Annotated in this window: 54 protein-coding genes, 1 tRNA gene, 2 pseudogenes and 1 riboswitch (1 of these 58 running past the window's edge); of the genes and pseudogenes, 39 read left to right on the forward strand and 18 right to left on the reverse strand. The window is 46.9% G+C overall.

Annotation, left to right across the window (positions count from 1 at the left end):
- Positions 1-92: 92 nt before the first annotated feature.
- The 4 genes and pseudogenes from IPL17_RS22175 to IPL17_RS22190 form a co-directional block, all read right to left on the reverse strand.
- The gene (locus IPL17_RS22175; RefSeq protein ID WP_345309270.1) at positions 93-575 is read right to left on the reverse strand and encodes a hypothetical protein; all 483 of its coding nucleotides are present in this window, start codon (positions 573-575) and stop codon (positions 93-95) included.
- Between the two features lie 56 nt (positions 576-631).
- A pseudogene (locus tag IPL17_RS22180) lies at positions 632-1,441 on the reverse strand (FAD-dependent oxidoreductase); the annotation flags it as partial.
- A 30-nt stretch (positions 1,442-1,471) separates the two neighbouring features.
- Positions 1,472-1,843 (reverse strand): annotated as a pseudogene (locus IPL17_RS22185) (DeoR/GlpR transcriptional regulator); the annotation flags it as partial.
- A 40-nt stretch (positions 1,844-1,883) separates the two neighbouring features.
- Complete coding sequence (locus tag IPL17_RS22190) at positions 1,884-2,267, reverse strand: DeoR/GlpR family DNA-binding transcription regulator (protein WP_345309271.1); 384 nt, start codon at positions 2,265-2,267, stop codon at positions 1,884-1,886.
- Between the two features lie 159 nt (positions 2,268-2,426).
- Here IPL17_RS22190 and IPL17_RS22195 point away from each other — a divergent pair, with 159 nt between their 5' ends.
- The 11 genes from IPL17_RS22195 (at position 2,427) to IPL17_RS22245 (ending at position 13,816) form a co-directional block, all read left to right on the forward strand.
- Positions 2,427-3,239, forward strand: coding sequence for a CBS domain-containing protein (locus IPL17_RS22195; RefSeq protein WP_345309272.1), 813 nt, complete (start codon positions 2,427-2,429; stop codon positions 3,237-3,239).
- A gap of 128 nt (positions 3,240-3,367) precedes the next feature.
- Positions 3,368-5,800 (forward strand): FAD-dependent oxidoreductase, encoded by a 2,433-nt coding sequence (locus IPL17_RS22200; protein WP_345309273.1) that lies wholly within the window; start codon positions 3,368-3,370, stop codon positions 5,798-5,800.
- 125 nt (positions 5,801-5,925) lie between these two features.
- On the forward strand, positions 5,926-6,858 hold the full coding sequence (locus tag IPL17_RS22205) for a choline/ethanolamine kinase family protein (RefSeq protein WP_345309274.1): 933 nt from the start codon (positions 5,926-5,928) through the stop codon (positions 6,856-6,858).
- A gap of 33 nt (positions 6,859-6,891) precedes the next feature.
- On the forward strand, positions 6,892-7,155 hold the full coding sequence (locus IPL17_RS22210) for a class II fructose-bisphosphate aldolase (protein WP_345309275.1): 264 nt from the start codon (positions 6,892-6,894) through the stop codon (positions 7,153-7,155).
- Positions 7,076-7,768: a class II fructose-bisphosphate aldolase gene (locus IPL17_RS22215; protein ID WP_345309276.1), complete on the forward strand. Its 693-nt coding sequence runs from the start codon at positions 7,076-7,078 to the stop codon at positions 7,766-7,768. The genes IPL17_RS22210 and IPL17_RS22215 overlap by 80 nt, the downstream gene beginning before the upstream one ends.
- Positions 7,769-7,852: 84 nt before the next feature.
- Positions 7,853-8,959 carry a histidinol-phosphate transaminase gene (locus IPL17_RS22220; RefSeq protein WP_345309277.1) on the forward strand — a complete coding sequence of 369 codons (1,107 nt, stop codon included), beginning with the start codon at positions 7,853-7,855 and terminating at the stop codon, positions 8,957-8,959.
- A gap of 62 nt (positions 8,960-9,021) precedes the next feature.
- Positions 9,022-9,780, forward strand: coding sequence for an HAD-IA family hydrolase (locus IPL17_RS22225; RefSeq protein ID WP_345309278.1), 759 nt, complete (start codon positions 9,022-9,024; stop codon positions 9,778-9,780).
- Between the two features lie 184 nt (positions 9,781-9,964).
- Entirely contained in the window at positions 9,965-10,393 is a 429-nt protein-coding gene (locus tag IPL17_RS22230; protein ID WP_345309279.1) for a hypothetical protein, read from the forward strand.
- 131 nt (positions 10,394-10,524) lie between these two features.
- Positions 10,525-11,769 (forward strand): hypothetical protein, encoded by a 1,245-nt coding sequence (locus tag IPL17_RS22235; protein ID WP_345309280.1) that lies wholly within the window; start codon positions 10,525-10,527, stop codon positions 11,767-11,769.
- Between the two features lie 13 nt (positions 11,770-11,782).
- Entirely contained in the window at positions 11,783-12,346 is a 564-nt protein-coding gene (locus IPL17_RS22240) for an NUDIX domain-containing protein (protein ID WP_345309281.1), read from the forward strand.
- Between the two features lie 126 nt (positions 12,347-12,472).
- The gene (locus tag IPL17_RS22245) at positions 12,473-13,816 is read left to right on the forward strand and encodes a polymer-forming cytoskeletal protein (RefSeq protein WP_345309282.1); all 1,344 of its coding nucleotides are present in this window, start codon (positions 12,473-12,475) and stop codon (positions 13,814-13,816) included.
- Between the two features lie 55 nt (positions 13,817-13,871).
- On the opposite strand, the gene IPL17_RS22250 is transcribed toward IPL17_RS22245, so the two are convergent.
- Complete coding sequence (locus IPL17_RS22250; RefSeq protein ID WP_345309283.1) at positions 13,872-14,522, reverse strand: hypothetical protein; 651 nt, start codon at positions 14,520-14,522, stop codon at positions 13,872-13,874.
- Between the two features lie 164 nt (positions 14,523-14,686).
- Between IPL17_RS22250 and IPL17_RS22255 the strand changes: the two genes are divergently transcribed.
- The 10 genes from IPL17_RS22255 to IPL17_RS22300 all read left to right on the forward strand — a co-directional run bounded on the left by IPL17_RS22255 (position 14,687) and on the right by IPL17_RS22300 (position 23,796).
- Entirely contained in the window at positions 14,687-16,615 is a 1,929-nt protein-coding gene (locus IPL17_RS22255; protein ID WP_345309284.1) for a TIGR03960 family B12-binding radical SAM protein, read from the forward strand.
- Positions 16,616-16,620: 5 nt separating this feature from the next.
- A complete protein-coding gene (locus tag IPL17_RS22260; RefSeq protein WP_345309285.1) occupies positions 16,621-17,145 on the forward strand; it encodes a hypothetical protein in 525 nt (174 codons plus the stop codon).
- Positions 17,146-17,147: 2 nt separating this feature from the next.
- Positions 17,148-17,777, forward strand: coding sequence for a TIGR03936 family radical SAM-associated protein (locus IPL17_RS22265; RefSeq protein WP_345309286.1), 630 nt, complete (start codon positions 17,148-17,150; stop codon positions 17,775-17,777).
- A gap of 52 nt (positions 17,778-17,829) precedes the next feature.
- Entirely contained in the window at positions 17,830-18,798 is a 969-nt protein-coding gene (locus IPL17_RS22270) for a PrsW family intramembrane metalloprotease (RefSeq protein ID WP_345309287.1), read from the forward strand.
- Between the two features lie 83 nt (positions 18,799-18,881).
- Positions 18,882-18,953: transfer RNA gene (locus IPL17_RS22275), tRNA-Arg, on the forward strand.
- A gap of 48 nt (positions 18,954-19,001) precedes the next feature.
- Positions 19,002-19,520 carry a hypothetical protein gene (locus IPL17_RS22280; protein WP_345309288.1) on the forward strand — a complete coding sequence of 173 codons (519 nt, stop codon included), beginning with the start codon at positions 19,002-19,004 and terminating at the stop codon, positions 19,518-19,520.
- Between the two features lie 182 nt (positions 19,521-19,702).
- Positions 19,703-20,725 carry an SH3 domain-containing protein gene (locus IPL17_RS22285; RefSeq protein ID WP_345309289.1) on the forward strand — a complete coding sequence of 341 codons (1,023 nt, stop codon included), beginning with the start codon at positions 19,703-19,705 and terminating at the stop codon, positions 20,723-20,725.
- 308 nt (positions 20,726-21,033) lie between these two features.
- Complete coding sequence (locus IPL17_RS22290; RefSeq protein WP_345309290.1) at positions 21,034-21,651, forward strand: redox-sensing transcriptional repressor Rex; 618 nt, start codon at positions 21,034-21,036, stop codon at positions 21,649-21,651.
- 177 nt (positions 21,652-21,828) lie between these two features.
- The gene (locus IPL17_RS22295) at positions 21,829-22,497 is read left to right on the forward strand and encodes a methyltransferase domain-containing protein (RefSeq protein WP_345309291.1); all 669 of its coding nucleotides are present in this window, start codon (positions 21,829-21,831) and stop codon (positions 22,495-22,497) included.
- A gap of 33 nt (positions 22,498-22,530) precedes the next feature.
- Entirely contained in the window at positions 22,531-23,796 is a 1,266-nt protein-coding gene (locus tag IPL17_RS22300; protein WP_345309292.1) for an MFS transporter, read from the forward strand.
- Positions 23,797-23,856: 60 nt separating this feature from the next.
- Here the strand turns inward: IPL17_RS22300 and IPL17_RS22305 are convergent, their stop codons facing one another.
- From IPL17_RS22305 to atpA, 5 genes are all read right to left on the reverse strand, one after another.
- Positions 23,857-24,858, reverse strand: a complete 1,002-nt coding sequence (locus tag IPL17_RS22305; protein WP_345309293.1) for a rod shape-determining protein — start codon at positions 24,856-24,858, stop codon at positions 23,857-23,859.
- Between the two features lie 12 nt (positions 24,859-24,870).
- On the reverse strand, positions 24,871-25,308 hold the full coding sequence (locus IPL17_RS22310) for a F0F1 ATP synthase subunit epsilon (protein ID WP_345309294.1): 438 nt from the start codon (positions 25,306-25,308) through the stop codon (positions 24,871-24,873).
- Between the two features lie 76 nt (positions 25,309-25,384).
- Entirely contained in the window at positions 25,385-26,788 is a 1,404-nt protein-coding gene (gene atpD, locus IPL17_RS22315; protein ID WP_345309295.1) for a F0F1 ATP synthase subunit beta, read from the reverse strand.
- Positions 26,789-26,800: 12 nt separating this feature from the next.
- Positions 26,801-27,691 (reverse strand): ATP synthase F1 subunit gamma, encoded by an 891-nt coding sequence (atpG, locus tag IPL17_RS22320; protein ID WP_345309296.1) that lies wholly within the window; start codon positions 27,689-27,691, stop codon positions 26,801-26,803.
- Positions 27,692-27,732: 41 nt separating this feature from the next.
- Positions 27,733-29,397, reverse strand: a complete 1,665-nt coding sequence (gene atpA, locus IPL17_RS22325; RefSeq protein ID WP_345309297.1) for a F0F1 ATP synthase subunit alpha — start codon at positions 29,395-29,397, stop codon at positions 27,733-27,735.
- 262 nt (positions 29,398-29,659) lie between these two features.
- On the opposite strand from atpA, the gene IPL17_RS22330 reads away from it, so the two are divergent.
- Positions 29,660-30,802, forward strand: a complete 1,143-nt coding sequence (locus IPL17_RS22330) for a hypothetical protein (RefSeq protein WP_345309298.1) — start codon at positions 29,660-29,662, stop codon at positions 30,800-30,802.
- Positions 30,803-30,876: 74 nt separating this feature from the next.
- On the opposite strand, the gene IPL17_RS22335 is transcribed toward IPL17_RS22330, so the two are convergent.
- The 7 genes from IPL17_RS22335 to IPL17_RS22365 all read right to left on the reverse strand — a co-directional run bounded on the left by IPL17_RS22335 (position 30,877) and on the right by IPL17_RS22365 (position 37,090).
- The gene (locus IPL17_RS22335) at positions 30,877-32,445 is read right to left on the reverse strand and encodes a cytochrome c3 family protein (protein ID WP_345309299.1); all 1,569 of its coding nucleotides are present in this window, start codon (positions 32,443-32,445) and stop codon (positions 30,877-30,879) included.
- A gap of 99 nt (positions 32,446-32,544) precedes the next feature.
- On the reverse strand, positions 32,545-33,756 hold the full coding sequence (locus IPL17_RS22340; RefSeq protein ID WP_345309300.1) for a hypothetical protein: 1,212 nt from the start codon (positions 33,754-33,756) through the stop codon (positions 32,545-32,547).
- Between the two features lie 8 nt (positions 33,757-33,764).
- Positions 33,765-34,319: a hypothetical protein gene (locus IPL17_RS22345; RefSeq protein WP_345309301.1), complete on the reverse strand. Its 555-nt coding sequence runs from the start codon at positions 34,317-34,319 to the stop codon at positions 33,765-33,767.
- A gap of 37 nt (positions 34,320-34,356) precedes the next feature.
- The gene (locus IPL17_RS22350; protein WP_345309302.1) at positions 34,357-35,670 is read right to left on the reverse strand and encodes an FAD-dependent oxidoreductase; all 1,314 of its coding nucleotides are present in this window, start codon (positions 35,668-35,670) and stop codon (positions 34,357-34,359) included.
- A complete protein-coding gene (locus IPL17_RS22355) occupies positions 35,667-35,933 on the reverse strand; it encodes a 4Fe-4S dicluster domain-containing protein (RefSeq protein WP_345309303.1) in 267 nt (88 codons plus the stop codon). The genes IPL17_RS22350 and IPL17_RS22355 overlap by 4 nt, the downstream gene beginning before the upstream one ends.
- Before the next feature lie 187 nt (positions 35,934-36,120).
- Positions 36,121-36,333, reverse strand: a complete 213-nt coding sequence (locus tag IPL17_RS22360; protein ID WP_345309304.1) for a cold-shock protein — start codon at positions 36,331-36,333, stop codon at positions 36,121-36,123.
- 112 nt (positions 36,334-36,445) lie between these two features.
- Entirely contained in the window at positions 36,446-37,090 is a 645-nt protein-coding gene (locus IPL17_RS22365) for a PHP domain-containing protein (protein WP_345309305.1), read from the reverse strand.
- A gap of 70 nt (positions 37,091-37,160) precedes the next feature.
- Between IPL17_RS22365 and IPL17_RS22370 the strand changes: the two genes are divergently transcribed.
- From IPL17_RS22370 to IPL17_RS22380, 3 genes are all read left to right on the forward strand, one after another.
- The gene (locus IPL17_RS22370; protein WP_345309306.1) at positions 37,161-38,822 is read left to right on the forward strand and encodes a hypothetical protein; all 1,662 of its coding nucleotides are present in this window, start codon (positions 37,161-37,163) and stop codon (positions 38,820-38,822) included.
- Between the two features lie 332 nt (positions 38,823-39,154).
- Positions 39,155-40,147 carry a hypothetical protein gene (locus IPL17_RS22375; RefSeq protein WP_345309307.1) on the forward strand — a complete coding sequence of 331 codons (993 nt, stop codon included), beginning with the start codon at positions 39,155-39,157 and terminating at the stop codon, positions 40,145-40,147.
- Entirely contained in the window at positions 40,144-41,454 is a 1,311-nt protein-coding gene (locus IPL17_RS22380) for a S24 family peptidase (RefSeq protein WP_345309308.1), read from the forward strand. The genes IPL17_RS22375 and IPL17_RS22380 overlap by 4 nt, the downstream gene beginning before the upstream one ends.
- 57 nt (positions 41,455-41,511) lie before the next feature.
- Here IPL17_RS22380 and IPL17_RS22385 read toward each other — a convergent pair whose 3' ends face one another.
- A complete protein-coding gene (locus IPL17_RS22385; RefSeq protein ID WP_345309309.1) occupies positions 41,512-41,832 on the reverse strand; it encodes a hypothetical protein in 321 nt (106 codons plus the stop codon).
- Between the two features lie 230 nt (positions 41,833-42,062).
- Positions 42,063-42,153, forward strand: a riboswitch (cyclic di-GMP riboswitch).
- Between the two features lie 80 nt (positions 42,154-42,233).
- Between IPL17_RS22385 and IPL17_RS22390 the strand changes: the two genes are divergently transcribed.
- The 14 genes from IPL17_RS22390 to IPL17_RS22455 all read left to right on the forward strand — a co-directional run.
- On the forward strand, positions 42,234-42,782 hold the full coding sequence (locus tag IPL17_RS22390; RefSeq protein WP_345309310.1) for a transposase: 549 nt from the start codon (positions 42,234-42,236) through the stop codon (positions 42,780-42,782).
- A gap of 52 nt (positions 42,783-42,834) precedes the next feature.
- On the forward strand, positions 42,835-43,686 hold the full coding sequence (locus IPL17_RS22395; RefSeq protein WP_345309311.1) for a restriction endonuclease: 852 nt from the start codon (positions 42,835-42,837) through the stop codon (positions 43,684-43,686).
- Positions 43,599-44,201, forward strand: a complete 603-nt coding sequence (locus IPL17_RS22400) for a hypothetical protein (protein ID WP_345309312.1) — start codon at positions 43,599-43,601, stop codon at positions 44,199-44,201. Before IPL17_RS22395 ends, IPL17_RS22400 begins: the two co-directional genes overlap by 88 nt.
- 55 nt (positions 44,202-44,256) lie before the next feature.
- Positions 44,257-46,392: a histidine kinase N-terminal 7TM domain-containing protein gene (locus IPL17_RS22405; protein WP_345309313.1), complete on the forward strand. Its 2,136-nt coding sequence runs from the start codon at positions 44,257-44,259 to the stop codon at positions 46,390-46,392.
- A gap of 4 nt (positions 46,393-46,396) precedes the next feature.
- Entirely contained in the window at positions 46,397-47,047 is a 651-nt protein-coding gene (locus IPL17_RS22410) for a response regulator transcription factor (RefSeq protein ID WP_345309314.1), read from the forward strand.
- Between the two features lie 255 nt (positions 47,048-47,302).
- Positions 47,303-47,740, forward strand: a complete 438-nt coding sequence (locus tag IPL17_RS22415; protein ID WP_345309315.1) for a hypothetical protein — start codon at positions 47,303-47,305, stop codon at positions 47,738-47,740.
- 36 nt (positions 47,741-47,776) lie between these two features.
- On the forward strand, positions 47,777-48,430 hold the full coding sequence (locus IPL17_RS22420; protein WP_345309316.1) for a response regulator transcription factor: 654 nt from the start codon (positions 47,777-47,779) through the stop codon (positions 48,428-48,430).
- A 154-nt stretch (positions 48,431-48,584) separates the two neighbouring features.
- Positions 48,585-49,841, forward strand: coding sequence for a hypothetical protein (locus tag IPL17_RS22425; RefSeq protein WP_345309317.1), 1,257 nt, complete (start codon positions 48,585-48,587; stop codon positions 49,839-49,841).
- Positions 49,838-52,537: a tetratricopeptide repeat protein gene (locus IPL17_RS22430; RefSeq protein WP_345309318.1), complete on the forward strand. Its 2,700-nt coding sequence runs from the start codon at positions 49,838-49,840 to the stop codon at positions 52,535-52,537. Before IPL17_RS22425 ends, IPL17_RS22430 begins: the two co-directional genes overlap by 4 nt.
- A gap of 31 nt (positions 52,538-52,568) precedes the next feature.
- On the forward strand, positions 52,569-54,170 hold the full coding sequence (locus IPL17_RS22435; protein ID WP_345309319.1) for a tetratricopeptide repeat protein: 1,602 nt from the start codon (positions 52,569-52,571) through the stop codon (positions 54,168-54,170).
- A 108-nt stretch (positions 54,171-54,278) separates the two neighbouring features.
- Positions 54,279-55,550 carry a tetratricopeptide repeat protein gene (locus IPL17_RS22440; RefSeq protein WP_345309320.1) on the forward strand — a complete coding sequence of 424 codons (1,272 nt, stop codon included), beginning with the start codon at positions 54,279-54,281 and terminating at the stop codon, positions 55,548-55,550.
- Positions 55,551-56,150: 600 nt separating this feature from the next.
- A complete protein-coding gene (locus IPL17_RS22445) occupies positions 56,151-56,432 on the forward strand; it encodes a hypothetical protein (RefSeq protein ID WP_345309321.1) in 282 nt (93 codons plus the stop codon).
- 30 nt (positions 56,433-56,462) lie between these two features.
- On the forward strand, positions 56,463-57,236 hold the full coding sequence (locus IPL17_RS22450; RefSeq protein WP_345309322.1) for a hypothetical protein: 774 nt from the start codon (positions 56,463-56,465) through the stop codon (positions 57,234-57,236).
- A 78-nt stretch (positions 57,237-57,314) separates the two neighbouring features.
- A protein-coding gene (locus IPL17_RS22455; protein ID WP_345309323.1) for a hypothetical protein crosses the window boundary here: on the forward strand, positions 57,315-57,671 show its 5' portion. Its footprint extends 1,086 nt past the window's final position; 357 of the gene's 1,443 nt are visible here — the first part of the coding sequence; it begins with the start codon at positions 57,315-57,317; the stop codon falls past the right edge of the window.

A 57,671-nucleotide genomic window follows, 5' to 3' on the forward strand; every position in this document is an offset into this window, starting at 1 on the left:
CAAAAAGAGTAACTTTTTCACGAGTGGCTTTGTGTTCTTCGCCCATGCGGTCAAAGAACGGCGGCTTGCTCCAGCCCCATTGGCGTTGATCTTCACCCATGCGGCGTGACGGTTTGCCAGGCTGGAAATAATTCACGCGCTCCCAGCCAAATTTTTCGCCGAATACCGCGCCATGTCCAGCAAACGATAGTGAACGGGCCGACTCGATGAGGTAGCGCGTTTTCATGCTCATCATGCGGGAGCGCAAACGATAATAGTATTTCACACTTTCTTCGTTCGGTCCATGCGCGTACAGGGTCGGAATAATAATTTCCAAAACGTGTGGCACGATAGGAATAGACATCCATCGGCGCTTCACCATCAATGATCCACTCGGCAATGAGCTTGCCCATACCACCTGCGCCGCCATAGCCATTCAATGACATGCCTGCCGCCATCCAGAATCCGCGCACACCAGCCATCGGTCCGAGCATGGGCTGACAGTCGGGTGTGTACGCGCCAGGGTGGCAAACGAGCGTGATGATTCCCGCTTGCTCCAAAAATGGCAATCGTTTGATCGCGCCTTCAAGCAGCATTTCAAATTGATCAAAATTTGATGGCAGTGTCGAATGCCATGTTCCCACGGCACGCCATCGATCCAGCGTGCGATTGGGGTCGGCTCATAACCGCCGATCACAAGTCCGCCCTGCTCCTGACGCATATATACCAAATTATCAGGGTCGCGCAGACAGGGTGTATCATGTGTGAACTCGTGTCCGGGTACAGCCTTCAACGCAATGTGCTGATGATCTACAGGAGTCGTTGGGATGTTAATGCCCACCATCGCGGCGATGCGCGGCGCCCACAGTCCAGCCGCGTTAATGACGATCTCGCATCGGATCTCGCCTTTATCTGTTACTACTCGCTCAATATTTCCCTGCGCTGAAAGCTTAATTCCCGTCACGCGGGTATTGGTATAGATTTCCACGCCGAGTTCTTTTGCAAAACGCGCCATGGATGTTGTAGTGGTATACGGATCAAGTTGACCGTCACGCGGAAGATAAATACCGCCGTACAGATCTTTCTGTGAAATCTGCGGCATGACCTTAAGAGCTTCAGCAGGAGAAATGACTTCGCATTCCAAACCCAATGCTTTTGCGCGGCTGACGCTTCTTTCCAACTCTTTGAGTTGTTCCTTGCTCGACGCGACACGCAAACTTCCGACATGATCAAACAAACCCAACTCGCTATACAACTCCGTGCTATACATACGGAATTTCAACATGGCCTGCGACGTGGCAAACTGGGTCACAAGTCCCGCCGCGTGAGATGACTCGCCGCTGGCAATTTCACCCTTCTCCAAGATCACAACATCCTTGGGTCCATACTTTGCAAGATGATATGCAATATTGGCTCCATAAATGCCGCCGCCTATGATCACGATCTGTGCTTGATCTTTCATGAGGTTCACCTGTTTTATGAGGGATTTGTTTTATGTAATTATATTCGGATTGTTTGCAATCAGTGTTTCAATGGATTTTTCTTTTAAGTCTTCAACGGCCGACAGGCCAAACCCTTCGTCGGTAACGAGTTTGTCTATTTCATCAATATTCGCCACAGGGAAGTTGGATACAGCGCCCCACTTGCTATGATCAGCCACAATGATGACTTGACCTTTGGTACGATCGATCATACGACGCACCACTTCCGCCTCGGCATTGGTTGGAACGGTGCAGCCGTGTTTTAATGAGATTCCGTCCACACCAAGAATCACCTTGTTGGCAAAGACCAGATTCAAATTGTCCAGCGCGAAGCGGCCTGACAGGGAGTTGGATCTTGATTGGAACTCGCCCCCGGTCAAATAATAGAGAAAGCCCGGGGTCGCCGATTTCCAATGCCAGCATTCACATTATTCGTAAAACTGTAATGCGCGAATCGCGCCTGATATGTTGAAGTACCTGCGTCGCTGTCGTACCGCTGTTAATAAAAACAATATCACCCTCTTCGATCAGAGAGGCGGCGAGTTCACCAATGCGTTTTCTTTCTTCAGGATAATGCTGTGCGCGCTGTTGATACGCCTGCTCAAAAATCACGCGCTGACTTAAGATCGCCCCGCCATGAGTACGCTCCAAAACTCCCTTTTGCTCCAGCCACTCAAGGTCGCGCCGAACCGTGGCTTCAGATGTTTCCAACAAATTACACAAATCACCCGTGCGGACAATTTGATGAATCGCCAGATATTCCTGAATTCTTTCACGCCGTTGAGCTGGTATGAGGGGTTTACCCATTTGGCGGATTATATAAGAATTTGAAGGAATTTGCAAGTTTTTGAATTTTTCATTATAATTTGACTGTTCCTTTCAACAAAGCGGACCCTAAAGGTTTTTGATAAAAACGAACCTGCCCATTTCAGGCAAACCTTTAGGGTCTTTTCTATTGGAGTTTCCATGACCAAACTTGTAAAAGATCTAATGCACCCCGGTGTGATGACCTGCAAGCCAACAGCTACTTTAGGACAAGTTGCCGTTCTGCTTAACCAAAACAAAGTACACGCCTTGTTCGTCACAGACCGCGATGGACGCATTATGGGGGTTATTTCAGATTTTGATCTGATGGCGGGCGAATGGCTTTCATCAGATTCTGAAAGTTTGACGACCATGCGAAAATTAACTGCCGCGGATCTGATGACGCAGCCAGTTGACTCTGTTGAAGCAAACATTCCCCTCGCTGAAGCAGTAAACCATTTCATCGAAAAAAGGGTCAGTCGTTTTCTTGTGACAGATAACGGAAAACCTGTCGGTATCATCTCACTCTCCGATTTTGTCGCCAGTATCGCAAATGAAATCAAAACAAAACGCGACACCGTCGGAGATGTCATGTCGGATGCGATCCTCGTCTGCCGCGGAAAGACTCCTGTTGCATCCGCCGCGCGCGCAATGACATCTTCAGGCTGGCGCTCGGTTTTAGTAGTGGACGCAAAAGGAAAGATCCTCGGCGTTGTCAGCGGGCATGATCTGCTGCGATTTGTAAAGGAAGACAACACGGGGGAAAAATTAATCGTACGTGATGTAATGCACCCAGCATTAACAATTGACATCAACGCCAGCTTGCGAGAAGCTGCGGATCTCATGATCCAGAACCATTACCATAGACTCGTTGTGATCGACAAAAACGACCCAGACGCATTCCCCCTTGGTGCAATATCCACATTTGATATCGTGGCAGAAATGGCACGACCTGATTCGGTTTGGCAGAAATAAGAAAAAATAAACACAAAGGACACCAAGTACACAAAGTAAGAACAAGGAATTAATTCAAAAAAGGGGTTGGTTTTCCTTAGTGAGCATCGTGCCCTTTGTGTTAAAGATTTTAAAAGGAGGCAACATCAATGTCAGAATTTCCAACGCAAGCGCAAGTCGTAATCATAGGTGGCGGTGTAGGTGGAGCAAGCATTGCGTATCATCTCACGCTTATGGGATGGAAAGATGTCGTTATTCTTGAACGACATGAGCTAACAGCAGGTTCAACCTGGCACTCGGCAGGATTGGTCGGTCAGATGCGCTCGGACGCAAACCTGACACGCATGATGCACTACAGCACTGACCTGTATCGCAAACTCAAAGCAGAAACTGGCGTGGATACTTCATGGCGTGAGGTCGGCGGTCTGCGCCTTGCCTGTTCCGCGGAACGCATGGAAGAAACCAAACGTCTCGTGGGCATGGCGAATTCATTCGGCGTCCCAATGGAATTGGTCTCAGCCAAGCAAGCACATGACATGTTCCCGCTCATGTCGATGGATGGCGTGCTCGGTGCAGCATATACACCCAATGATGGCAGCATTGACCCGACAGGGCTAACAAATGCACTCGCTGCAGGCGCAAAGAATCGCGGGGCAAAAATTTTCACAGATACAGATGTTCAAGGCATCAATCTAAAAGACGGCCGCGTCAGCGAAGTTGTCACCAGCAGAGGCACGATCAAGACTGAGATCGTAGTCAACGCCTCAGGTATGTGGGGACGCGAAGTCGGAAAAATGGTCGGATTAAATCTGCCCGTTGTCCCGATGGCGCACCTTTACATCATGACCAAGCCCATCGAAGGCGTTACGCACAGTTTCCCCAATTTACGCGACCCTGACCTATTGGTCTACTGGCGCGAAGAAGTCGGTGGATTGGTCACAGGCGGTTACGAACGTCAACCCGCTACATTTGGCATGAACGGCATTCCCAAAGATTTCAAATTTCAATTACTGCCTCCAGACTGGGAACGCTTTACCCCTCTGATGGAAAATTCAATTCGACGCGTTCCTGCGATTGAAAATGCAGAAGTCATCAAACTCTTGAATGGTCCCGAAGGCTTCACACCCGATGGCGAATTCCTGCTCGGCCCCACCACTGTCAAAGGTTTCTGGGTGGCGTGCGCCTTCTGCGCTCATGGACTCGCTGGCGCAGGCGGCATCGGCAAGGTCATGGCGGAATGGATCATCGACGGCAGTCCCGAATGGGATATGTGGCGTCTGGATGTCCGCCGCTTTGGCCCGAACTACAACAGCATCAACTATACAGTAGCACGCACCTTTGAAACCTACACGCAATACTATGACATTCACTTCCCCGGCGAAGAACGTTTGTCAAAGCGTAACGTGCGCATCTCCCCCACTTATTACCGCTTGCGCGACATTGGCTGTTACTTTGGCGAAAAAATGGGCTGGGAACGTCCGAACTGGTTTAAGAAATACGAAGAAGTTGCCACTCATGGTCACGAACCGCGAGGCTGGGCGCGCCAAAATTGGTCGCGCGCCATCGGTCACGAACATTTGATGACCCGCGAGAACGCTGGTCTCTTCGATGAAACATCATTCAACAAATTTGAAGTGCGCGGCGCCGGTGCGCTGAACTTCCTCAACACCGTCTGCGCGAATGAAATTGACCAGCCCATCGGCTCGATCGTTTACACCCAGGCGCTCAACAAACGCGGCGGCATTGAATGTGACTTCACGGTTACCCGCCTTGCGGAAGACCGCTTCTTCATCGTCACAGGCACAGCCTTTGGCCAGCATGATATGTCGTGGCTCTCGCTCAACATGCCCGAAGACGGCACCGTCGCAATTGAAGATGTCGGCTCGGCGTATGCCTGTATTGGCATGTGGGGACCGAAGGCGCGCAAGATCCTGGAAAAAGTTACATCAGATGATGTCTCGAATGCGGGATTCCCATACATGACGAATCGCCGCATCACAATCGGAGACATTCCCGTGCTCGCTTCGCGCGTAACTTATGTTGGCGAGCTGGGCTGGGAGTTCTACTGCCCGACGGAGTACGGTCTGCGACTCTGGGACACACTCTGGGAAGCAGGCGCTCCCGAAGGCATGGTCGCTGGCGGATACAAGGCTATTGACACTTTACGTCTTGAGAAGGGTTATCGTTATTGGAGCGGAGAGATCTCACCGGACTACACTCCATATGAAGCAGGTCTTGGATTTGCAGTGAAATTGGATAAGGCCAACTTCACCGGCAAGGATGCGCTGGTCAAGCAAAAGGCTGAAGGTATCAAGCGCAAACTTTGCACACTCACTCTTGCCGATGACCGTACGATCGTGCTTGGCAAGGAACCGATCCGCTCCGGCGATAAGATCGTCGGCTGGGTGGCTTCGGGTGGTTTTGGATATTCGGTCAACAAATCCATTGCCTACGCTTATCTCCCAATGGAATATGCGAAGGTTGGAACAGCGTTACAGGTTGAATGTTTCGGGGAACAGGTCGGCGCGGAGGTGGCGCAGGCTGTGTTGTGGGACCCCAAGGCTGAGAGAATTCGTCAGTAAGCAGAATCAATTCACAGTCAGGAAAGAAGCGTTTAAATAATCGCCAAAGGAGGCTGCCAATTCAAATAATTTAAACGAAAGCCTACTCGCAAGCAAAAATCCTAATCCTAATTGGAGATAATGCCATGTCAGTACTCGCAATCGATAAAGCCATTGATAAAGTTCCGTTCCTTGCCGAATCAAAGAATATCAAGAAAACTCCTTTGAGCGGCGGCATCACAAATTTAAATTTCAAAGTCGAAGCAGATGGAAGGGCATATGTGATTCGACTCGCAGGCGAAGGTACGGATCAACTCGGTATCAAGCGTGATGTGGAGTATGCGGCAAATTACGCGGCGGGACAAATGGGGATCGCGCCAAGTCGGTATTTCATTGAGCCTGAAAATTATATTGTGACAAAATTTATAACAGGAAAAACGATCCCGCCTGACGTGATCAAGACCCCTGATTATCTTGCGCGCGTGGCAAAAAAGATCCGCCTCTTCCATAGGCGCGGACCCAAACTAAAAGGCGAGTTCAATGTGTTTCGTCGTGTGGAGATGTTGACAAAGGTTTCCAAGAGTAATAACGCGAAATTCCCGCATGATTGGGATTGGATCATGCAGAAGACAAAGGAAGTGGAAAAGGCGCTGGCGAAGGATCCGTACACCCCGACTCCTACTCATAATGACCTGTTGAATCTAAACTGGCTTGAAGAGGATGTACCCGGCGATATTGGCGAGATCAGACTGCTGGATTGGGAATATGCCGGCATGGGCGATATTTTCTTTGACCTTGGCAACTTCGCCCATCACCACCGCCTGAATGAAGAGCAGGTGGATAACTTCCTATATGAATACTTTGGTGAAGTGACCGATAAGCAGTACGCGCGTTTGCGCCTGATGTGGCCCATGTCTGAGCTGCACGAATCCATGTGGGGCACAACACAAACAGGCATTTCCAAACTGGAGGAAGATTTCCAGGGCTACGCGGATCTGTGGTTCGCACGCTTCCGCACTCACGTGACAGATTATCGCTGGGAACAGTGGTTAAAAGATGTTGGCAAGAAATCAAAGTAGAAAATTCAAATTCTGTAATGTAAGGAGAAAACTATGTCTATCGTAAATGCAAAAGAAATCATGATCCCTGCGGCGAAAGAAGGTTGGGCCGTGGGCGCGTTCAACGTGACTGACCTGCTGCAGTTCGAAGCGGTGATCGACGCGGCGATCGAAAAGAGAACCCCCGTCATCGTTCAAACCTCGGTCAAGCCCCTCACAATTTTTAGGGACACAGATGATGGTGAATATCTTCCGCACACTGGCCGAGTCTGCCCCAGTACCAGTATGCTTGCACCTCGATCACTCCACCAGCATTGACTACTGCAAGAAGTGCGCAGATGCTGGCTACACCAACATCATGATCGACGCCTCCAAGCAGTCTTATGAAGAGAACATCCGCCAGACCAAGGAAGTGGTGGACTACTGTCATGCCATCGGCGGAATTTCCGTTGAAGGCGAATTGGGAACCGTAGGTGGTGTGGAAGACCAGATCAAAGTTGCTGAAGATGAAGCGCAGCTTGCGAATCCTGAACAATCGGTTGAATTCGTTGAACGCACCGGCGTGGACATCTTCGCCCCGGCCATCGGCACCGCTCATGGCGTGTACAAGACCAAGAATCCGAAGATCGATTTCGAGCGCATGGCCGTCATCCACAAGATGTTGAACGGCAATGGCATCAAGACCCCGCTCGTCGTCCACGGCGGAACAGGCCTGCCCGATGATTACGTCACCAAATTGCTCGCGGCAGGCGGCGCGAAGTTCAATGTCTCGACCGAATTGAAGCACACCCTGCTGGATGCGAAATGGGAATATCTGTCCGCGCACCGCGATGAGTATGATCCTGGCAAATTGGATGTATTTGTCCGCGACGCGACCCGCAAAGCTGTGATGCACTGGATGGACAAGTTGGGCTGCGAAGGCAAGGCGTAAGAGCGAGTTACAGGTTGCAAGTTGAAGGTTGAAGGTCTCGCAACTTGAAATAAAAAAAATAAATTGAATTAGGAGATTAAGGTAATGAAGAAAATTGAAGAATATTACGCCCCGTGGGTCAAGGGTATCCCGATGTACATTTCGGATCATATTGAAAAAGCATGGAGAGATCCTTCATTGCATCGCATGATGTCCAATGAAAATCCGCTGCCCCCTTCTGACAAAGTTTTGGATGCGATGTATAAGTATGCCAAAATGGCGAATCGCTACCCCGATCAGGGGTTGGTCGTCCGCAGCAAGATCGCCGAGATGAACAATGTCGATGGTCCTGGAAACGTGATGATTGGCAATGGTTCGAGCGAAGTCTATGACAATATCTTCCGCATGTTCCTTGAGCCTGGTGATGAGGTCATTCAACACACACCCTGCTTCGGCATTTATGGTCTGCGCGGAACTTTGCTCGGCGGCAAAATGGTCTCCGTCCCAATGATCTACAAAGATCACAAGATGGAATACGACCCCGAAGCCATCATCAAGGCAGTGACCGACAAAACCAAGATCATCGTGGTTGCGAATCCGAACAACCCAACAGGCAACTACATGGCGGCGGAGCACTTTATCACTATTGCCGAATTAGGGATTCCATTCGTCATTGACGAAGCCTACATGGAATATGCAGGATTAGGCATGTCTCAGGTACAGTTGACCAAGAAGTACAAGAATGTGTTGATCACACGCACACTCTCCAAAGCTTATGGGCTGGCTGGAATGCGCTTCGGATACACCATCGCAGACAAGGAAGTCATCGACCAGATCGCCGGTTCGCTCCTCCCCTGGAATGTGGGTACGATCCCAATGTGGGCAGCGCTCGCAGCTTTTGAAGATGAAGAAGGCCTGGCAGAACGTGTCAAATTCAACAATAATGCAGTAGATTTCATCACGGAATCGTTGAGCGTGATCCCCGGTTTCTATGTCATGAATTCCAAAGCCAATTACATCCTCTTTGATTGCGGCGAGACTGGCAAGACCGGCAAGGAAGTTCTCGCATACGCTGAAACCAAAGGCATCATCCTGCGTGGTGAAAGCAAGAAGTACGGCAGTGATGGCTGGTTCCGTGTGACAGTCGGCTCTGCAGAAGAAAACCAGTTGTTCGTGGATACCATCCTCGAATTCTTTGGAATGAAAAAATAAATTAATCCAAATAAACCCTAAAGGTCTTTAAGACCTTTAGGGTTTACTAAATGGAGGAAATTATGTCAAAAATCAAAGCAGTGTTCTTTGACCAGGATGGCGTGATCATTGATACAGAACGCGATGGTCATCGTGTTTCATTCAATATGACCTTCAAGGAATTTGGCTTCACCGATGAATGGGATGTTGAGTATTATCACGAACTGCTGCAAGTTGGCGGCGGCAAGGAACGCATGAAGCATCATTGGAAGACGAAGGGGTTTTCCAAGCCTATGACCGAGGAAGAAATTGACAGCCTCGTCAAGGAAATGCACAAGCGCAAGACCGCTCTGTTTGTGGAATTGATCTCAACCGGCAAACTCCCGCTTCGCCCGGGCTTGCACAGATTTATGAAGGAAGTGATGAATGCAGGCCTCAAGCTTGCCATCTGCACCACATCCAATGAGCAGGCGGCGAAGGCTGTTACTGAAGGTCCGCTTTCAGACATCAAGTTTGATATTGTACTTGCGGGTGATGTGGTCGAAAAGAAGAAACCAGATCCTGCCATTTACAATCTTGCGCTTTCCAAACTTGGATTAAGTCCCGATGAAGTGATCGTGGTCGAAGATTCCAAGAATGGTCTCGCCGCCGCAAAAGCAGCAGGCGCGAATGTGATCGTCACCACAAATCACTACACCGAAAAGGAGGATGTCAGCGCGGGCGATGTGATCGTCTCCTGCCTAGGTGATGCCGATGGCGAAAAAGCCGAACTCCGCAAAGGCGACATCAAGAATTTCGATGGTGTTGTGCATGTGAAGCAGCTGATGGAGTTGTTCGGGTAGAATTTCGAGATCGCATATAGAATAAAAAGGGCGTGATTTTTACCTCACGCCCTTTTTATTTCTGCTAAAATCAGCTAAAAGATTTCCTTTCAAACTCGCAGATTTGTACTTAAGGCAATAATTTCTTTTCCTCATGAGCTATTGCTAGAAGAAAAGAAAATTTTCATCCGATAGGAATAAGATCATGCTGCAAGCAGGGATAAAAAAAACATTAGTAATATTATTATTGCTTTTTAGCTTATTCAATATAAAGCAACTTTGGTCTGCTTCTTTGGACATTGGAGATAGAGGCACAGAAACTCTTGATCGATGGGAGGCAGACATGATTCTGTTAAAAGAATCTCTACCAGTAAATCGCGGCGTAGTCGGCTATATATCAGAAGAAGATGTTGCAGGGCTTGAATATGGATACTGGGATAACGAAACCGAGTTCCTTTTAACACAGTACGCACTGGCTCCATTAATCTTTAAAAAAGGACTTAGTGCTGAATGGAATGTGGTGGTTCTGAAGAATGAAGATCTTTTAAAATGGTTGACGGCAAATCCAGGAACATATGAGATCGTAAAGATAAAAAGCAAATTTCACATCTTGCATAATTTAGGAAATCAATGACTATTCTTAGTTTCCTTGTTTTTCTTCCCTGCATTTTTTCCGGTACTTTGGTAGTTCATCTACTATGGCCGGAGAAAACCATAAAGGCATTTCTGCTTAAAGTATCTCTTGGTATTGGCCTCGGACTCGGCATGAGTTCAATTTTATATTTTCTAGTATTACAGGCTCCTGCGGGACATGTTGACATGCTAACAGTGCAGATCATTTTATTGGTTTTGCTGCTTTCAATTACGTTTTTGAAAGAACGGAATCAAACATGGAATGGAATACGCCTGCCTTCACTTTCATATCTACAATGGGTCATGCTCGGGATTTTTTTTCTTGCTTCCGTTATCGCAATGTTGGTTTTTATTAAGACCATTATTTCCCGTCCGCAAGGAGTGCTGGACGCATGGAGTATTTGGAATCGCGCTGCGCGGTTTATCTATCGAGACCCTGAAAACTGGCGCGCCACTTTATCCCCCGACCTGGCATTGTTCAGGCATGCAGATTATCCACTCCTGGTTCCGCTCAATGTAGCCTGGGGATGGGAGGCGCTGGGAAACGAGACCTTGCGTGTACCAATGCTGCAATCTGCGTTATTTACTTTTTCAATCGTCATGGTCATGTTCAGCATACTGGCTTTCACTCGAACAATCGGCCAGGCAAGTTTGGCCTCGGTGGTACTAATCGCATATTCAGGCATTATCGTAGAAGGAACCTATTTGATTGCTGATGTTCCAGTTACTTATTTCATCCTCACATCCAGCATACTAATGTATCTGTTTGTAGTGCGTAACGAATCAGCTCTCCTCATGCTTTCAGGATTTATGGCAGGGCTTGCAGGATGGACAAAAAACGAAGGGTTATTATTTATAGCAGTCAGCCCTATTGCTCTGATCGTTACATCCCCAAATAATATCAAACGTTCATTAGTGGCTTATCTGACGGGTTTGGCGATCCCGTTACTGGTTATTTTATACTTCAAGTCACTTACCCCTCCAAATGACCTATTAAACAATAATGGTCTCAGCCTGATTGAAAAGATCACAGATATTTCCAGATATTCGACCATTATAAAATCGTTCGCTTCAAGTTTTCTAAACCGCAGTTTTATCCTTGTATTGTTATATACAGTGATAATGCATAATAAACTTACGGCTGTCCACAGGCGAGGAAGCTACGCGATCATTACATTATTGGGACTGCAACTGCTCGGATATGCAGCTATTTACCTCATTACTCCTAATGATCTGGAGTGGCATCTGCGCACATCCCAATCCAGATTATTCCTACAAATTCTACCCCTGGCGCTATTCCTTTGTTTTAGCATCAGTTTAGATCCAGAAACTGTTTTTCATAGCAATTCAAAAAAAATAAACATGAGTCAATCCTGAAGACGAGAAACCAATGGCCGATGAACTATTAGATATTGTAAATAACGAAGATATCGTTTCTGGACAGGAAATGCGTTCAACCGTCCATCAGCTTGGATTACAGCATCGCGGAGTGCACGTATTTCTATTTACACGGGATGGAAAAATGCTCATCCAAAAAAGAAGCGCGGACCGTGCCGCCTCCCCCTCGGCTCTGGATTGTGCTGTCTCGGAGCATGTCAAGGCTGGAGAAAGTTATTTGGATGCGGCGATGCGCGGTATGAAGGAAGAGATGGGCGTGACAAGCATTGAGATCAATCCGCTTGTTACTTTTAGAATGATTTACGGATTGAATGACTATGAGATCAGCCGATTGTATGAAGGAATCGTTGATCCTGAAAAGGTGAAATTTGACCCCGTTGAAATAGAAGAAATTGGATATTTCAGCATTGACGAATTGCAAACAATGATGAGCGATGAAAAGATAAAGTTCTGCGGCTGGTTTGTGCAGATACTGAATTGGTATCTGAGAAAACCGTCAGAGATGAAAATATTGACAGAACATGACGCCGGGCGAGAAAATCGACCGGGAAGATAATTTCCTTTTCAGAATGACCAACCAACAGTTAATGGCGACTCGAAAACGGGTCGCCATTTTACATACAACCTTCCCGCCCTATGGCCGTATATCTTCTTGGTTACAAAGTAATTCAAAGGAGAATCCATGAAAACCATCCATAAATTTCTATCTATTTTTGCCCTGCTTGCTTTATTCACATTGACATTTGCCACGCCCGCACTGGCCTTCGATGGCCGGGGTGGCGATAAGGTTACCATTGAAGCAGATGAGGTCATTAAAGATGACCTGTATGTCACAGCGAACGAATTCGTGCTTGAGGGAACGGTCGAAGGCGACTTGATCGTATTCGGACAGACCATTACCATAAACGGAACCGTTGAAGGCGATCTGATCGCAGCGGGCCAGGTTGTGATCATCAACGGTACAGTCGCGGACGATGCTCGTATCGCTGGAGCCGCTCTTCAACTTGGGGAAAACGCGGTTGTCGGCAGTGACCTTTTGGTGGGCGGTGCAAGCCTTGAAACACAAAAAGGCAGCCTTGTAGAAGGCGAGATCGTTTTTGGGAGCGGACAGGCATTGCTTGACGGCGACGTAACGGGTGACGTTCTTGGCGGCACAGCCGCTCTTGAACTTAACGGCTTCTTCGGCGGCAACGTCGAAGCCTACGTGGATGCGACTGAAGGTACAAAATCATCCCCGCCGATGAGCACGTATATGACCAATATCCCGATCTCGATCCCCAACGTTCAGCCCGGTTTGACAATTGCCGATAGCGCAAAGATTGACGGGAATTTGAAGTACACAAGCACTTACGATCTGCCCATTCCAGGCAATGTGGTCGGCGGCAAAGTCACACGGACCGCGCCTCAGGTCAATACTCAAGCTCAATATGTCCCGCCCACGCCTGCGGAAAAGGTTGGAAACTGGGCACTTGACATGGTTCGCGCCATGATCACGCTGGTCTTATTCGGTCTCTTGCTCGGCTGGCTGTTCCCCACCTTTACGAAAACCTTGTCTGACAAGATCAATTCTCAACCCTGGGGAAGCCTTGGCTGGGGATTGATCGCATGGTCGGCGTTCTTTGTCGCATTGCTTGTGATCGTGCTTGTGATGATATCCGGCGGAATAGTCTTTGGACTACTGACCCTCGGCGGATTAAGCGGTACTGTCATCTGGCTGGGCATCCTCGCACTCTTTGGCTTGACAATCCTGTTCGTGCTCGCTACTTCCTACCTGACAAAGATCGTAGTCGGCGATATGGTGGGCAAGTGGATCCTGAGCCGCATCAACCCCGCACTTGCGGAACACAAAGTATGGCCAATGGTGACAGGCGTGGTCATTCTCATCTTAATCATCGAGTTATTCAGCTTCCCGCTTCTGCCGATCGGTTTCTTTGGCTGGCTGATCAACTTCTCAGTCATCTTGTGCGGCCTTGGCGCAATATGGATCTGGGGACGAGAAACAATGCAGGCACGCAAGACTGCGTAATTCAAATTCAACAAAAAAGGACAGGTTTGCGCCTGTCCTTTTTTGTAATTAAGAGTTACGGGCAATCCTTGTAATAAGTGATCAACCGTTCGATTTTCTGTGTACGATCAACAGGCGCCCCGCCTTTGTTGAGGCCGATAAATTGAATATCAAGCCAAGCCTTGTCTAGTCGAAGATCTTCATCCACATCATCTCCGCCAAAGACAATTGAGAAGTTTCCATTCTTATCACTCTGCATCTTAATATTGCTCTGCCATTCAGATGGATAGAGGCCGGCGGGATTATCAACAACACGGTATGCCAATAGGGCATCTGTAATTTCAGGCAGGCTGGCAGTAATATTAAAGGTGATCTCCCTTGGAGTACATCGCAGGGTCAGAGTATCTTCAGACATGGTCATATTTGTGAATACCCCTTTGCCAAGGATATTGTCAATCTGAATCGGCGCGCCACTTGCAACAGGTGCACTTACAGGCGCGCTGGTGGCAGTCACGACGATTACCTCTGCAGTCGGCGGCGCCAAAGTCGGCGCAAGCGTGGGCGGAACCTCTGTCGGTGGAACAACTGTTGGAGCGGCTACTTCAGCTTCGGAAGTAGCTGGTACGATCACCGTCATAATGATCGGTGTTGGCTGTGCTTGTTGAGTAGGCGATGCGCCGCAGGCGGCCAGTACAAATGCTAACAAAATTAAAAGAATTTTTTTCATTTCATCACTCCTTGATATAAAATTCTAAACCAACCCTGACCAATAAAAATTAGCCATAAGGACTAATTCACACCCCTCCTCTTTTCAATTTTGCAAAGTCTGAGATATTACCCATTCGCAGCCAAGGCGCAATTAGACAATTCTTATCAGGTATAATACGCGCCATGTTAACTCCAGAACAGATAGAAACCAAACTTGACCGTATTCTCTTAAAGGTGCAAAAACCCGGCCGCTATGTGGGCGGCGAACTCAACAGCACAGTCAAAAATTGGGATAAAGCGCAAACCAAGGTCGCCTTTGTCTTCCCCGATATTTATGATATTGGCGTCTCAAATGTTGGCTTGAAGATCCTTTATGATCAGATCAATCAGCGTGAGGACGCGCTGGCAGAACGCGCATACGCCCCTTGGGTCGATATGGAAGCGCTTATGCGTGAACACGAGATTCCACTTTACTCGCTCGAATCAAAACAACCACTGGCCTGCTTTGACATAATTGGCTTTACGCTACCCTACGAAACTCTCTACACGAATGCCCTTAACATTCTCGACCTCGCAGGCATTCCTGTCCGGTCAGCGGATCGCAATGAAAACCACCCAATCATCATTGCGGGCGGGCACTCCGCTACCAACCCTGAGCCGATGCATGCCTTCATCGATGCCTTCGCGATCGGTGAGGGCGAGGAAGTCATTCACGATATCGTAAATGTTGTTCAAAAGTATAAAAAATCAAATATTCAATTCAAACGTGAAGAACTACTGCTTGCCCTTTCTCAAATTCCAGGCGTATATGTTCCAAAATTTTACAACACCGAATACTTTGAGGACGGGACAGTAGCGCATACCCTACCGACCACTCCTGGAGTGCCCAAAGTGGTGAACAAACGCATCGTGGCGAAATTACTTCCGCCTCCATTGAAATTCATTGTTCCGAACATTGAAGTGATCCACAATCGTGTTTCGGTGGAGATCATGCGGGGCTGTACCCGCGGATGTAGATTCTGCCAGGCGGGGATGATCACACGTCCCGTTAGGGAAAGAAGCGTGCAGGAAATAGTGGATGCAGCAGATGAGGCAGTCCGCTCTACCGGGTTTGAAGAACTCGCTCTGATGTCACTTTCATCCTCAGACTATACATATATCAATGAACTAGTGGATGCGATCAGCAAACGGTTCGAAGGGCGCAAGTTGTCAGTCAACCTGCCATCTCTACGCATTGAATCAGTTTCAGTGGATTTGATGAACAAATTGAAGCAGCATCGTTCTGCCGGATTCACCCTTGCACCTGAAGCCGCCAGCGAACGAATGCGCCGCATCATCAACAAATTCATTCCTGACGAAGATATCATCAACACCACCCGCGACATTTACAGCCGCGGGTGGACAACCATCAAGTTGTACTTCATGATCGGGCATCCAAGCGAAACACTGGAAGATGTGCAAGCTATCGTGGACCTGTGCCGTCGAGTGATTGACGAAGGACGAAAAGTTGCTGGCTGGCGAATTAAATTACACGCGGGTGTAAGCACGTTTGTGCCAAAACCGCAGACACCATTTCAATGGGTGGCGTGTGATACGAGAGAAAATATCCTTGAAAAACAGGCTTTGCTAAAACGCCAGCTTTTGAAAGATAAAAGTATAAAGTTGAGCTGGACCAAACCAGAAGATTCTTTATTGGAAGCCTGGCTCTCACGCGGTGACCGAAGAATGTCTGAAGTGATCTACACGGCCTGGAAGAACGGCGCGAAATTCGATGCATGGGATGAAGCTAAAAAACAGGAAGCATGGCTACCCGCTTTCGAAGAACACGGACTCGACCCCGCCTTTTATACCCACCGCCAGCGCCGCACAGATGAAGTCTTCCCGTGGGAACACATCACTGCGGCAGTACGCAAGAACTTTCTGTTCCAGGATTTCCGTCAATCGCTTGAGGGTCAAATCCGCGTGGATTGCCGATTGAATTGTTTTGCATGCGGAATCCTGCCAACCTTTGCAAACCTGCGCCGAGAAAACCCCGGTGAGGGTTGGAAGTGCCCGGATGTAAAATCGCCTTCGCAAAAAATTGAGATTGAATTGCCGGTTGTAGGCGACTAATCCAAATGAATAAAACCACCTTCATCCCCCGTTTGCAGCGCGAACGCGATAAATTTGAATTAATCCTAAATCAAGTCGGTTTCTCGCGCCAGATGACGATAAAAGGCGTTTCAGGCAATTTATCCATCAAAGACATATTAGCGGATATCCTAACCCGTGAACAATTCATCGCAGACCGCCTGAACGAGATATTGCACAGCGAGGATTATTCGCCTTGCACGTCCCACTCCGCGTTGGAGAATTTTCAAAAGAATTTTGGCTACCCTGATTACGAATCGCCCTTACTGGAAAAAGAGAGCCGAAACCACATCGTGACATATAAACACAAAAACATAGGCGTGGATGATATTGTCGAGCAGGAACTCGCAGCTTATGAGAATATCATTTCCACGTTGGAAAAATTAACCCAAAACCAGTGCCTTGACCATGATCTATTTCATCGCATTGCGGAACACACCTATAAACCCTATCGCCGAATCATCCACGACATTCGTCTCTGGTTGAAATCCATCGCAACGGAATCAAATTAAATATGCGCGCTCGCATCACATTCACAAAACAAGGCGCACTTCGCTATACCGGGCACCTTGATCTGCACCGCTTATGGGAACGCGCCATGCGCCGCGCGGACCTGCCTCTCAGCTACTCACAGGGATTTCACCCACAGCCAAAGATCAGTATTGCCGCCGCCCTGCCTCTTGGATTTTCGTCTCTCGGCGAAGTGCTTGATGTCCGCTTCAATGAGGAGCTTGCCACACAAGAGATAATCGCTCGATTGGCAGGCAGCCTGCCCAAGGATATTCAAATCACCCAAGTGGAAAGCGTGGATGAACGCGCGCCTGCGCTGCAAACGCAGGTACTCTCGGCGGAATATCAAGTCCATTTGACAGAGCCGGTTACAGGATCCCTTCTGAAGCGCGCCATTGAGGAGATCAAGTCCTCAACCACACTTCCTCGTGAACGTCGTGGAAAATTCTATGACCTGCGTCCGCTCATCGAACTGCTGGATATGGAAACAGATGCAAACGGGAAACACTGCATATTCATGACCCTCGCCGCGCGTGAAGGCGCTACAGGCCGCCCCGAAGAAGTTTTGAATACACTCGGCATTGAACCAGAATATACCCGTGTTGAAAGAACCCGCTTGATTTTCCAAGAATAGCTTGTACAATAATCAAGTCTGAAATATTTATTTCAATTGGAGGAAAAATAAAATGGCGCTGATCGTTTCTTTATTCTTTGGTTTTGTTCCCATGTTTTTCTTCGCGGCTTTTGTCTATTGGCTGGATCGCTACGAAAAAGAACCCAAGATCCTGCTCTGGGCAACATTCTTCTGGGGTGTCGTGATTGCTGCAGGCGGAGCATTCATCATTAACACCGCTTTTGGCTTGGGGATCTATGTTTTTACCGGGTCAGAGAATGCCGCAGAAATTGGCACAACCTCTATTGTCGCTCCGATCGTCGAAGAAGCTCTCAAAGGACTGGCTGTCTTGATCGTGTTCTTCATGTTCCGCAAGGAATTTGACTCGGTCTTGGATGGCATAATTTACGGCGGTATTGCCGCACTTGGCTTTGCCGCGACAGAGAACACACTTTATATTTTCCGTAATGGCTACCAGGAGGGCGGGTGGGGCGGTTTGTTCCTGCTGGCTTTTATTCGAGTAATCATCGTTGGATGGCAGCATCCGTTCTATACAGCTTTTACAGGGATTGGGCTGGCTGTATCACGCACCAATCGAAACCTAATCATCAAGTTGATTGCACCGCTGATCGGCTTTGGAATGGCCGTTACGACACACGCCTTTCACAATACATTTGGCGGACTCATAGGCGGCCTGGGCGGACTCGCGGCCGGCACCTTTGTTGACTGGATCGGCTGGACCTTCATGTTTGGATTTATCATCTGGATGATCAGCAACGAGCGCAATATCGTCAAACGCCATCTCCACTCTGAGATGATCGCCGGCTTGATCTCACAATCGCAATATCAAAAAGCCCTTTCCCCGTGGACTGTAACCACAGCAGGCTTTAGCGGGAAAACCTCTGCCCGCTTTTATCAGGTTTGCGGTGAATTGTCACATAAAAAGGAACAGATCGAAAAACACGGTGATGAAAGCGGCAACATGGCGATCCTTGATTTATTACGGAAGGAACTGGCGTTGCTCGCGCCACAAGTGAAATAAGCTGCATATTTTTCAAACAGAAGGCTGGTGACTGGGCATCAGCCTTCTTTCATTTCCGACGACATGGTAAAATTCCATCCGTTGCCCCTGTAGCTCAGCGGATAGAGTATTGGCCTCCGAAGCCGACGACCGCAGTTCGAATCTGCGCGGGGGCACTTTTCTAATTCACTGATTTATAAAAAAAAATAAAAAAGCGGAACACTTTGAAAATACACACTTTATTAATCGTTACAGTTTTGTTTGTTCTACCTGCCTGCGCTCCTTTAGCGGTCAATACGGCATTCCCTGAAACACCAACCGTCATTCCGATCAATACGCCATCTTTCACGCCTGAAAATATCGCATATGCTGATAAAGCCGCGGAAAAAATTTCCGTGTGGCTGGGTACATATACAGAATTTAACAGTTACCACCAACTAGCGATGGGACAAAAAGCTATTTTTAAAAGCGCTGTTTGGAAGGACACGGTGACAGTATCACTTGATAAATTATCCGTAGTGACAGATGAGTTGCTCCAACTTCAGCCCGTCCCTCCGGCCATGCAAACCATCAATGCGAACCTGATTCACTCCATGGAAGAAACAAAATTAATGATCGAAAAATATAGAACGTTTCTGAAAGAGAATGACCAAACCATGCTTGAAGAGATCAACTCTCATTCAGAAAAAGCGCTGATCTACATGAAACTGGCAACTGACGAAATACAGCCTTACTTGAAATGATCCACCCAATTATGGGAAATGAAACGCAGGGTTTAGAAACTCCGCGGAGTTAGAAAAACTGTCAAGTGACAGTTTTTTGTTTAAACTCAATTTCATTTTTTAGATACAATTGACTTGTGCCGTACAAAACTATCTCTACCCTCATCGCTGTGATGATCATATATACTAGCTGTGGCGTAAATATGTCCAACAATGGATTCGCCACAGCGACGCCTGATTTTGTCACTGCAACTCTACCTCCAACCCCAATCCCCCCATCAACGCAAACTGCCACTGCAACTCTTGAAACGCTTACCTCAGTAGAAACCCCGATCACCTCTTCAGTAGAAGGGATAACCGCCACACAATTAAATGTTCGCGCTGAACCATCCACAGCAAGTGAAGCGCTGGGCACTATCGATCAATTTACAGCAGTACAGGTCATCGGCAAGGATGCGAGCGGAAGCTGGTTATTGATCAATTATCCGGTATCAGCAACAGGGAAAGGCTGGGTACGCGCAGAGTTTGTGCAGGTCAATATTACAACGGAAATCGCGATCATTAGCGGCATGGCTGGCTCAGGAACGGGGGTGAGCGGGCTTGTTACTGAAAAGCTAAATGTGCGCAGCGGTCCGGGTACGGATTTCGAGTCGCTGGGGATATTGAATCCCAAGGATGTTGTTTTCGTCACAGGCAAAGATCCCAGCGGAGAGTGGATACAAATTGAATTTTCGAAGGCTGTCGATGGCAAAGGCTGGGCGGCTATAAAATTTTTACAGGTGGAAAATTTGGCCTCCGTTCCTGTCATTGGAACAGCGGAAGAAACAATTGAAGCATCTCCTACAGCTGAAATCGCGGTTCAGTTAGCCATGCAGGATGGGGACTCAATGCAGGCTCCGCTGACTGAGACCGTATTCTCGCCAACAGGCACCCAGATTTTACAGGTCAGCGGCGATCTCTCTGCGCCGCAAGGCGATGCAGAAGATTGGATTAAATTCACCCCGTTTGGCACAAACATATCTGTGCAGGCACTTTGCACAAGCGAAAATTTTCATGTCGAATTACAGAGAAACGGCCAGATTGCCGAGGATATTGTGCTTACTTGCGGTGAAAAGCTATTTATAAAAACGACGCCAGGTCAGCCTCATTATTTACGCCTTCAGGCAATCAGCAATATTGTCCCACAATACATACAGTACACGTTAAAAATATCTATGCTTGAATAGGATGTCCTCCAAACCGTGTATTAAGTGAAATTCACCACAGTAAAAGTAAGGGTCCAGTACTTCAAAAACAGCCTTCAAACATATTTGATCAGAGTGATATGTGAGGAATAACACCGAGCAGAAAGCTGAATATCTGGATATTCAGCGCTTTTTTGTGGGACATCTGTGATTAAATCAATCTTCCACAAAAAGAGGATTCTTTCTGGGAACAAAAGCTGGATTCGATTGTGAAATACTTGTGTAGAATTGTACAAAACCTTTTTTTATGGTAGAGTTATGAAAATAATTTCAAAAGGCGAGGGCACAGAATGAACGCAGAGAAAATTCCCGATATTATCATTGGCCGTTTACCTGTTTACTTACGTGCCATACAACGCATGGCAGATAACGGCATCAAGACCACTTCTTCACAGGAATTGGGGGAACACGTCGGCATTTCTGCCGCGCAGATCCGCAAGGATATTTCCCAGTTTGGCGAGTTTGGGAAGCAGGGAACGGGCTACTCGATCGCCTACCTTCTTGATAAATTGAAAGAAATTCTCAAAGTGGACCGCAAATGGGATGTGGCGCTGGTCGGCGCTGGCGATATGGGGCATGCGCTTGCTCGCTATCAAGGCTTTACCAATCGCGGATTTCAAATTGTCATGATCTTCGACAATAGCAAAGATAAGGTGGGGCAAAAAATCGACAATTTCACGATCGAAGACTCAGAAAAAATGGTTGAGCGTATCAAATCGGCAGGCATCAAGATGGCTATGCTGACTGTCCCGGCGCCCGCCGCACAAAGTGTAGCAGATAAACTAGTACAGGCTGGCGTTAGGGCGATCCTAAACTACGCTCCCATCAGCCTCAATGTCCCGAACAATGTCAAGGTGCAATATATTGACCCAGCCACCCACTTGCAAAGGATGACGTATTATTTGTAAATGTAAATGAAATTTGAAAAGGAAACAGTGACTCGTTTTATTTAGCGAGTCACTGTTTTTTTATTTCTGTTTCTAATCGCTCAATCGTTTTACACACAAAACTCATAGAGAAAACAAGAAAACAGCGTTTGCGAATAACGCATCCGTGGAACGGCAAGCTATGGTAACATCACGCGCATGAGTAAAATTTGGAATGCCGCTGAATACGATATTTCCCGCCGCCGGCTCATCCCATGCTATGACCTGCTCTACTCCACAGCCGTAGAATTGGCAGCGCGCTCAATAAAAGTTTCATCGCCAGCCATTCTTGATCTCGGCGCAGGGACAGGATTACTAAGCGAGCTGGTTCTGCAAAAGATCGGCAGCGCTTCTCTGCATCTACTGGACGAATCACCTGAGATGCTTGCAAAAGCCCAACAACGCCTCGCACAATACAGCCCCAAAGTGCACATCCAACAATTGACGGGCTCTCTGCCCTCAGGAAAATTTCACGCAGTGATCTCTTCGCTGGCGGTCCATCACCTGACAAACGAAGACAAGCTTGATCTCTTCAAGCGCATCCATCAATCTCTGCTCCCCGGCGGCGTATTCATCAACGCGGAGCAGATTTTGGGAGAGAATGAATGGCAGCAGCAGTTGTATGAGGATATGCACCTGAATGGCGCGCGCGCATTGGGCAGTGACGAAGATGAGATCCGCGCGGCACAGGAACGCATGCAACATGATAAGTGCGCGACTCTTTCAGATCAAATTACATGGCTAAAAGAGATCGGCTTCGAAAATGCTGCATCCTTCTTCCATTCATTTCGTTTTGCTGTTTATGCAGGGTGGAAATCGGCAGGTTAAATCAAATTCATCTTTTTTCACAAGGCTGCCTTCTTGAAAAATCATTCATTGTTCGCCACGTTAAAAAACCTGACTGGAAATCCGCGCGGATGTGTCTACCCCGAACCGCTATGGGGAATTCCATTCAATCTGTATGCCCCATATGTTTCCATTTATATGGTCGCGCTCGGACTGACCGACAAAGAGATCGGACTGATCGTCAGCATTAGCTGGGGCTTCCAAGTACTACTCGCTTTACTAAGCGGTGTTGTGACCGACAAACTTGGCAGGAGACGCACGACCATGCTATTTGACATCGTAGCCTGGACCATCCCGTCGATCATTTCAGCAATTGCCCAAAATTTCTGGTATTTTCTCGCGGCTGGAATCATCAACAGTGTCTGGCGTATTACCCTTAATTCGTGGTCATGCCTGCTGGTGGAGGACGCTGAAGAAAGTCAGTTGGTTGACATCTACACATGGATCTATATTGCCAATCAGATCGTTGGATTTGTCGCGCCTTTGGCTGGGATATTGATCGGCATTTTCTCACTCGTGCCCACCGTGCGCGGATTGTATATTTTCGCGGCCATTATGTTCACAGTAAAAGCCATCGTCACCTATCAAATGACACAGGAAACCAAACAAGGCGTGATACGCCTGCATGAAACACGCCACCAAAGCCTATTCAGTTTACTGGGTGAATATGGGGACGTATTTCAAGGTTTAATTCGATCGCCACAAACGCTTTACACAGCAGGCATCATGCTCGTGGTCAGCATCTCGACAATGATCAACGGTAGTTTTTGGGGCATCATCGTCACAGAGAAATTACACATCCCCGCCCAACATCTTGCAATTTTTCCGTTCGTGAAAACGGCGATCATGTTCGCTTTCTTCTTTATGGTCAACCCTTTATTGAACAAGTTACATTTCAAACTCCCCATGACGATCGGTTTTATGGGCTTCATCATAAGCCAGATCTTATTGATCTCGGCGCCGGACAAGGGCTATGTTATTCTCCTGCTCAGCGTGTTCCTGGAGGCATGCAGCTTCGCGGCGGTCAATCCGCTCGTAGACAGAATGATCGTTCAAACGATCGAACCGAAGGAACGCGCCCGTATCCAATCCCTTCTATACGTTGGCATTATTCTGCTTACCTCGCCGTTCGGCTGGATCGCTGGATCGCTCTCAACGATAAATAAAGACCTGCCTTTTGTCATCAATATTATTTTGTTTATAGTTGGCGCAATCCTGGCGTACTTGACCGGCAAAGCTTCGCAGGAAAAACTAAGGATTGAATTAACCTCAGCACTATGATATCGAACAAAAAAAACGGGCGACTCATTGATGAGTCGCCCGTTTTGACATTTGATCAAATTAAACTTTCGGCAAATTCCTGCGGATCACGTTCAACATACCAAACCCTTTAGCAGTGCCTTGCACAACACAGGTCAAGGGATTGTCCACAAGATAAGCGGGAATACCCAAAGACTTTGTCAGCAATTTATCAACACCGCGCAGCAAAGCGCCGCCACCGCACAGTGCGACACCTCGGTCAATGATGTCTGAGACCAATTCAGGCGGAGTCTTTTCCAGAACCTTGCGGCCTGTCTCTACGATCTGCTTCAATGGCTCCTGCAAGGCTTCAACGATCTCGCCAGTGGTTAATGTTACTGGGCGCGGTAAACCAGTGACCTGATCCTGCCCCTGCACTTCCATGCTATTTTCAGTATCCTGCGGAACCGCAGCCCCAATACGAATCTTCAATTGTTCGGCAGTTGCCTGACCGATGATGACACCATATTTACGGCGCACATAGGTGACAATTGCTTCATCCAATTCCATACCGCCGGCACGCAGGGTATCGGCGGCAACAATTCCATACATCGCCATGACCGCAGCTTCGGTGCATCCGCCGCCAAGGCTGATGATCATATTGCCTGACGGTGAATTGATCGGCAGGTCAATACCAATGGCAGCAGCCAATGGTTGTTGAATAAGAAAGGCTTCACGACTCCCCGCTTCCATCACAGCTTCATACACCGCGCGACGCTCCACGCTGGTCACTCCGTAAGGAACAGTGATCATCACGCGCGGACGGAAGATGCGCATCGAACCGCTCACACGCTGTAACAGATACTGCAGTAGGGTTTCTGTTATTTCATAATCCGCGATCACGCCATTTCGGAGCGGACGGGCAACTTCGATATTATCTGGAACCTTTCCAAACATGTCACGCGCTTCGATACCTGCCGCAACCATCTTCTGGTCATCCACATCAATGGCAACAATCGTCGGCTCTTCCAACAGCACTTGAGAGCTGTCGGCGAGGCGGGTATACATGGTACCCAGGTCTACACCCAGGTCTTTTGAAAACATTGCCACTAGGGTTTATTGTTCCGAATAAGGTGAACGGGTATTCTTGCGATAACGACGAGCTGCATCGAGGCGCAAATTGGATTTTCGCAGCGCAGCTTCCATTGCAAGATAGGCATCTGCATCAGCGGGGACGCCCTTGGCGAGCGCTTCTTCAGCACGAGCACGGGCAGCATCTGCGCGAGCAACATCAATCTCTTCAACGTTTTCCGCGGAATCTGCCAGAACCGTGATGATATCAGGCTGTACTTCTGCAACTCCGCCGGCAACGGTAAAGATCTCTTCCTTACCGCCTTTGCGGACTTTGATAATGCCATATTTTAAGGTAGTCAATACAGGCGCATGTTTGGGAAGGATGCCCATCTCCCCGGCTGCGCCGGGCAGAACAACAATATCCACATCACCTGCAAATACAGTGCGGTCTTGAGAAACAATTTCACAACGAATGGTCATAGCAAGTTCTCCAGTGTCACGCGTCAAGCGTCAGGTCAAATCTGATACTTGACACCTCAACACTTGACACGGGTCATTACGCACTCTTGGAAAGTTTTTCAGCGCGTTCACGAACATCCTGGATCGTACCAGCCATCATGAAAGCCTGTTCGGGAAGATCGTCGCACTTGCCGTCAAGAATTTCGCGGAAGCCGCTGACGGTCTCCTTGAGGGGTACGTAACGACCGGGGATGCCGGTAAAGCGTTCAGCCACATAGAAAGGCTGCGAGAAGAAGCGTTCGATCTTGCGCGCGCGGGAAACGATAAGCTTATCGTCTTCGGAGAGTTCGTCAATACCGAGAATGGCGATGATGTCCTGCAAGTCTTTATAGCGCTGCAAGATACGCTGAACTTCACGCGCTGTTCGGTAGTGCTCTTCTCCCACGATGTTGGGATCAAGAATGCGGGAGGTGGAAGCGAGTGGATCCACGGCGGGGTAAATGCCCTTTTCCACGATGGAGCGTTCGAGAGCGATGGTCGCATCGAGATGTGTAAAGGTCGCCACAGGAGCGGGATCGGAGTAGTCATCCGCGGGCACGTACACAGCCTGCATGGATGTGATCGAGCCGGTGCGGGTGGAGGTAATGCGTTCCTGCAACTCACCCATTTCTGTCGCGAGGGTCGGCTGGTAACCTACAGCGGAGGGCATACGGCCGAGCAGCGCGGATACTTCGGAACCAGACATGGAGAAGCGGAAGATGTTATCCACGAAGAGCAAAACATCCTTGCCCTGATCGCGGAAATATTCAGCCATTGAAAGCGCGGAAAGGGCTACACGAAGGCGCACACCTGAAGGCTCGTTCATTTGGCCGTAGACCATGACGGTGTCTTTCATAACGCCCGATTCAAGCATTTCACGATATAAGCCTGTTCCTTCACGGGTTCGTTCCCCCACGCCAGCGAATACGGAGTTGCCTTCGTGTTCGGTCGCAACGGAACGGATGAGTTCCATGATGATAACGGTCTTGCCTGTTCCAGCGCCGCCGAAGATGCCTGTCTTACCGCCTTTGGTGAACGGAGCAATCAAGTCCACGACCTTCACGCCTGTTTCGAAAACTTCCACGCGAGTGGATTGTTCCTCGAAGGAAGGAGCCAGGCGGTGAATTGGATAATAAGTTGCCGCATCAACGGGACCTTTTTCATCCACGGGCTGACCCAGCACGTTGAAGATACGTCCCAGGGTGGCGGGTCCAACGGGAACCATGATGGGAGCGCCAGTCGCAATGGCTGGAACGCCGCGCTGAAGACCATCGGTTGTATCCATGGATACAGTCCTCACCCAGTTATTGCCAAGATGCTTTTGTACTTCGAGCACGAGCGGCTTGTTTCCCGCGCGTTCGACTGTGATCGCTTCATAAAGTTCTGGAATTCCACCTTCGGCGAATTCCACATCCACTACGCCACCAAGAATTTGTACGACACGGCCTATTGATTTTGCCATGATTTCCTCCAGTTATTTCGCAGCCAGCGCTTCAGCGCCGCCTACAATGTCTAAGATATCGTTCGTAATGCCCTGCTGACGAACCTTGTTATAAGCCAATTGCAATGCGCTGACCAATTCTTTTGCATTATCGGTGGCGTTGCGCATGGCGATCATACGAGCCGCATGTTCGCTCGCCTGCGATTCCAATACTGCCTGATAGACCTGCAATGCAGTAAAACGCGGAATGATCTCGTCGAGAATTCCACGCATATCAGGTTCATATTCATACGCGGCGGCAGGACCAGCGGATTTATGATTGAAATCTTCAACCAAGCCTTCTCCCTCAAGTTCAAGCGGAAGGAGTTTCTTAACTGTCGCGATCTGGCGTCCCATGTTTACAAAGTCAGTATAGAGAAGATAAACTTCGTCCACCGAGCCATTTTGGAATTCCTCGACGGCAAGACGCCCCACAGCAGAAACATCCGCAAAACTTGGGGCGGCGGGAAGATTGCTAAAATCAGCGATCACTTTTTTACCGCGGCGGATCAACAGGTCACGACCTTTGCGTCCGACAGCAATATATTTAACGGGAACAGGATTCGAGTCAAAGCGTTGAGACGCAAAGCGAATCACATTGGAGTTGTACGCGCCCGCGAGTCCACGGTCGCCTGTGATCACGATCACCAATGTATTATTCACCGATTTGCGCTGCGCCAAAAGCGGATGCAGGCTGTCACGTCCAGGTTGTTCTGCAACATGACGTAAGACCTGCCAAGCCTTGGTCGCATAGGAACGGGTTGCCGTGACCGCATTAATTGCTTTGCGGACCTTGCTGGCACTCACCGTCTCTAAAGCACGCGTGACTTGCGAAATGTTTTTGACGCTCTTTATTCGGAGCCGCATTTCACGAGCGGAAGCCATAAGAAATAATCCTCTAGTCTCTTAGTCGTTAGTCGAATAGTCTAGGCTTGCCAGCCAGTGCGGAAGGCTTCAAGTGCCTTGATCAGCGCGGCGCGATTGTCGTCAGAAATGGCTTTCTTCGCAATAATATCCTTACCAACCTCAGGGTATGAAGTTGCCATAAAGCGAACAAGATCTGCCTGCCACTGTAACATCTTATCGAGAGCGACGCTATCCGCGAATCCGTTTGTACCCGCAAAAAGTATGATCACCTGATCCACTAGTTCGGAGGGTTGATACTGGGGCTGCTTGAGGATTTCCTGCATGCGCTGACCGCGGCTTAACTGCTGTTGGGTTGATTTATCAAGGTCGGAAGCCATGAGCGCGAACGCAGCCAATTCACGATAGGCGGCCATATCAAGGCGCAAACGTCCAGCCACCTGTTTCATAGCTTTGGTCTGGGCATCACCACCCACGCGGGACACTGACACACCCACGTTCACAGCGGGACGAATACCTGCATTGAAGAGGTTGCTCTCCAGGAAGATCTGTCCATCTGTAATTGAAATGACATTGGTGGGAACATAAGCGGAAATATCGCCAAGCAAAGTTTCAATGATCGGCAGAGACGTGAGCGAGCCGCCCGTGCCGGCGACCTTAATAATCTTGTGGTCATCGGCATTGCCCATGTGCTTGCGGGCTTCTTCAGCCTCATCTTTAGAGACTGGACCGGTATATACTTTTCCGTCCACGCCATCTTTTTCAGAAGCCATTGCATTTGCATAATCTTTCTTCACAATGACATACTTGTTGGCGAGGCGGGCAGAGCGTTCGAGCAAGCGTGAATGCAGATAAAACACATCGCCAGGATACGCTTCGCGACCGGGCGGGCGGCGCAGGAGCAATGAAACTTGACGATACGCCCACGCATGCTTGGAAAGATCATCGTAAATGATCAGAGCATCGCGGCCTGTTTCCATGAACTCCTCACCGATGGCGGTACCGGAATACGGAGCGATATATTGCAAAGCCGCGGATTCGTCAGCGGCGGCAACCACGATGATCGTGTGTTCCATCGCGCCGGCGCGTTCAAGAATGCCGAGTGTACGCGCAACAGCAGCCTTCTTCTGACCGATCGCTACATAAATACAAACCAGATCTTTGCCTTTTTGATTGATGATCGTATCGATCGCGATGGCGGTTTTACCCGTCTGACGGTCGCCGATGATCAATTCGCGCTGACCACGTCCCACTGGGATCATTGCGTCGATGGACTTGATACCTGTCTGCACAGGAGTATCCACATCCTGACGATAGACCACGCCGGGCGCAATGCGCTCAACGGGGCGGAAACCAGTGGAAGCAATCGGGCCTTTGCCGTCAATCGGCTCACCCAACGCATTGACCACCCGTCCAATCATGGCATCACCCACGGGGACGGAGGCGATGCGATTTGTACCGCGCACAGTCATACCTTCGACAATGCCGTCGTAAGCACCCATGACGATCACACCAACGCTATCTTTTTCAAGGTTGAACGCCGTACCCATTACTCCGTTGGAAAATTGTACAAGTTCCTGCGCCTTAACATTCGCAAGTCCTTTAACACGGGCAATCCCATCGCCCGCTTCCAACACAACGCCAATATCTGTAACGTTGAGCTCTGGATTAAAGCCTTCAATTTGTTTCTGCAAATCACCGGTGATCTGCTGGATCAAGTCTGACATTAGGTAGCCTCCACCAAAATTCTTTATTAGGTACAAGAACCCGGATAAGGGCTTTATCCGGGTATATGTCTACTTTTTCTTATACAATACCTCATATTTTTCTTTCGTGAGGTAGAGCACAAGCGTGCCAATGATACCTGAAAGGCGAATGATTGTCTAGTTAGAATCGTCAATACCTTAAGAAATGTTCCATACCCTTGTTATCTATACAGCTTGTACTATACTAACGCCCGTTATTTCATATTATATACAAGGAGCAAAAATGCCAGAGCCTCTTGCCCGTGAAGAAGAAAAACCTCCCAGTCGCCGCATGAAACGCTATTGGAAAATCGCCATTCTCGCCAACATCAAGGATGAAGATCATCCAAAACCCGAGGGTGTTCCACCAGACGCCTTCGCCGACTTTGACCATATCGAGACGATAGACTCGCTTCGCGCCGCGCTCGAAACTGACGGCCATCAAACAGTCTTTATTCAGGCTGATCGAGACCTGCCCTTCGCGCTGCGCGAGGAAAACCCTGACATTTGCTTTAACATCGCCGAAGGTCTCGGCGGCGACGCCCGCGAAGCCCAAGTGCCAGCCCTGCTTGAAATGCTCGGCATCCCCTACACTGGATCCCGCGTCCTTACGAACGGCATCTCCCTCGATAAAACACTTACCAAACGCATCTGGCGTGACCGCCGCTTGCCGGTAGCTCCCTTCCAGGAATTCGTCACAGGCGATGAAACGTTACGCGCAGAGTTAAAATTTCCGCTCTTTGTCAAACCTGCACGCGAAGGCACAGGCATGGGTGTGGACATGAACGCTATCGTCAACAATGAAAAGGAATTGCGGGAACGAGCCCTGTACATCATCAATACCTATCAACAGCCTGCGCTCGTAGAGACATTCCTGCCCGGCCGAGAATTCACTGTTGGAATTTTAGGGCGTGCCGATGCAAAACTCTACTCGCGGCATCCCGAATGGTATGAAAAGGACGGCTTTCACCGTTTCCCTGTCCTAGAGTTGGATACGTCCCGTTCGGTGACACCCTGGGTGTACGGTCTTGAAGCCAAATCAAAAGATGTCGGCGCAGACGGTTCGCCAGGTTATTTCTGTCCCGCAGAGATCGAACCTGAACTTGAAAAGAAATTAAAATATTTCGCCCTGCGCGCGCATCAACTCTTGAATACTCTGGATGTATCCCGCACGGATATTCGTCTGGATGAAGAAGGCAATCCACGCGTTATGGAGATCAACACCCTGCCCGGACTAACTCCAGCCTACAGCGACCTTTGCCTGCAAGCCGCCGCGGAAGGTATTCGCTACGAAGATCTGGTGCTGGACATTTTGTATCTTGGCGCAAGTCGCTGGGGCATGCTTGAACCACGCGAGAATCCAACCGAATCTCAAAAGAAGCACTGACAAAAACAAGTTTCAAAAGAAGGAAAGTTCTCTTAGCGAACTTTCCTTCTTTTTGATTCTCTTATCTGCTTACCTTAATCATCCCCGCCTTCACCACCCTCACCCCCTTCATTTCCATCGTGGCAGCTTCCGCAAGTGGCAGAATGCAACGTGGAGGTATGGCACTCTTTACAGGAAGCACCGCCATGATTCACGCCTGAGCCGCCCTCATCTGCAATACCCGGATGCGGTCCGTTGTATCCTGCCGACCAATTCCTGGTTGAGTGACATGAAGCACAATTAGTACCGAACAGACCCGCATGATACGCCGGGTCACCATGGCAGGAAACACAAGCGGACGATAGTCCAACATAGACTCCGCTGGAATGACATCTGTCACACGCCAAGCCACTATGACGCTCGGTCAGAGGGAATTTACTGTGATCAAAACGAGCATCTTTCCAATCCGTCGTGTTATGACACAAGGCACAATCTGTTCCGTAAGTGCCTTTATGGGCATCAATTTCTTTGTGGCAGGAATAACAATCAACCGGCGTTCCCTTGAACTGACCGTTAATATGACAGTCTTCACACTTCACTTCGATATGCTTTCCATCCAGCTTGAACGCAAAAATATTATGGTCTACATTCACATCGTCCCAGTCATTCGTATTATGGCAAATCGCGCAGTCAAATCCATATCTGCCTTCATGCTCATCCACTGCCTGGTGGCAAGAATAGCAATCCTTTGGTGTCCCTCGGTACGGTCTGTCCGCGTGGCAATTCTGGCATTCAACCGAACCATGCCTGCCATCCAATTTAAAATCAGCCAGATTATGATCGAATTTCGCAGGCTTCCAGCCTTCAACTGCATGACATCCAGCACAGTCCTTTCCAAAGCGTCCGTCGTGTTCATCGGAGTGACATGAAGCACATTCCCGAGGCGTGGACTTTAAATCCAGGAGCGTGCGAGCATCCAGATGACATTTTGTACAGGTCACACCTTCATGTTTCCCCGCCAGGTTGAATGGGAAAATGGAATGATTGAAATCATTTCCAAATTTATCAACGCCGTCGTGACAGGCAAGACAGTCTGGGCCGAATGAAAGGAAGTGAGACTGGGTGTAAGCAATATCAATCTGATCGTGGCAATTCAGGCAGGTTTGGGTCGTGAAGGTACTAAGATCATCCGGGTGACAATCTACACAGGTAAATTCATTTCCATCCTCTTTTCCCTGATGCCCGTTCATTGAATACCCCAGTGCGGCATGAGGAAATAAAACTTCACTGGTATCTGTGAGCAGACCATCCGCACCCCGATGTTCGGGGTGACAATCACGACAGGCAAAGTTTTCACCATTTTGAAAAATAGCTCCATGCAGTTTGGTGATATCGCTCATTTCCGCCGCAACATCAATATGACAAGCCGCACAGCGGTCAGCCATTGTATCAGCCGACCATGGCGCGGCATGGCAGGCAGAACATTCTTCTATTTGCGCATGTGAATTTACACCGCTATAAACCTGACCAGGCTCAGCATTCAAACTCCCCGCCGAGAACATTTGACTTCCGCTGGCAAGCGCAATACCCACAAGCAAAAACAATGTAATGAACATGGCAACAATGCCAGATCCAGTAAGACATCCAAGCTTATTGCTTTTCATAAGAACCCAGACTAATATGGATGTATTGCATATATGCCCTCTTTTACCAGCTGAAAAAATATGAAATCTGGGTGGTGTATTCCACCCAGATTATTTTTCCTAATCGTCATGCTCGCGCCCGTCCGCATGACACTCCATGCAGTTCTCAAAATTCGAAATTCCTTCTTCTTGATGTTCCCCACGAATGTTCGCTTCGTTATGCTCATGACATCCGTAACAAGTATAGGTTTTATAGCCGGCTGGATGACAGGTGGCACAAGCAACAATCCCGTCCTCCCCATGATCTAACGGGAAGGTATGTTCCCCATTGAAAGTTGCTGGAGTCCAGGCGTTTGTCGTGTGACAGGCGACACAGTCTGTTCCAAATTGACCTGTGTGTTGAGTGGGTTCGGCATGGCAGGAAAGACATGTTGTATCCAGCCCTTTGAATTCACCATTTTTATGGCAGTCATTACAAGCGACATTCGCATGTTTTCCAGTCAACTGAAAATTAGAACGGTTATGGTCAAAATTTGCATTATCCCAATCGCTCGGGGTGTGACAAGCCGAGCAGTCCGTCCCAAATTCTCCATTATGCTCATCATTATTCTTATGACAGGAATAGCAATCTGTGGGAGTGCCCTTATATAAGTTATTCTGATGGCAATCTTCGCAGGCAGCTTCTTTGTGCTCGCCTTCCAATTTGAAGGCGGAGAGGCTGTGGTCAAATTTATTTTCCCCGTTATGGCAGGCAAGACAGTCTGCTCCAAAGGATAAGGTGTGTGCCTTAGTAAAGACAATGTCCATATCGCCGTGACAGTTCTGACAGGAGTCTGATACGAACGTGGTTATATCCTCCCCATGACAATCATTGCAGAGAATCGGTTCGTTCCCCGCCTTACGCTGGTGTTTTTTCAAAGAGAAGCCCAACGTGTCGTGAGGGAACGTGTTCCCAGTCAAGTCAGTTAAAGGAGCCGAAACGCCACGGTGCTCAGGGTGGCAAGAGCGGCAGGCGAGACTTCCGCTCTTATTATTGATGGAACCATGCAGCCTGGCGACATCAAACATTTGCGCAGCAACTTCAGTATGACAAGCTACACAGCGATCGGCCATTGAATCGCGCGACCAAAGTAAGGCGTGACAAGCCGAACATTCTTTGATCTGCGCATGAGAAGTTACGCCACCCAGCGACTGGCCAATTTCTGCGTTTAGGTCCCCAGCGGTAAACATTTGGTTTCCACTGGCAAATGCGACACCAACAATTGAAAAGAGGGCAATTAGGGTTGCAAAAATGCCTGTGTTCGTAAAACATCCAAGTTTATAGTTTTGCATCGCAGGCTCTATTTAAGAAGCGTTGCGAAATACAGGGCAGCGCCTATGTGAACAAAAGCCGATACAAACAGTGCCATACCAATCGGAATATGGATAGTATGCCAAAGAGCCATGAGGCGTCGGGCTTGTCGCAATGCACTTTCAGAAAGTGTCCCTTCGATCTCCAAACCATCCATTGTGCGCGGGATGCGGGTAAAGATATAGCGGCCAATAACACCGCTAATGACAATAACCACAGTCAATAGTGTGACCGCCCCCGCCAGCCCGTTGAACTTCCATGATGTATGCAACAACACCATGAACGGACCGACCAATCCGGTAAAGATATGGAATTGAAGCCAGGATGACATCTTGCCCCAACTGGCGCTGCGAGACCGCTTTCGCAGGCTATACAGCGTTTCAGTCATCAGCATCAACATAAATCCCAAAATACCGAGGCCGTGGCCAAACAATTCACTTGCCGCGGGAATTTCGCGAGTGAAAAATACTACCGTGCCGTACACGATCGTTATCAAAGCCCCAACAGCAAACGCCCACCAGAGTTCTTTATTACCACGAAGCATGATGCCCTCTCTTTTTTACTTAAAATGAATTACAAGATCACAAAGCTTCTTGCGTTCTCCATGACATCCAAAACTGCGCCAACAAATCTGCGAGCGGCGCTTCCGGCTTCATTAATTGATCCCGAATGGAAGATATATCCGCTTTGCCAGCGATCATTTTTTGCAAAGGCCAAGACAACGTCTGATCTCCCATCACGATCGCCCCCACCAGCGTCTTCTCGCCTACCATCAAGCGCATATGATTAATCTCAAAACCGCTCTGCGCAACGATCGCCTCGGGCAATTCCCGCCAAGTCTCACTATCGCCGCGTGCGATACCAATCATATCCTCATCCTTGCCCCGCCCAACAACGCCGATAATCGTAGTTGTTAAACCAGCAAGGCGGGTCACATTAAATGGAGCAGATTTCAAGTAGGCGGATTTCCGTCCTGCCATGTTCCACCCGGCCACCCGACCTTGCTCACGGGCAGGATTCCACAAACTATCCAACGCCGACTTACCCGTTAGCGGATCAAAGACCTGCGCTACATCACCAGCCGCATAAATATCAGGGTCCGTAGTCTGCAAGTGCTCATTTACTAAAAGCCCGCGATCTTTTGCAAGATTGGTTTCGTTTACTAATTCAAGGCATGGGCTGATACCAACCGCATAAGCCAGCAAATCGCACTGCAGCTTGCTGCCATCCTTTAACATAACGGCAGTCACACTTCCTTTTTTGCCTATTACTTCCTGTAACTCTGCCTTGTAATGCAGAGTCACGCCTTCTGCCCGCAAAAGACCTTCCACCACTTGCGATTCATGCTTATCAAGCACATTGCTCCAATAACGGTCGCCACGTAAAAGATAATGCACATGCATTCCACGAGCATGCAGCCCTTCGGTCAGTTCAAGAGCGGTAATGCCTCCGCCAACCACAACAGCCGTTTTTCCACGCTTAGCCAGTTTGATCAAATTCTTAGCATCAGTCAGATGATCCAATTTCATGACACCATGCAAACCCGCCGCGCCCGGAACTTCCAAGGGCAATGCGCGCGCGCCAACAGCGATCAACAATTTATCATAAACAAGCCGCGACTTTCCATCAATAAGCAGCGCGTGGTCCGAACGCAGTATCCTTGTCACACGAGCATTAAGAAAATTGAAATTTAGTTTTTTATAATCCTCTTTTGTGCGCGGGAATAATGCCTTATCGTGAAGCTCACCTGTCAAATAATAAGCAAGACCAGGGCGGGAATAAAACCCGTGCGGGTCATCACTGATCATCAAGATCTCGCCAACCTTATCCACAGACCGGATCGATTCAACTGCCGATAATCCTGCCACCCCCGCCCCTATGATCACATACCTCATCCATCCCTCCGTACAAACAGGTCTGTCTGCGCAAAACGCAGCACACCGCGCGGACATCTCGCAACACACTCACCACAAGTCAGGCATTCGCTGTACTTTACAGCTTCATCCCGCCAGACATGCGCCCGCACATCGATCCCGATCGGACAATTATAAGTACAAATTCCGCATTGCACACACCGTGATGATTCAGATACCACATGCCCACTGGACATCACAGTATGCCTGGTTGAATCGCTTTTAAAAATATTTAAGAATGACATGCAAAAACCTCCAGTAAATAGTCGCCGCACCAGTAAAAAAGTTACTGTGTAAACAGTGATTGTAGGACAAATATACTGCCATGAGTAGTAACAGATGTAATATTTCCATTACAATTCCTTAACAAAAAACAGGGTTGCCTCACGGCAGCCCTGTCGGTTCGCAATACTTTTGCTTTCAAGCTAAGTCTTACGAGAGCGGTATTACGTTTGCTGCCTGTTTCCCCTTCGGACCATCTTCGACTGAAAATTCCACTTTTTGTTCTGCTTCAAGTTTTTTATAGCCATCAGTCTGAATAGCTGAGAAATGTACAAATACATCCTCTCCACCTTCGTACCCAATAAAGCCATAGCCCTTGGTCGCATTAAACCATTTGACAGTTCCAACAATTCGTTCTGACATCTTTCAATTCTCCTGCTTGATTTAAAAATTTGCCGATCCACCTTAACGCTTTCAAAGGCGAACCGGGCATGTTAACGGCAAGATTATCATGCCTAATTATTGATGTCAAGAATTAAAATTTCTTTATCATGGAAGCGTAACGCGAAGAGAGATGAAACCACGGCGGCGACCATTTCACTTTGGGAATTCCCTTGCGGATGACCTCGCGCATCTCGTCCGCACCCGAAAACTGGTCCAGCAACATAATGCTTCGCCCCAATTCGAAAGCAGCGTGCGCATCCGAACCAACCGTCCCTGCGATATTGTGTTTTTGAGCAAACAAATCCGCCTTACGGTTGAAGCGCGGCAACACGCATCGGGAATTAAACACTTCTATTGCATCTACATAAGGCAAAATTTCCAGCAATTCACTTTCCTTCCAACCGCCTTTTCTAAACTCATCAAATGGATGCGAAACACTGATAAACGCCCCCTGCTCCTTCAATCGTCTGATCGTTTCCTGCGGAGTAAGATAAGCGGGTATTTCTTCAGCAACAAACGCCGCCAGAATCTCGCCTTGAGTAGTCATAATCTCCTCGCCCACAATAATCAGTTCAGGGGCAATCATCTGCGCTTCGCGCGCACCAGAGATCGAGTTGTGATCGGTAATGATCACACGGTCAATGCCCTTGCGGCGCGCCATCGCAACTAAATCCACGGGGCGGGTAAGAGAATCTGTAGACGCACGAGTATGACAGTGGAATTCCGTAGAAGTCATGACATTTGTTCTTGACAAATAGATTTTTGGCAGTATATACTAACTTGATAAATAAAAACAGGTGGCAATAATGGCGGGTACACTTTTTGACATGGTAGAAAATGCAAACAACTTATTAAATATTGCTGTCACTGGGGTAACTGTGGCGGCATTGTTCTTCTGCATTTTTTTATATTCAATCAAGTCCATAAAAAACCAGGGGCTTTCACAGGGCATCTATTTATCATTTGTCTTTTTTCTTGAAATCATTATCACTGCGGGACTCTTTTGGGAACTTCCCATCCTGCTATCCAAGATCATTCGTTACAGCGGCGTTATCCCCTTTACCCGATGGCTCTTGTTATCAGGCGTCGTAATTACACATTTTTATTTTCGGAAATATTCTGAAAAACGAGGATTAACTTCCGCGTTTTTGCACCTCACCGTATTAATTCTTGGATGGTACATTAACCGCTGGATCGGAATTCTATTTTTCTCACTGCCATTGCTGTTTATATTTTATTACGCGGCGTATTGTATTGCCCTGGTTATTATTCCCGCATCCAACCCCGAAGACAGGAAAGAAAAACACCAAAGGTATATGATCTTCCTTTCTTATGTATGGGGAATGCAAATGCCGTTATGGAATGTAGTTGCCGTTAATGCGAAGGAAGCAGATAAAAGAATTGACGGCAAACCGGTTACGAATCCTTTTTCAAGACAGCAATCGCCATCACAATTACGCGGGAATAATAATAAAAACAGAGCCGCGCTATTTCCAGGCATGATCCGCACAGACACGCACCAGGTAGTTGGAATCATAAATGGAAAAGATTTTCGCGTTGAGGGGCCAGGCGTTATCTTTACCAAGAGTGGGGACGAACCTTTTGAAATAGTTGACTTGCGGAATCAAATAAAAAAATCCACTTCTATCCATGCATTTTCAAGAGAAGGCATTCCACTGCTCGCAGATGTGCTGGTTATCTTTACAATAGATCGTGAAGATTGGCCACGAGAGTTGTTCCATCAACTGGGCAGAAGCAACTCCTGGCTTGGTAAAGGAAAAGATGTCAACCGAAATACAGGATCGACATTCCCATATTCCCGCCCGCGGGTGGAGGCCGCAATCCGTTTACGAAGTAAACGCTCCCAGCCAAATAGCGGTAATGAACGCTGGGATGATCATGTACTAAGCATGGCTGAACAGGCCGCACGCCAAACCTTTGCTGAGCGGAGCATTAAAGATCTGTGGCAGGCACGTGAGAACGAAAACAGTAATGCTTCGGAAGCGATCACCAGAAATATCAAAAACCTGATCGAAACCCCTTTGCGCGAAAATGGGATACGCTTGATCAGCGTCAAGGCTTCCGGGTTTAATTTCACTGACAAAAAAGAACAAAGAGACAAGGATGTCGAAGTGATCGAGCAGCAGATCGCAACCTGGAAAGTGGAACGGGAGCGGGAACGTGAAATGGCACTTGCTGACGCCAAAGCTGAAGCGGAAAGTCTTGAAGAGGAAGCCCGCGTATATGCACGGTCTCTCCTACTGACCGCAGTAATGGAGGGATTGGAACAAGCACAGGAACATCACCCCGGCAAAGATCAGGAAGCCATCGCGCAGGTTTATCTTGAAGCGCTAAAAAATATGATCGAGCAACAATCCGATTCAAGCTATACGCCAGAAGCCAAGGCAGAACTCCAAAAATATAAGGATGCCTATTTTGCAAATGCACCTAAAAAGGGGGCATTATGAGATTCAAATACTCAATTGATCCAAATGAATGGCAAACTTCTTATACAGAAAAACAAGCATTTGCTGACTCATTACAGCGGGCTGGCTCTTTACTACTTCCTATTATTGTTATAGCGATCATCCCAATATTGTTTGCAGTCTTTTGTTTATTAACCCGGCTGGAGCAAGCAGTGGCGGACAATCTATCGAACAACTATAAAATTGTACTCATTGCTGCGGGTTTTGTTCTCATTTTTACACCGCTTTTCTTGTCTTCAATGATCTTAAAACATCTTTTCAAAACCGCAGGAACATTTTTAAAATTCTTTTATGCCCTGCCAGACTCGGTCAATATGAAAAAAGTGGTGAATTTGCGTGTTTATGGACGCCCTCCCATGCCTCCTCCACTTTCAAACCTGATCAAATTTCCCACCATAAAAGCTAAAAACGGAAAACTGGATCCATCGGAGAATTGGCAAACCCAAATAGGCGGTCCGGCTAACCTCAAGATCGACCCTGGTAATGCGATCTATTTGGAACGTGGAAATCGGTTCTCAAGAGTCGTCGGGCAGGGAGACGCATTTTTGGAACTGCACGAGACGATAAAAACTGTCCTCAATACCTGCCCGCAGATCGAAGAAATCATCGTCACCGCGTGGACAAAGGACGGCATTCGCATTGACATAAAAGCAAAAGGCGAATTCTTCATGACACCAAATTCGGAAAAAGGCAGGGAAGGGAATGAACTCTACGAATACAACGCGGGGGCAACTCGCAAAGCAGTGGAGGAAGCTCTCTCCAGCGGCAAGGAAGGTCACGAATGGTCAAAATCTGCCATGGGCAAAGCCAATGGATTGCTGGGTGAATACATCGCCAGCAGATATCTTGAAGAAATATTTATCGCCAGCGCTAATGGCGGTCAACTTCTCTCCACAGAAACAATGCGTGAAATATTAAAAAATATTAATGCCAAACTACAAGTGAATGGTGTTTCACTTGCCTACCTGCAGATTATAGATGTAGAGTTACCGGAAGAAATCAAACGCCAAAGAATTCGAATTTGGGAAACAGGACACGCAACCCATGCAACAGTCACGCAAGGCGAAGTAAAAGCGTATCAACTGCGCGCACAGAAAAGAGCGCTGGCGGAAATGGCCCGCGATATGGTTTTTACACTCGCCAATGGACTTGACCGCATGGATACCACCAACTTCACAGCAAAGCTTTTGACATCCATATATGGAGTCATTAATCAAGGCATGAAAAATCCCCGCACTTATACAAATTCAACACCCAAGAGAATGCCCGACGGCGTTGAATCTTTTCCCCTGGATGAAGAAGTATGAAAGAAGAGATCATTGCGATCATCAACAAACTTGAATGTAATGAAAACTCATCGCGCTTGAGAGCATGGGCTTACAATTTAAGCGCTTCACGGCCAGATGATTTACAAAGCGCAATCAACTGTTTGCTCGATGCGTTACAACAAACCAACATTCAAAGCCATTCACAAAAAGGGTTTTATTACTTGTTTTTAGGATGCGCGTATTATGAACAAGGAGATCATCCCAACTCAAGGGACTGTCTTTTGCAAGCCATTAACAAATTGTCAGACACAGAAGTGAATAACCCTGTTGCGCATTGGCTGCTTGGGGTAAATTACAGCAAAATGAAGGATTTCCCAAGCGCCCGACGTGAATTAGAAAATGCTTTGCAGCTTCTTAAGACAAATACCAGCCTAAGCACACCTAGAACAGAAGCAAAAAGCAGAAAGAAAAAAGAACTGAAATTAGATATCCAAGAGACCCTTGAAAAATTTTCCAACGAACCTCTTTTTCGGGTCGTGGACTCCCCGTCGGCTAAAAATAATGGGGCATCTAAAAAAGAAAGTCCAACAGGTGATACGGAAAACGTCGAAAGCAAAACCTCCCAGGAGAATTCATCTGCCAGATCATCTCCCACAACCCAAGAGAAAGAAAAAATAATTTATCAAGAAACACATACTGGTAGGAACGTTTCATTCCAATTCATTCAAACCATTACGCCGGCATCCATTCCAAGTTTTCAAAACACATCAACTGGAAAATCAATCGAAAGTCATTTAGAAAACAATAAAACTTCCCCATTTGAAGAAACGCGTACAGACGGATACCTATCACTACAGTCCCTGCCGGTCTATGAACAGATGGTCGCGGCAGGCAAATCCGGGAAACCCGAAATAGGTTTAAATATAACCGGCGCTGCTGAAGCAAGGATTATTTTTCTTAATAACCAGCCGCACGATGTGCATCCGCTCAAGCGGACATCAAATGAAATCAAGATAGCCTCTAAAGAAATAAATTGGGGCTGGGTAAAAGTTGCCGGTCACAGCATGAATAACATTGCAAATAAAACATCCATCAAGAACGGCGATTTTGTTTTAATACTCTTCGTCCCTGCGGCAGATGAAAACGATATTGTTTTGGCGTCGTTTGAGGACCAACAAACAACACAAAGTTTTTTAACGGTAAAAAGATATCGAAAAGATCGGCAAATCCTTAAATCTGAAACCACAGAAAAGGGAGATGAATATAATGATATACATTTAGGGGATAAAAATAACGCCAAGATCATTGGCGTTATTTACGCAGTGGCAAAACCTTTCGATTCCTAATTAATATAAATTCATCTACTCTGCAAATAATATATCCCGATACATGGGAAAACAAGGTCAGCGGTCATCAATTATTAGATTAACGCTGGCTGTGCCGGTGGCGTGTCCGCTTAATAAACTGGCAGCTCTTTGCAGGATCTTCACCACTTTTCCGCGGGTCTTTTGATTACTCAGGCCGTTGACAGAGATGCTATGTTTGGGCTTTCTATTCACGAAAAATTCCGTGTTGATGCTCAGGTGAAAATTTTCGTCGTTTTTATCAAGGTCTCTTTCAAGCATGTCGATCACTTCTTCTGTGAAATCGAAAAAACTCTTCGCAGAAACATCATCCTCCGAAGTTAATATTTCAATGCCGTTGAAAACAACTTTTTTATCCATAAACATTGGCCTCGTCCTACTTTCTTTCCTAGGCGTTATAAGTAGACCAAGCATATCTGCTTAATAAAAAAAAAACATTGCTAAAGTATATTAAATCCATGCGGAAACTATGACCACATTTATTGATGCTGGTTGATATACATCAACGCACTCGGCTCCACTCCAGCCTCACATATCTCATCCTTAATATTTCCAAAATAATTTTTTTTTGTTTTATAATACTGAAATACAATGGAAAAAAGCAAACTCGCAGAAATGCGAGGACGCAAAGTCATGGGTCTAAGGTTGTGTTCATGCAATTAGGATTGCCAGACCGCCAAAAGGCATTTTTTAATGCTCTGCGGGGGTTTTAATTGCCCACTTTTTCCCGTTCTCAGGTATAATTTTTATAAAGGGAATAAATGCAGAATAACAAGTCTGATTTGGATGATGGTAATCTGGACTTTGTAGATCAAAATGACACAAAGCTCAGTAATACCTTTTCTTTATTTCATACAAAAGAAGAGGATGTTCTTGATTCAGACCCGGAAGTCATACTTGAGCCTATTCACTCCGAGTCATACGACCTGAGTTACACGTGTCTCCTTATTCCCCGTTTTCCTGCGCATCAATTAAAAGGGGATTTAGTAGAGTATTTATCACAGTGGCTGCAACAGATCTGTATTTCGTATGGCTGGCGACTAGAGTTCACCACAGTCAATCCTGAATATTTCCAATGGGGAGTGCGTGTAAATGCTTCAGTTGCCCCCTCGCAGTTTATGCATACTATACGAAATGAAACTTCAAAATTCATTCTCTCAAATTTTGGGCGTATAGCACAAGAGAATTTGTCCAATGATTTTTGGGCGCCTGGTCATCTGGTCGTGCTAGGAATACGCCCCCACCCCAACGAAATGATCGTGCAATATATCCGCTTGATGCGCCGACAGCAGGGTTTATATACCCTGTGATATTTGGGAATCATACAGGCAGAAAACAAAACATCCAAACAGGATTCTACAAATGTCCAACTTGACAATAAAGAGGGTGGGCGAATTATTACGTAGTGTATTCGAAATCCTGTGGGACAAGCCGGACGGATTGACAGCAAAAGAAGTATTATCGCTCATCCCCATAACCAATCAATTAAGCGAGGATGAATTAAGATATTCCTCCAAATCGAATTTACCGCGTTATGAAAGAATTGTGCGGTTAGCTACGATTCCACTTGTGCACGCAGGGTGGCTGTTAAAAACTGAAAAAGGACGCTGGTACATTACCGAAGAAGGCTATCAGGCCTGCAGAAGGTTTGTTAATGTACAAGACTTTTACAAAGAGGCCATGCGCCTTTATGAAGCGCGCAAACAAGCAGTTCCCGAAAGCATAATGGTTATGGAGATCGCGCAGGAAGCTGCATGGGGGCAGATCGAAAGCCATTTACGTCAATTACACCACACCAAACTTCAAACCATGCTTGCCGAACTCTTGCGTGCAATGGATTATCACCCTTCATGGATCGCGCCGCCTGAAAAAGAACGCGGTCACATTGATCTGATTGCATTCGTAGATCCAATTGGCGCGAAGGGACAAAGGATCATAGGGCAGATCAAGCACAGAGGTCAGGCGGTAACATTGGAAGGCATCAGAAGTTTCCTGTCCACCCTGGGGCCAAATGATTATGGCGTGATCTTTTCCATCGGCGGTTTTACAAATGAAGCCATGCAGGCACTGGCATCCGGAAACTTCCAGAAAATAACATCACTAAACAGCGGCGCCTTTTTCGATCTGTGGAAGCAGTACTACAACCAATTAAACCGCGAAGCACAAGATCTACTACCTTTAAAAATAATTTACTTCCTTTCCAAAGATCAATAGAACGTGAAGATTCCTTAATCATGGCAAAACAAGATTTTCACAGCAAATCATTCAAAGAAGGGATTGAAATCCTGACGGATGAAATTAATCTTGCCATTCACTGGCAAAGACCGAGCATTTTGCTCGCGATCCACAAATCAAAACCGGAACAGATCAAAGCCCAAAAGGCTCTTGAAAAAGAAATTATAAAATGGGATCAGAAAGTCAAATTGATCAAGGCAACGGGTAAAACAGATGTGATCGACGCAATATGCAAAACAAAAAATCACAATGAAATTGTTTTTTTTGTATCAGAGCTGGGGATTGTAGGTGGGCAAGTGAACGGCACGATTTTTAGCGCCCTTAACATGCACAGAGAACTTCTGGTGGAACAATCCATCCGCGTTGTGTTCTGGTTGACAGAACTTGAATCGGAAAGTTTGCCGCACCTGGCCCCAGACTTTTGGGCGTTTCGTCACCGTGTCGTCGAGTTTTCTGCAAGCCGTGGAACAAAGAAAGCCGCCCAGCACGGGTGATTTTAATTAGCGCCATTCCAATTCATTAAAAATATGCAACTACCCATTATTAAATTTGCTGCTGGTTCCCACGATCGCCCTGCTCATCGGCGCTGTTTTTCTCTTAAACAAGAAAACCGCCGACGCGATCAGTCTTTCAATTATCGCAAGTATAGTTACCGTCTGGGGAATATCATACTATCTTTACAAATTGCCAGAGCCGTTTTTTTCCCTGCGGGTATTAACATCCATAAACTATTTATGCCTGGCAATTGCAGCAATGGCGCAATTCTATTTTTCGCTTATCTACACCAATCGCATAAGCTGGATGAATAACCGCACTCGCTGGATGCACAACACCGCGATGATTTTTTTCTTTTTGGCACCAGCAATCCTTCAATTCGCATTTTGGACCGAACCCCTACGTTCCATTTTTTTTATTGGCGAAAACAGTATTGGAAAACAACTGAATTCGATCTATATTATCAGCATTCTTCTCGCATGTAATGTATTCTTAATTGACACTTTCGCTCGCAAACCGAGTATCCATTTTTTTCGTTCCGGGACTATTATCATCGGCGCCCTTCTTCCTTTGCTAAGCAGAGTATCAACAATATTTGGAGTCAGCACGGAAACTGACATCCTGCTTTCCATGGTATCTTTCTCACTGGCGCTCATTGGCTTTTCATATGGGATTTTCAACAGGCATTCAATTGAGACAACCCCCATTACACGGGATTTAGTAGTTGAAGGCATGGATGACGGATGGATGGTAGTTGATCACCGCAACAGAGTGATCGACTTGAACACTGCGGCAGAGGAAATGATCGGGTTATCCCACGAAAAAATCTACGGAGAATCCATAGATCAAATTCTGACTGATTGGCCCAACATTCTAAACTCCACCAAAGGCAATAAAGAAATAGAAATGCGTCGAAGCGTAAAATCCAAAAAGGATTGGCGCTACCTTAATATTCGCATTTCCAAATTGACAGATCAAAGTGACGCAGACTTCGGTCACCTCATCCTTTGGCGAGATATTACAGGACGTAAACTGGCAAATGACGCGCGTCAACGGGCGCGCGACGAACTGTTCGTTCTCCTGAATGCGGTATCAAGCGCAGCCAGCCGCTCGATAAATTTAGAGGAATTTTTATCCGAATCCAGCTATCAGATCGTATATTCATTCCGCAGCCAGGCAGTTGCAATTTTCCTGACCGAAGAAGGCGATGGCTCTCCAGCAAGACTTACTTTAAAATCTCAATTTGGGCTTGCGCCCGATCATAATAAGATAATAAAACAAGAATCGATCGCCGCAACCATATATAAATGGCTGATGCACAATGAGGGAAACCATCCACTCATTGTGGATAAATTCAATGATTCGATAGATGTTACAGCCAACTTAAATAAATTAGGCTTTGATTGCGCCGTACTCATTCCGTTGATCATTTCTACAGAACATGAGAATACAGTGATCGGCTGCATTTGCCTGGGGCGGAATGAGAACATCACCTACAGTGAAGATGAAGTGGTTCGACTCACCACCATCTCAAATCAAATCGCAACGTTGATCGACAATAATCGCCGACGACAATTCGCGATCGCACTTTCAGAGCGTCAGCGGCTGTTACGCGACCTGCACGACTCTGTGAGTCAAAAACTGTATGGGCTGGTCGCTCTGACTGAGGCAGCACAAGCCGGAATGGAAGCAGGATCCGAAATCGCCCCCTTGCAAGTCCTAACCCGCATCGGAGAAAATGCACGACAAGCCGTAAAAGAAATGCGTCTCTTTCTATATGAAATGCAGCCTGTGGATCTTAATGATGGATTGGTTTCCTCCCTGCACCATCGTTTGGCTGCGGTTGAGGGACGCGCCGACATCAAAGCCCGGCTGCTCGCAGATGAAAACATCCAGCTGACAAAAGATAAGGAAATTGCCCTATATTACATTGCACAGGAAGCATTGAATAATATTCTTAGGCATGCACATGCAAAAAACGTCTCCATCGGATTAAAGCAAACCCGCCAAAATGTTATACTTACAATCACAGATGACGGGCGCGGGTTTGACATCAAAAAAATAGATCAGGGCGGATTGGGGCTTCCAAATATGAAGGAACGTGCCATACAGGCAAACGGAAAGTACAAGATCACATCCGCACCTGGCGCGGGAACAAAAATCTCTGTAACAGTCGGCAGAAAGGAATAATTTTATGAAGGCAATACGCATTCTTGTAGTAGATGATGAAAGCGTGGTGCGAGATGGAGTGGTTACGATCCTTTCATTTCAGCCAGACATGAAAGTTGTGGGCGAGGCCGAAAACGGAATTAAAGCCGTGGAGATCGCTCGTCAAGCAAAGCCCGATGTCATCCTTTTGGATTTAATGATGCCAAAACAAAGCGGTCTGGAATCCATTCCAAAAATAAAACACGTTTCTCCAGATTCGCGAATTTTGGTATTGACCAGCTTTGACGAAAGCGACCTGGTTTACCAATCCATCAAGGCCGGAGCGTTGGGGTTCTTACTAAAAGATGCGACACGGGTACAGTTATTGCAGGCGATCCGTGATGTTGCAAAGGGGCAGGCTTCGATCCAACCTTCCATTGCAATGAAAGTCATCAATGAAATAGATCATCCTGCAGAGTTGATCTACACAGCGAATCCTTTGACACCCCGGGAACTGGAGACCTTGAAATTTATTGCGCGTGGTTTAAGCAACCAAGAAATCGCAAATTCGCTGGTTGTCCATGAGAGAACGGTGGCAAAATATGTCAGCAGCATCCTGAACAAACTCCATCTAGCCAACCGCACCCAAGCGGCTTTATATGCAATCAATGAAGGTCTGGCCGAGTCAAAAAAATAAGTTCGAATCATTGGTATCAAACCATAATCCAGCCCGCGCTAAAATGCGCGGGTATTTTTTTAAGTCATAGCAATCATATGACATGTGCATTTTTTTACTCGCAATCGTCATGGTCATTTTTACCCATATAGGCATCGCAATTTGGGCAACTTTCGCTTGCGGAAACACCTGTTTTGTAGGTTTCGTAATATGTGCTTGATTCTTATAATACTTCTATAAACAACTTGACCCAGAATTCTTTTCAGGAGATCTAAATTGTTCCTCGGACATCACCTTAGCGGGTTAAAAAATTCAAATCATCTAACTCTTCCTTCCAATTGGCGAAAGTCGATTTTAGGCGGAGTTTACTTAACCCAGGGATTTGATCAAAACCTGCTTATTCTTACCGAAAACACATTTGGAGAGATCTATTCGCGGATCACTTCCTTAAATATCACAGACCCGCTTGTCCGCTTACTGTCTCGAATGTTTCTGGGCGAAGCCGTGTTTTTAGAAATTGACGACAAAGGCATAATCACCCTGCCGCCCAAGCTAATGGAATATGCCAGACTGACCGTTGATTTTGTCATCGTCGGGCAGGGAGAATATCTTGAGGTTTGGTCCCCTGACCAATGGCGCATGCAACAATCGGAACTGAACGACGCACAAGCCAATGCGCAAAGATTTTCCGCGTTCACAATTGCCATCCATTAAAAACGGCAAACCATATCCATCACATAGGTAATCGCCATGAATAAAATCCGTATTCTCGTTGTTGATGATCAAAATGTTGTACGCGAAGGAATGGTTGCAATTCTTTCACTCCAGCCAGACATGGAAGTTGTTGGTGAAGCTGAAAATGGCCTGCAGGCAGTCCAGATCGCACGAAAAACGAAGCCCGATGTAATCCTGCTTGACATGGTAATGCCATATCAAGATGGCTTGGCCACCATTCCAAAGTTAAAAGAGATCTCGTCAAACTTCCGCATCCTCGTCCTTTCCAGTTTTGCAGAAAGTAACCGGGTATATCAAGCCATCAAAATTGGGGCATTGGGCTACATGTTAAAAGATACACCGCGGGTGGAACTCCTGCAAGCCGTCCGTGATGTAGCCAATGGTCAGGCTTCCCTGCATCCATCTGTGGCGATGAAAGTTATTCAAGATTTTAATAACTCAGCAACAAATGAGAATTCAATCAGCGAACATTTAACCCGCCGTGAAATGGAAACTTTACGCCTGATTGCACGCGGCTTGAGCAATCAGGAGATTGCCATGACTCTGGTTGTCCATGAACGGACGATTGCCAAATATGTCAGCAGTGTTCTCAACAAACTGCATGTAACCAACCGAACACAAGCCGCTTTATACGCCATACGTGAAGGAATGGCCGCCCCAGCAAATTAGGAAAGTCGAAACGTTCATGACCAGAGTTGGGATATAACCACCTACCCATCCCGTCTTGTCTGGTCATTTTCTCCCCATAAAAGAACCAATGTTTTCGGCTATTGAATCAACATCTAGATTTATATAATACTTTCAACATCTGAACAGAGGATCAATGAGCAATTTTGAATATCTAAAAGCGACAGAGTTTGACAGAGCCTGGCTAAATTTTGAGCTGGATCTACCTCTCAAGCCCGCGCCTGGCGGAAAGGCCAATCCCTTCTATATCAACCGCCCTGGCAACCCCATCAACGAATTGATCGACGCTCTGCTCGCGCCTTTTTACCGCCCTCCGAAGTTCTTCTTTTCCGGTCATCGCGGCTGCGGAAAATCCACCGAACTGCTTCATCTGTTAAGCAACAGCGACATTCAAAAAAAATATTGGCCGATCAACTTTAGCATCCGTGAAGAGACCGACATCATCGACCTTGATTTCCGTGATGTCCTGCTTGCCATTGGCAGCCGCCTTTTTCTTGAGTACAGAAAACAAGGCGGCGAACTCCCTGATCAGCTTCTCAAAGAATTAAATGGCTGGCAGGGAAAAGTGGAACAGCAAATATCAACCATCCTGAAAGGACGCGTCTCAGATTATGAAATCGGCGCGTCCATTGCGGCATTCTTTGTGAATGCCGGGTTGAAAATGAAACTAGAGCCGGCCACCCGCATCGAGTTAAGGCAGATCGTTGAGAAGGATATAACCGGTTTAATCGCGATCATTAATCACATCGCTGCGGCCATCTACAAACAGGAACACCGCATTCCTTTAATCCTGATCGATGACATGGACAAGCCCGACCTTGACCGAGCCCGCGCCATTTTCCACGACCACCGTGAGATCATGCTACAACCCAACTGCGCCATCGTATACACCGTATCAAGCGCACTCTTTTACAGCAAGGAATTCGATGCCATTCGCGATCAAGCCCTCTTCCTGCCGAACATTAATCTGCGCACAGCAAATGATTCAATGCAGCATCTTCAAGAAGGGTATCGTATCCTGGAAAAATTCGTGACAGTCCGCATGGACGCCAAGTTGATCCAGCCGGCAGCGTTGAACCAGGCAATCACCTATAGCGGCGGTGTTTTCCGGGAACAGGCCCGTATTATTCGCACAGCGATCGGGCGCGCCAGACGGCGAAAAATCACCCAGATCGAAGTGGACGATGTTGAATGGGCAGCGAACGAAATCCGCAACGAGTATCGACGCATCCTGGATAAGGATGACTTAAAACTCCTGAAAATCGTGCACGATAGTAAAAGGCTTGAATATAGCGACCGCCTCAGGGCGCTGCTTCAAGTGCTCGCCCTGCTTGAGTACCGTGATGAGGAAAACTGGTGTGATGTCCATCCGGTCTTGAGGAAAATGCTATGACCGCCCCTGGCATGGTTCAGCAAGCGGAATTGAACATATTTGATGAGCGCGTTGATCTACTTTTCAACGAGTTTGAGCTTGCCGTCAAGTGGGACCGACCGGCCGCGCTTCTAGCAATTTGCAACTCAGAATATGTTCGCGCTAACGCTGAAACCGCCCTTGAGAATTTTTTGATCCAACAAGGGCAAAAGATCATCCATATCCAAATGGATGGTTTGCCAGATTCCAAACTCATCTCAATTCTTCAGAACTATCCCGCAAGCGGACATGTCTTCTTCGTCAATGGACTCAATCAGCAACCCGGCGAACAAACAAATATTTTTATTAAACTTGGCAATCATCAAGATATTTTAAGCGAAAGAAAAATACGGATCATCTTCTGGCTCACACAAAACATGATCACTGAATTACTGCGTACCGCCCCGGATTTCTGGGAATACCGCCAGCGCATGATTGAACTTCCAGACGAACCAAAAGCAGATCAAATGCTGCAAACAACCATTGAATCGGTCTGGCAAGGCATCGGGGATTACTCGGAGCAGTTTGAAAATACGGAAGACAAGATCAACGTGCGCGAAACCTTCCTCAGCGGCCTGCCAAAGAATGATGAATCAACCTCCACGCGGGCAAATCTTCTGCTGACACTAGGCATACTCCATTGGCGTAAAGGCGATTACGAAAAAGCAAAAGTGAATTTACAGCAGGCAATTCAAACGGCCGCCAAATTGGAAGACAATTTTTTTGAAGCTGAATGTTTCAATGCCATCGCCCTGGTCTATTTCGGTCTTGGACAGAACGACGAGGCAATTGCCGCTTACAAACAGGCGATCGCGATCGCACCCGAGCACATATTCGTCTGGAACAACCTCGGCAATTTGTGTTTGAAGATCAACCGAAACGATGAAGCCATGCTGGCTTTTCAAAAAGCGCTAAAAAATAACGATAAAGACCCGGTCGCATGGACCGGCCTTGGTGCAGTGTATTACACAATCGGCTATTTGGAAGAATCCATCGCAGCCTACCAGATCGCCATTCAATACGCACCAACATTGGCCCGCCCATGGAATGGACTTGGGGATACTTATATACGCGCCGGACGCGATACCGACGCCGCTGCCGCCTACCAAAAAGCCATCGAACTTAACAAACGATTCGCCGCTTCATGGCTGGGATTGGCAGATATATACCGCAGGCAGGAGCGCAGTAAAGATGCGATCAAAATGTTTCAACGAGCTTTGAATATAAATCCAAATGATCATCGGGTCTGGAACGACCTCGGATTAACATTCCTTAAAGTCAACGCTTTTGAAGAAGCCGCCCAATCTTTCTCGAAAGCAAGTGAATTGGACAACGGGTTCGGCTGGGCCTATTGCAATCTGGCATTGGCCTATGGCAATCAAGGGAAACACTCAGAGGCGATCAATCTGTGCAAAAAAAGTTTATCCGTCTTTACAGAAGATTGCGACAAGGCTGTTGCCTGGGACCGTCTGGCTGGTTTCTATCGCGCCATAAACGATTATGACCTGGCAGTGCAGGCTTATCAAACAGCAGACAAATTAAAAGACCGCAACGTAATCGTCCAACCGAATTCCACGCCAGACTCACCCAAGCCTGCGTCTACCAGAAAAACCGATATTCCTTCTGAAGACTCTCTTATTGCAAAAACAAAAATATCGGCAACAATTCAAGAAGTAAAACCTATCCTAAAAACCCGGCAGGAAGAACAAGATTTTGACGAATGGACATTTGACCCTGAAACAGCGTACCAAAATACAACCCTGTTTACCGCCAATTCAGAAAACCTGCCCGCTAACAATCAATCAAAAGAGGAGCCACTCATGTCAACTTTTTTTTCACACCCTATTCTTAAAACCAAACCTGCACCAGAAACACTAAAAAAACAGCCCCAAACAACCTTATTTGATAATGAAGAGGAAATGACGGAATCTAAAAATGCCGTAGTTTGGAATGAAAAGGGAAATATCCACTATCAAAACGGATCGTATAAAGACGCCGCCATCGCCTACAACAAGGCCATCGAACTCGATCGTTCTTTTGGCTGGCCGTACAGCAACTTAGCCCTCACCTATCTGACACTGGGAAAATACGCGGAAGCCATTCTTCTCTACCAAAAAAGTATTTGTCTGCTCAAGACAAATGAAGAAAAAGCCGCCTCGTGGAACAGCCTGGGCAACATCTACCGTCAATTGAATAAGTATGAGAACGCCTTGAATGCCTATCAAAATGCTGATGAAATAGATCCTCAGAATGCGGGCAGGCGCGATAAAGCGGACTTTGCCTACTCTGAAACCAATTCGCAAAACGCACAGGTCTGGTTTGAACTCGGGAACCTGTTTTTCAAAGCCCAATCCTACAACGAAGCGGTAAAAGCCTACACGAAGTCAGTCAAAATTGACGAAACTTCAGGTTGGGCACATAGCAACCTTGCCATATCACTTGTATTCCAAGGCAAACATCGAGAGGCGATCCCGGTTTACCTTAAGAGCATAGAACTCTTCAAAAATAACAAAGATAAAGCGGTTTCATGGAATCGTCTTGGAAATGTGTATCGCAGAATGAATGAATACGACAATGCCAAAAAGGCTTATCAAAACGCGATCAAATTATCAGAAGAAAAAGCATCCTTGCTCACACGCACCCGCTTCAGCCTGCTGGGCAATTGTTATTCAAATTAATTAAACAAGCCAATTATTACTGGAGGCAAACATGTCAGAACATGAATTCTGGAAAGATATCGGAAATATTTCCGAGGCGATCATAAGTTACCAGAAAAAGAATGCGGAGTTTAATGACCGCTTCATCAAGCCGTGGCTTGGTTTAGGGAATCTCATGGATCCAGGGAACCGTAATGAAGATATTGCGCAGGCATACAAGCATGCGACACAAATCGATCCAGACAATGTTCAGAATTGGATCGACCTGGGAGATGTCCATTCCAGGGCTGGCGCATACGAAGAAGCGCGCATTGCCTACCAAAAAGCTATCGACCTCGCCCCTCATGCTGGTCAGCCGCTTAGCAGCCTCGCGTATACCTTATCGCTGCAAGGGAAATACGAAGATGCCATCCCACTTTATCTGGCCGGTATTGAACTGCTTAATGAGACCAAGGAAAAAGTAACTTCGTTGAATCGTTTAGGCGAGGCTTATCGCAAACTGAATGATTACGAAAAAGCCTTTTTATCTTTTCAAGAAGCGGACCTCCTAGATAGCGGCAAAGCAGGCACAAACGATCGCTCACAAGACTCGTCCATAAAGACATCAGAAGAAAAAATAACGGCAGCGGATACACAACAAGCAAGAGGAAAGGATGATAACGAGGACCCGCTTACATCCCTCGAAACCATCCTGTCTCAAGATAATAAACCTACCACCGAGGTTGTTTTATCGGTAACCGCCTCCCCTATTCAAGAGGATGCAAACGAAATCGAAATTCTGGCACAAGAAAGCGAGGCAATAGAAGTACCAGCCACGGTCGAGGTCAAAGTGGAAGAGATGCTTCCGAACTGGCTTTCTGAAGATCATAAAAATCAACTAGCTTCCCCTGCGGATGAGCCAAAAAACTCACGCATACCTGAATGGCTGGTCATTAATAAAAATGAACCCGAAATCAGAGCGACATCGAATGACGCAGACAAGGTCAAAGCTGAGGTATTGGCAGATCAGTTCAACGGTCAGAGTGACGCGGATATCAAGGCACAGGAAGTAAACTTTTCAGCGGAAACCGTCAACATGAAATATTCCGCCAATGACGCATCAAAAAATCAAACTGGCGAGATGGCATATGAAGAATATTTAAAGGATGTTGTTGAACCCGTAAATATTTTATCTGATCATGTAGAGGAAGTTCAACATCAGACATCGCAAACCAAGTTAAGTAAGAGCAGCGAAGAATTACTTGAGATGGAGACAAAAAGCGCGCAGGTCTGGAATGAATTGGGCAATGTGTACTTTAAATCCGGTTCTTATGACGAAGCGATCGCCGCTTACAGCAAGGCCATCGAATTGGAAAGGCAATTTGCATGGCCCTACAGCAACCTGGCCTTGGCGTACGTCCAAAAAGGCTTTCTGGCTGAAGCGATTTTGTTATATCAACGCAGCATTGAACTGTTTACATTGGATAGAGAGAAAGCTTTGACATGGAACCGACTTGGCAATGTATACCGTCGTATGAACGATTACAGCAACGCGATTGCCGCCTATCAAACAGCAGACGAGCTTGATCCTGAAAACGCCAAGCAGTCTTTGCGCTCAAGCTTTGGCCTGTTGGGCAATTTACATGCAGAACAAAAATCCAACCATGTTTCCTGAGCGAGGTATTCAATGAGCAATCATGAAACCTGGAACGAACTTGGCAACTTGTATTTAATGAACGGCGCATATGAGCCCGCAATCCATGCTTATTTACGGTCGATTCAATTGAACAATAAATTTGGCAGGTCATACAGCAATCTGGCACTGGCATTCGTTTACACAGGCAAATATTCGGATGCAATCAAACTGTACCGCCGCAGTATTGAATTGCTGCCAGACGCAAAAGAGAAAGCCATCACCTGGAATAGGCTTGGGATCCTGTATCGTCACATCAGAGAGTATAAAAACGCAATGGAAGCGTATCAACAGGCAGATGTTCTCGATCCGCAGCTAGACGAACCAAGAAACGGAGTGGAACTTGATATCAAATTTCCACTTACTGTATCGATGCCGTCGCTTGATCTTAATAGGCTCCTAGATGAGAACCATCCGTCTCAGAAAGTGGAGATGAGCACACTGTCGAGCGAAGCCCCCGCGCCACTCCACCCCGCCAAAGCACGGACCGCCGCTCAATGGCTTGACGATGATCTTGTTCCGCTTGACATTGAAAAAATAAGACAAGAAATGGAGTCTAAGCAAGCGGTCATTAAAACTCCAGCCAATGAACAAGGAAGCTGGGAGTTTAATGATATAGCGGATGCAAGCTTGCCTGAAAACCTGGCGGTCAGAGAGGACGAATCCTCTCAAAGTGAAGAAACAGTTACAGATAGTCAATCTCAGAAATTCATTAAGTCTGCACCTGAAGATATGATCGAAGATGAAATTGGGCCAAGCAATCGGGGTGGGCCTCTTTTGCCGGAACTATCACCCGAAGAGTTGAAAAATATCGAGTTGGATATTGCCAAATACAGAGCCGAAACGATCAACAATCCTCGAAATGTAACCGCATGGGAAAGATTAGGTGACGCATATAAATCTGCCGGCATGTATAAGGACGCCATTCAAGCCATAAAAAATGCTATCGCCAACAATTCCACAAAGCCCTCTTACTACTACCGGCTGGGATTAATCTATGCCGCTGAAAGAAGAGAGGCGGAAGCCGTCCTTGCCTTTCAAAAAGTATTGGAATTAAACCCGAAACATACGCTGGCTCATGCTTCACTTGGCAGCCACTATCGGAAAATGGGAATGGATGAACAGGCTCAGATTCACATAAAACAAGCCTTGAGCACCAACCTTGCGAATGAAAACGAATATAACCGGGCTTGTCTCGAGGCTATTTGTGGAAATACCGACCGCGCAATCGAATTATTGCAAATTGCAATTCAAACCAAGCAGACTTATATCAATTGGGTTCGAAACGATCCTGATCTTGATTCATTGCACGACGATGAGCGCTTTAAATCCCTTATCACTGCATACGCGACAAGCGTTTAAGGCGCATCTGCGACTGGCCAGGATATGATCCTGCTCAGAGTCGCATGTATGGAAAAACTATAGTGCATCACCTCCCCTTTTCGGCAGCATATACGGAAAGGGGTCTTGATTTAATGTAGATATTGCATAACACGGATTTTGCAAGGATTTTTCAAAAACCAATCCCTCGTATTCCAGATATGAAGTTTTATTAAAAGGTCGCTGTGTTCTTGAGATACAGAGCAATACCACCTTGTAACATGTATATTGTCATAAAGAAGAACCTCTACAACTTCAACTATTTTTGTATTCTTCTGGTAAGGATCGAAAAAATCCTTTTACCACTACTCACAGGTGATACGCCGTTTAGACACGTTGTTTACTATTTTTTCTCGGTGACTCCTTAACTCTGTGACTAAAAAATGTTTAGCCAATCGCTGACGACTAAAAAATTCAATTATTTTTATCCTGAAATAGACGGTTAAAAAAGCCGTACAGATGACAAAATGCGACACTGCATATGGGCAAAAATGAGCATATCAATCACCAAGTTGTTCGGGTAGCGCCTCATGAGCTTGCCAGATATGATAGCAGCATAATTATTTAGCAAGGAGAGGCACCATGGCAAAGATTTGGGAACTACTGGATCAAACATATTCTTATATTGGAAAAAAACGATACGCAGAAGCTCAATCTGTACTTGATAAGATCCTATACGCAGACCCGCAAAATGTGGAAGCCTGGGATGCTTATATACACATCTGCACAACAAGGCGAGACCTGGAAGGCTTGAAGAATTATATTGCCAGAGTCTGGGAAACACGCGTACGGGACGAGGATTATTTACAGGCCACACAACGTTTCATCCTCCAACGTGTGGATGAAAAAATGAGCAGTTTGTAATCCCCATCTACCAACTTCGGAGCTAAAGCAATGCCAATTTCCGCCCATCTACTTAAACGAGGTTATCAACTGATCGATTCGGGTCAGCTTCAAAACGCTGAAATGGTGCTGGATGCTGTTGTGCGCGCCGATCCTAAAAACGTTATGGCGTGGAAAGCCTACTTGAAGATCTACCAGTACAGGAACGATCTGGACTGGCTCATGGAGCGAATAACAAAAACCACAGAATTAAGCGACAAGGATAAAGAGGATATTTGCGCTTACAAAAATTATCTAATTCAAGGATTAAGCGAGCGCAAATTAACCTCCAATGAAGGAAATCCCAAACGGACGCTTTGTTTTGATCAAGCACACGAATCTCTTGAAGCCGACAGAATCATATTCGAATTAATCGATGAATTTGATTATCCCGCCCGTCAGATCGAACGCGAAAAGAGAAAAAGTTCAAGGAAGATTTTTAAGTACAATATTCCGTACTATGTCTGGCAGGCAATTGCTCTATTTGCAACATTTTACGCTGGTATTCGTTTGCTTGTATTAGGGTCGATATTTGGGTATTTTTTGATGGGAGCATTCATATTTGGAGTAATTTATTGGACAAGAAGCTTTAATGACCGTAAGACTGTCCCCCCTCTGGATATCTCCCGCGCCTATTCCTTGAGACAAAAAACGATTTATTTATTATTAACAAGTCCGATGTACCCGCAAAGACGGACAATCATGAGAATGAAAATAAATCCATTCGTTATTTGGATAAATAGTATGGGTTTGCCAATCCAAATGAGCATTGCAAAAAGAGGGTAAACCTTCCGTCCCTACGAGACCACCAAATTTAATTTCAGTTTACCGAATTAATCGATTCTGCTTTAGAATCAACCTAGGATGATAAGAAAAATCTTCGGCAGACTAGTCAGGTTTCTAAAGCACCCGATCGGCGTGATATTAGCGACAAACGCGGTCTGGTATGTGATCGTGCGAGCCGCGCATATCCCATATAACATTTACGTCTATGCCGCATTAATCCTTGTAGATCTGGCTGCGGCGTATATACTGCTTGACCGATTGGTTTACTTTTTTGCCCAATTCGTACTGCCAATTCAAAATGAAAATTACAGGGATGAAATCTATTCACGTGTAAAGAATTTTGAAACGGGCATGCGCGGTCCCGCTCTCTTTATAAAGAACGGACGCGTCATCATGCATAAGGGTGAGGAAAGCAAACGTGGCGCAGGCGTGATC

The sequence above is a fragment of the Candidatus Villigracilis saccharophilus genome (assembly GCF_016711665.1).

Bases quoted from the DNA above. Each gene is read 5' to 3' on its own strand.
- IPL17_RS22295 (WP_345309291.1), top strand. From the start codon at position 21,829: ATGAGTAAAATTTGGAATGCCGCTGAATACGATATTTCCCGCCGCCGG.
- IPL17_RS22425 (WP_345309317.1), top strand. From the start codon at position 48,585: ATGAGCAATTTTGAATATCTAAAAGCGACAGAGTTTGACAGAGCCTGG.
- IPL17_RS22435 (WP_345309319.1), top strand. From the start codon at position 52,569: ATGTCAGAACATGAATTCTGGAAAGATATCGGAAATATTTCCGAGGCG.
- IPL17_RS22350 (WP_345309302.1), bottom strand. From the start codon at position 35,670: ATGAGGTATGTGATCATAGGGGCGGGGGTGGCAGGATTATCGGCAGTT.
- IPL17_RS22345 (WP_345309301.1), bottom strand. From the start codon at position 34,319: ATGCTTCGTGGTAATAAAGAACTCTGGTGGGCGTTTGCTGTTGGGGCT.
- IPL17_RS22380 (WP_345309308.1), top strand. From the start codon at position 40,144: ATGAAAGAAGAGATCATTGCGATCATCAACAAACTTGAATGTAATGAA.
- IPL17_RS22290 (WP_345309290.1), top strand. From the start codon at position 21,034: ATGAACGCAGAGAAAATTCCCGATATTATCATTGGCCGTTTACCTGTT.
- IPL17_RS22200 (WP_345309273.1), top strand. From the start codon at position 3,368: ATGTCAGAATTTCCAACGCAAGCGCAAGTCGTAATCATAGGTGGCGGT.
- IPL17_RS22365 (WP_345309305.1), bottom strand. From the start codon at position 37,090: ATGACTTCTACGGAATTCCACTGTCATACTCGTGCGTCTACAGATTCT.
- IPL17_RS22430 (WP_345309318.1), top strand. From the start codon at position 49,838: ATGACCGCCCCTGGCATGGTTCAGCAAGCGGAATTGAACATATTTGAT.
- IPL17_RS22190 (WP_345309271.1), bottom strand. From the start codon at position 2,267: ATGGGTAAACCCCTCATACCAGCTCAACGGCGTGAAAGAATTCAGGAA.
- IPL17_RS22260 (WP_345309285.1), top strand. From the start codon at position 16,621: ATGAATAAAACCACCTTCATCCCCCGTTTGCAGCGCGAACGCGATAAA.
- IPL17_RS22225 (WP_345309278.1), top strand. From the start codon at position 9,022: ATGTCAAAAATCAAAGCAGTGTTCTTTGACCAGGATGGCGTGATCATT.
- IPL17_RS22370 (WP_345309306.1), top strand. From the start codon at position 37,161: ATGGCGGGTACACTTTTTGACATGGTAGAAAATGCAAACAACTTATTA.
- IPL17_RS22220 (WP_345309277.1), top strand. From the start codon at position 7,853: ATGAAGAAAATTGAAGAATATTACGCCCCGTGGGTCAAGGGTATCCCG.
- IPL17_RS22205 (WP_345309274.1), top strand. From the start codon at position 5,926: ATGTCAGTACTCGCAATCGATAAAGCCATTGATAAAGTTCCGTTCCTT.
- atpG (WP_345309296.1), bottom strand. From the start codon at position 27,691: ATGGCTTCCGCTCGTGAAATGCGGCTCCGAATAAAGAGCGTCAAAAAC.
- IPL17_RS22230 (WP_345309279.1), top strand. From the start codon at position 9,965: ATGCTGCAAGCAGGGATAAAAAAAACATTAGTAATATTATTATTGCTT.
- IPL17_RS22175 (WP_345309270.1), bottom strand. From the start codon at position 575: ATGCTGCTTGAAGGCGCGATCAAACGATTGCCATTTTTGGAGCAAGCG.
- IPL17_RS22395 (WP_345309311.1), top strand. From the start codon at position 42,835: ATGTCCAACTTGACAATAAAGAGGGTGGGCGAATTATTACGTAGTGTA.
- IPL17_RS22270 (WP_345309287.1), top strand. From the start codon at position 17,830: ATGGCGCTGATCGTTTCTTTATTCTTTGGTTTTGTTCCCATGTTTTTC.
- atpA (WP_345309297.1), bottom strand. From the start codon at position 29,397: ATGTCAGACTTGATCCAGCAGATCACCGGTGATTTGCAGAAACAAATT.
- IPL17_RS22390 (WP_345309310.1), top strand. From the start codon at position 42,234: ATGCAGAATAACAAGTCTGATTTGGATGATGGTAATCTGGACTTTGTA.
- IPL17_RS22285 (WP_345309289.1), top strand. From the start codon at position 19,703: ATGTCCAACAATGGATTCGCCACAGCGACGCCTGATTTTGTCACTGCA.
- atpD (WP_345309295.1), bottom strand. From the start codon at position 26,788: ATGGCAAAATCAATAGGCCGTGTCGTACAAATTCTTGGTGGCGTAGTG.
- IPL17_RS22245 (WP_345309282.1), top strand. From the start codon at position 12,473: ATGAAAACCATCCATAAATTTCTATCTATTTTTGCCCTGCTTGCTTTA.
- IPL17_RS22250 (WP_345309283.1), bottom strand. From the start codon at position 14,522: ATGAAAAAAATTCTTTTAATTTTGTTAGCATTTGTACTGGCCGCCTGC.
- IPL17_RS22330 (WP_345309298.1), top strand. From the start codon at position 29,660: ATGCCAGAGCCTCTTGCCCGTGAAGAAGAAAAACCTCCCAGTCGCCGC.
- IPL17_RS22375 (WP_345309307.1), top strand. From the start codon at position 39,155: ATGAAAAAAGTGGTGAATTTGCGTGTTTATGGACGCCCTCCCATGCCT.
- IPL17_RS22335 (WP_345309299.1), bottom strand. From the start codon at position 32,445: ATGAAAAGCAATAAGCTTGGATGTCTTACTGGATCTGGCATTGTTGCC.
- IPL17_RS22240 (WP_345309281.1), top strand. From the start codon at position 11,783: ATGGCCGATGAACTATTAGATATTGTAAATAACGAAGATATCGTTTCT.
- IPL17_RS22360 (WP_345309304.1), bottom strand. From the start codon at position 36,333: ATGTCAGAACGAATTGTTGGAACTGTCAAATGGTTTAATGCGACCAAG.
- IPL17_RS22410 (WP_345309314.1), top strand. From the start codon at position 46,397: ATGAAGGCAATACGCATTCTTGTAGTAGATGATGAAAGCGTGGTGCGA.
- IPL17_RS22310 (WP_345309294.1), bottom strand. From the start codon at position 25,308: ATGACCATTCGTTGTGAAATTGTTTCTCAAGACCGCACTGTATTTGCA.
- IPL17_RS22195 (WP_345309272.1), top strand. From the start codon at position 2,427: ATGACCAAACTTGTAAAAGATCTAATGCACCCCGGTGTGATGACCTGC.
- IPL17_RS22445 (WP_345309321.1), top strand. From the start codon at position 56,151: ATGGCAAAGATTTGGGAACTACTGGATCAAACATATTCTTATATTGGA.
- IPL17_RS22385 (WP_345309309.1), bottom strand. From the start codon at position 41,832: ATGGATAAAAAAGTTGTTTTCAACGGCATTGAAATATTAACTTCGGAG.
- IPL17_RS22450 (WP_345309322.1), top strand. From the start codon at position 56,463: ATGCCAATTTCCGCCCATCTACTTAAACGAGGTTATCAACTGATCGAT.
- IPL17_RS22265 (WP_345309286.1), top strand. From the start codon at position 17,148: ATGCGCGCTCGCATCACATTCACAAAACAAGGCGCACTTCGCTATACC.
- IPL17_RS22210 (WP_345309275.1), top strand. From the start codon at position 6,892: ATGTCTATCGTAAATGCAAAAGAAATCATGATCCCTGCGGCGAAAGAA.
- IPL17_RS22420 (WP_345309316.1), top strand. From the start codon at position 47,777: ATGAATAAAATCCGTATTCTCGTTGTTGATGATCAAAATGTTGTACGC.
- IPL17_RS22355 (WP_345309303.1), bottom strand. From the start codon at position 35,933: ATGTCATTCTTAAATATTTTTAAAAGCGATTCAACCAGGCATACTGTG.
- IPL17_RS22235 (WP_345309280.1), top strand. From the start codon at position 10,525: ATGAGTTCAATTTTATATTTTCTAGTATTACAGGCTCCTGCGGGACAT.
- IPL17_RS22215 (WP_345309276.1), top strand. From the start codon at position 7,076: ATGGTGAATATCTTCCGCACACTGGCCGAGTCTGCCCCAGTACCAGTA.
- IPL17_RS22340 (WP_345309300.1), bottom strand. From the start codon at position 33,756: ATGCAAAACTATAAACTTGGATGTTTTACGAACACAGGCATTTTTGCA.
- IPL17_RS22255 (WP_345309284.1), top strand. From the start codon at position 14,687: ATGTTAACTCCAGAACAGATAGAAACCAAACTTGACCGTATTCTCTTA.
- IPL17_RS22305 (WP_345309293.1), bottom strand. From the start codon at position 24,858: ATGTTTTCAAAAGACCTGGGTGTAGACCTGGGTACCATGTATACCCGC.